This window comes from Pseudomonas sp. MWU347, from assembly GCF_017947305.1.
Lineage (GTDB): Bacteria > Pseudomonadota > Gammaproteobacteria > Pseudomonadales > Pseudomonadaceae > Aquipseudomonas > Aquipseudomonas putida_A.
Genome location: NZ_JAFGZB010000005.1, coordinates 56,446 through 111,351 on the forward strand (window position 1 = coordinate 56,446; position 54,906 = coordinate 111,351).

Genomic DNA, 54,906 nt, shown 5'->3' on the forward strand with positions numbered 1-54,906 from the left:
GCAGCGCCGCCTGATCGAGCCAGCGTACCTGATCGGCCAGATGCGGAATGCAACTGACGATGTGCTCGGCGTAGAGGCGGTCTTCGTCGTCATAGATGACGAACTTCAGCCCGGTCTTTTCAAACTTGAAATCCATCCCGTGCCTGTCCTTCAGCTCGCGGTGCAACGCCGGGTACAGCGCGTTGGACTGCAAGGCGAAATCGAAGAACGACTCCGGCAGGATGTGCGGCGTGCTGGCGTCCACCGCGACTGCCGCGCCCTGGGTTTCGCGCTTGCGGTTGGCCGACATCATGCGGAAGAAAATCACCCCGCAGCCCAGCCCCACCGACTCGCCGATGGCCCACAAGCCTCCGGCCGAAGCGCGGGTCGCGTTGCCCGGGCGCTTGGCGTCGATCACCGCCACCTTGAGGCCCTGTCGCTTGGACAATTGATAGGCGCAGGACGCCCCGATCACGCCGCCGCCGGCAATGATCACGTCATAGAACTTACTCATGGGATGAGGCCTCCGTGCCGACGGACTGGAACGCGGAAAAAGGAATCGGATCGATCGGGAAACGCGGGCGCAGCCAGCCGACGTCCTTGCGCCCGGTGGCCTGACGCAAGCGGTCGCTGCAATAGCCGACGCACATCCGTCCCTGACAATCGCCCATGCTGACGCGGGTGCGCATTTTCAGGCTGGCGATGTCTTGCACGCCCTGCTCCAGCGCCAGATCGATGTCCGCGCGGGTGGCGTGTTCGCAGCGGCAGATCACGGTGTCGGCGGCCGGCAAAGCGGTCTGGCCGACACCGCGTTCGGTGTAGCGATCAACAGCCGCGCGGAAGCGCACGATGGATTTGAGTTTGCCCAGATAACGATCGCGGCGAACCCGCGCCAGCTCTTCTTCGATCACCCCGCGTTGCAGGAGGATCGAGGTGGCGGCGATCTTGCCGGCGAGCATCGCCGCTTCACCACCGCGAATCCCGCCCATGTCACCGGCCAGATGCACGTGCGGCTCGTTGCTTTGCTGCCAGTTGTTCGAATTGGCGCGCAGGTAACCGTCGTCGCTGAAACCGTGATCGAGGCCCATCTGCTGACTGAGCTGGGTGCGCGGAATGAAGCCGTAACCGACCGCCAGGGTCTGCGCTTCGAAGCGCTCGATGCGCGTCAGGTCCGGCTCCCAGGTGGCCGAGTAAGGTGCCACGGTGACACTTTTCAGCTCGCCGTCGCCGTGGGCTTCGACCACGCCCCAGCCGTAGTTCATCGGGATGCCGTGCAGTTTAAGGTAAGCAAGCATGCTCAAACCGTCGAGGAACAGCTGCGGCTTGTTCAGCAACGCCAGGCTTTCGCGGGCGATCTTGCCGAAGGCGCAGGCTTCGTACACGCCCGCGACCTTGACGCCGGACGCGTGCAGCTGCGTTGCCACCAATGGCAGCAACGGCCCGGTACCGGCGATGACCACCGGCCCCTGCGGCTTGACCACGCCACTTTTGATTTGCAGTTGCAGGCCGCCGAGCATGATCACCCCCGGCAGGGTCCAGCCGGGAAACGGCACGCTGCGTTCGTGGCAGCCGGCGGCCAGCAGCAATTGCGGATATTCGATCTCGTGCAGCTGCTCGTCGCCATCGAGCACCACCAGCGCGCGGGTGCCTTCGGCGCCGACCACGCGATGATTGAGGCGCACGTCGATCAACCCGGACTGTTCCTGGAAATCACCGTGCAGTTTGCTCAGGGCTTCGGAATAGCGCGGCCCCAGATAATCCAGTTGCACGCCGTCGCGCAGCGGCCCGCGATAGACCACGCCACCAAGACGCGAGGCCTCTTCGAGCAAGGTGCAGCGCACCCCATGACGCGCCAGCTCGATGGCCGCCGCCATCCCCGCCGGACCACCGCCTACGATCACCGGTTGCAGGCTCATACGACCTCCTGCTCGTTGATGCGGTTGACCTGGGTTTCGATCTGCATGCCGTCGCGCACCACGGTCTGGCAGGCACGGCGCTTGTGGCGGCCGTTGATCTTCACCAGGCAGCACTGGCACACGCCCATGCCGCAGTAGGCGCCGCTGATCTGGTTGTGATCGTTGCGTGCGACCTGGCGCACGCCAAGGGACTGGATAACGCTCAGGACGGTTTCGCCAATGGCCGCCGTCACCGGTTGACCATTGATGTGGACGGTCATATCCGCCTGGGTCAGGGGCTGGATATCGAAAGTGCGTTCTAGGCAGTGCATTACGAAGTTCATCCGTGAAAAGGTTCAGGGGGAAGGTATTGCGTCAGCTCCTTGCTGCTCTACACCGTGCGGCCCGTTTAATTGTTCGATTACAGGCGGGCTCGCGGGTACTTCGTCAGCGCAGCAAAGTGCGCGTGAAGCACTGTAGTTCAAACCTCAGCGAAGGCCTGGAACATTTACGTTAGGGGAAGTTACAAACGCGAATATTGATCCAGGCCAGTGAAAGCGGTCGGATTGTTCAACGATTCGGTTGAAGAAGACGAATGGTGCACGCCAGAAAGCAAAAAGCCGCTTTCACCGTGAAGTGAAAGCGGCCGAGGCATGGGCCTCAATGGAGCATTGGAATCAGTGTACGAACAGGGCGATCAGGATGATGATCGGGATTGGCACACCGAGGAAAAACAATAATAGAGAGCGCATGGTGATTCTCCTTGTTAACGGACTGGAGGCAGAGTGGTCGTGGTGGCGTAGGTCTCGACTTCAACGTACTCGACCGCATCCCGGCGACGACCGCCGAAGGTGGCTGCGAGACTGGCGAAGAACGCACCGGCCAGCAACGCGATGAACATCCACAGCGAGGTCCAGGCAGCGACTTTCGCGGCGGTGTCGGCAGCCTGTTGGGCTTTGACTTTGGCGTCGGCGATGGCTTTCTGAGTGCGGGCATACACTTCATCGACACGCTTCTCGGCGTCGGCCTGGCTCAGATTGGTTCGTTGTGCGACCAGTTGCGCGAGGTAGGTACGGTCTTCCGGACTGAGTTGGCCGTTGGCCAGGCTCTGGGCGAAGATCCGCGCTACGGCGCCATGGGCGGCATCATCACTGACCGACGCTGGACGGTCATCGCGGAACAGATTGTCGATGTAGTAACCGTACTGATTGCTGTCGGTGTTGGCCGCTGCGCTACCGGCAGCCTGAGTCGCGGCAGCCGCTGCGCCACCGGCGACACTGGCACCGGCCTGCACACCGCCACTGATCACACTGCTGACCGAGCCGACTACCAATACTGCGGTGACCAGCGTGGCCACACACCAGGCAAGGAAGCCATGGGCAGTATCACGAAAATACACTTCATCCCCGTGCATGTTGGCCCACTTCACCCGCAGCCGACCGGCGATGTAGCCACCCAGACCGGAGGCGATGATTTGCGTCGCCGCCAGCCAGACAATCGTCGAAATCCCCAGACCCTTGGCGCTGATGCCCTCCCCGGCCCAAGGTGAAACGGCAGAGAATCCCAAACCGAAGCCAAGCAGCACTAAAATCATCGACAGTGCTGCGGCCGCCGCTGCGCCCGCGAAAATCGCGCCCCAGGACACGCCTGACACGTTGCTCGACTCTCCTTCGAAGGCAGGATAAAACCCATCAGAGGATCTATTCATTGTTGTAGTGCTCCAGGCATGAAAAATGGTGTTACAACTCGTCACGAGATGAATTGCAGCGACCGTGCCAGTCGAGAGCCCGAAATAAATCCTTTAATTTCAATGATTTAAAAAGACTGAACTTCTACATTCATTGCAATTTGCAACAATGGACGGAAAGCAGCGGGTTTTATGCATTGACGCCAACGCCGCAAAGCGCCCCGGATTGACGTTTGTGACAGGCTATACATGAAAGTTAATTTAAAGCGCGACGCAAAATACTTGGCAAAATGCTGCCATTCCGTTTGAACCGATCAAGGCCTGCTCTATGACTCGTATTTTGACCATCGAAGACGACGCCGTGACTGCCCGTGAAATCGTTGCCGAACTCAGCAGCCACGGCCTGCAAGTGGATTGGGTCGACAATGGCCGCGAGGGCCTGGACCGCGCCGTCAGCGGCAACTACGACCTGATCACCCTCGACCGCATGCTGCCGGAACTCGATGGCCTGGCGATCGTCACCACGCTGCGCACCATGGGCGTGGCCACGCCGATTCTGATGATCAGCGCCCTCTCCGATGTCGATGAGCGCGTGCGCGGCTTGCGCGCCGGCGGCGATGATTACCTGACCAAACCGTTCGCCACCGACGAGATGGCCGCACGCGTGGAAGTGCTGCTGCGCCGGCAGAACAGCGTTGCCACCCAGGCCACCACGTTGCAGGTTGCCGACCTCGAACTGGACTTGATCAGCCACGAAGCACGCCGCGCCGGGCAGGTGCTGACGCTGCTCCCCACCGAATACAAGCTGCTGGAATTTCTCATGCGCAACAGCGGGCAGATCCTGTCGCGGATGATGATTTTCGAAGAGGTCTGGGGCTATCACTTCGACCCGGGCACCAACCTGATCGACGTACACATCGGTCGTCTGCGCAAGAAGATCGACGCGGCGGGCAATGTTCCGCTGATTCGCACGGTACGGGGCTCGGGTTATGTCATTGCCGAACCCGTCTGACGGCTGGCGCTCCTCCAGCAGTCGACTGCTGGCGCTGTACAGTTCGCTGTTCGTGGCCTGGAGCGCGATCCTCATGGGGGTCATGTATTTCGAGGTCTCCAGCTATCTCGATAACCTCGCCAAGCATTCGCTGATGCAACGTCAGCATCTGTTTTCGCACTTTCGCGGTGAACAACTGGAAGAAGCGCTCGCCGCCAGCATGACCTTTGACATCCGCGGCATCGACGCCTATGGCCTGTTCGACGCCCAGGGCGTTTACCTCGGCGGTGCCTTGCAGCAACTGCCCGAAGGCCTGCCGCTGGACGGCAAGATCCACACCCTGGATGACTGCGCCGATTCCGATGACCCGACCCTGCCCGCCGACAGCTGCGACGCGGTGGCGACTCAGACCCGCGACGGTCGCTGGCTGGTGTTGCTGCGCGACAACGGTTCGTTGTTCGCCGTGACGCGGATCATTCTGCATGCATTGTTCTGGGGGGTATCACTGACGATTCTGCCGGGGATTGCCGGTTGGCATTTGCTGCGCCGCCGACCAATGCGCCGCATCCGCGCGATTCAGGACAGCGCCCAGGCGATTGTCGCTGGCGACCTGACCCACCGTTTGCCGCTGTCCAACCGCCGCGACGAACTGGACATGCTCGCCGCCATCGTCAACGCCATGCTCGATCGCATCGAACGGCTGATGCATGAAGTCAAAGGCGTGTGCGACAACATCGCCCACGATTTGCGCACGCCGCTGACGCGTTTGCGCGCGCAGTTGTATCGCATGCAACAGCAGGCGGGTGAAGGCTCACAGGAGGCGGCGCAACTGGACCTGGTGCTGGCCGAGGCGGACACGCTGATGGCGCGGTTTCGCGGGTTGCTGCGGATTTCCGAATTGGAAGATCGCCAGCGCCGCTCAGGTTTTGTCGAGCTCGATCCGGTGCGACTGCTGGAAGAACTGCATGAGTTTTATCTGCCACTGGCCGAGGAAGGCGAACTGCTGTTCGTACTGAACATGCCGGAAACCCTGCCACCGCTCAATGGCGACCGGGCGTTGTTGTTCGAGGCGCTGGCCAATCTGTTGAGCAACTCGATCAAGTTCACTCCGGCGGGCGGTACGGTGATTTTGCGTGGTGTGAATGACGGCGGGCACACGCGGATTGAAGTCCACGACTCCGGCCCGGGGATTCCCGAAGCCGAGCGTGAGGCGGTGTTCCAGCGTTTCTATCGTGCCGAGGGCGGGCAACCGCAGAGTGGTTTTGGCCTTGGTTTGTCGATTGTCGCGGCGATTGTCAGCCTGCATGGCTTCAATCTTGAGGTGGGCAGCAGTGAGCTGGGCGGTGCGCAGCTGGTGCTGGATTGTCGACAGAGTTTGATCTCGCAGTCCTGAGAATCACCGCGCTGCATTGTAGGAGTGAGCCTGCTCGCGATATCGGTGGGTCAGCCAACATAATTGTTGAATGATCGACCGCTATCGCGAGCAGGCTCACTCCTACAAGGGTTTTTGTGGCGTTCAATCAGGCTGGATAGTTGGCCCGCAGCGCCTCAAGGCCACCCTGATAGATGCCGGTGAACAGCGCCACCACTTCCTCATCGCTCACGCCCTTGGCGTTGAAGCGTCCCGACCACGTCACTCGAGCGCCCTGCCCCTGAGCTTCAACCTTGATCGTCGCCAGATAGTCAGTCGCCGGGAACGGTGCCTGTTCGATCGAGTAGCTGTAGGTCCTGGCAGCGTTGTCGAACGCTTGCAGACGCTCGATCACCACCGCGCCATCGGCGGTTTGCAGGGTGCGCACGCGTCCGCCTTCGCTCAGTTCACTCTTGGGAATCAACGGCAGCCAGTCCGGCAGCGTGTTGAAGCCGCCGATCAATTGCCAGACCTGATCGGCCGAAGCCGGGATGTCGATGGTTGCTGATGCAGTTGCCATAAATAAACGCTTCTCCAGAGTCTTCGCGGTTCAGATCGCCATACTGTCGACTACACCGCCATCCACGCGCAAGGCCGCGCCAGTGGTGGCGGAGGAAAACGGCGAAGCGATGTACGTGACCAGATGCGCCACCTCGGCAACATCGGCCACCCGCTGGATGATTGATGTCGGCCGCGCCCTGCGCACGAAGGCGTCGGCTTCCTCGCGCAGGTTGCGGCCGGACTCGGCGGCGGCGTCCTTGAGCATGTGTTCCACGCCACCGGTAAACGTCGGCCCCGGCAGGATCGCATTGACCGTCACACCGGTGCCCGCCAGACGCTTGGCCAAGCCATGGGACACCGCAAGGTTGGCGCTTTTGGTCACGCCGTAATTAAGCATGTCGGCCGGGGTCGCCACGCCGGATTCCGAGGACAGGAAAATCACCCGTCCCCAGCCCTGCTCGACCATCGCCGGCACGTAATGCCGCGACAGGCGCACGCCGGAAATCACGTTGACCTCGTAGAAACGCGTCCACTCACTGTCCGGGGTGTCGAAGAAATCCACGGCATCGAAAATGCCGAGGTTGTTCACCAGAATGTCGGCGCGTGGTTCGGCGGCGAACAGTTTTTCCGCACCTTCGGCAGTGCCCAGGTCGGCCGTCAGTCCGCGCAGTTGCGCACCCGGCACCTGCTGGCGAATGCTCGCCAGCGCTTGCTCGACCTTGGCCGTTTCACGCCCGATCACCACAACCGTGGCTCCGGCCTCGGCCAGTGACTGACTGATGCCCAGACCAATGCCACCCGTGCTGCCGCTGACGATGGCCAGTTTTCCACTCAAGTCGATTTTCATGGGTTCACCTCTTTGATGGGCAATACACGGACAAATAGAAGGAATGAATCAGCGTAGACGCGATGTTGGCCGGATGAAGGCGTTGCCGACCAAAGACTGGTCACGACCGATCCGACGCCTACGCGAGCAAGCCCGCTCCCACTGGGGATTGTCGGTCGATGGAGGCTCTCGGGCTGGCCATGATCAAGGATGGGAGTGGGCTTGCTCACGAAGGGGCCGGGACATCCGGCATCAATGGTCACTGACCCGACGCCTTCACGGGTTCAGCGGCGTCCTACACTGAAAGGATCAGCCGCTTTTCAAGAGATGACCATGAAAATGTCTGCGCAAATGACCGTGGTTGCGGTGCTCGCCACCCTCGCCTACCTGGGCCTTGCGGTGTGGGGCATTGGCGGGCCGGCGGTGTTCTTTTCGCATGGGGCGCTGGTGCTGGTGGCGCTGGCCACGGTGCTGATGGTGGTGGCGTCGCTGTTCACCGATGTAAACATGAGCTCGGGCGAGCGCGAGGACCGCGCCAATCGCTGGGTGATTCCGGCGTTCGGCGTGATCGGTCTGGTCAGCGGTTTTCTCCCGGCATACTGCGACCGCATCGACTTCTGGACCTTCGGCGCTGAAGGCGTGCGCTGGCTCGGCGCCTTGCTGTTTATCGTCGGTGGCACGCTGCGGCTGTGGCCGGTGTTTGTGCTGGGCCGTCGGTTCAGCGGCCTGGTGGCGATTCAGCCGGGGCATCGGCTGGTCACCGACGGCATTTACACACGCCTGCGCAATCCGAGCTATCTGGGGTTGGTGGTCAACGCCGTGGGCTGGGCGCTGGCGTTTCGTTCCAGTGTCGGGTTGATTCTGGCGGCGCTGACGCTGATTCCACTGATCGCACGTATTCACTCGGAAGAGGCGCTGCTGCGCGGGCAGTTTGGTGCAGAGTACGAGGCTTATTGCGCGCGCAGCTGGCGATTGTTGCCGGGGGTTTACTGACGCCATCACCAGCAGACTGAACCGGCTCCTGCAGTGTTGGATAGCGGGCAACATTTACGGCCCGACATTGATCGAATGTGGGAGCGGGCTTGCTCGCGAATGCGCTGAATCAGTCGACATCGCATGCAACTGAAAGACCGCATTCGCGAGCAAGCCCGCTCCCACAGGGGACTTTGTAGTGTCAGGCCTTCTGCAGGTGCAGTTGACCTTGGCTATCGACGACAACGCTCAGCGGCTCATAACTGTCGATAGTCGCGTGGCGGGTTTCGAGGGGATGCTGGTGCGTCGTGGTGATGATCATCAGCGCTGCACCTGCCGCTTCAGCGGCCTGAATACCGACAGTGGCATCTTCGAAAATCAGGCAGTCACCAACCTCAAGCCCCAGGCGCTTTGCCGCCAGACGATAACCCGCCGGATCAGGCTTGCCAGCCGCCACATCCTCCGCCGTAATCATCACCGCAGGCTCGGAAATCCCCGCCGCGGCCATCCGCCGCAACGCAAGATCCCGTGGCGCCGACGTCACCATCGCCCAGCGCTCACTTGGCAAGGCTTCGAGAAACGCCGCGGCCCCAGGTATCTGCACAATCCCTTCGACATCATCGATTTCCGCCTGCGCGATGAACGCCGCTTGCGCCTCGGCGTCCACTCCCGGCAGGTTCAGCCGGCGGATGGTGTCGATGGCGCGAGCACCGTGGATGGTCGGCAGGAAACGCTCGACATCAACCCCGTGACGCTCGGCCCACGCCGCCCAGACGCGCTCGGCAGCGGCGATGGAATTGAGGACGGTACCGTCCATGTCGAACAGGAACGCGCCGAACGCGCGGTCGAAGACGTTATCGTGAGCAGACAAAAGGTCGCATCCTTTGACAGAATTGGGCAGATTGGCCGGGCAATGTAGCATTTTTGCCCGGCCATTCGCCCCGAAGGGCTCAGTGCAGACGCGCGGCCTTGGACTTGAACGCGCTGTCGACACAGTCAAGCAACTGGCCGATGGCCCAAGGCTTTTTGATAAACGCGACCGGATGCTTGACCCCGGAAGTTTCCGGGGTTTCATAACCGGACATGACCATCACCGGTTTGTCCGGCCAGCGGTCGCCGACCAGATTGGCCAGCCCCGCTCCGTTGATTTCACCGGGCATGGTGATGTCGGTGAGCAGCAGCGCGACTTCCGGCGCGTGCTCTTCCAGATACAGCTTGGCGGCATCCGCGCTGGTTTGCGGCTCGACCTTGAAACCTTCCTCCTGAAGAATTTCGCAGAGAAACTCCAGAATCAACGGGTCGTCCTCAACCACCAGAATCAACCCGCCAGGAAGGAGCGCGCTCGGTGTCGGTGTTGGACTCATGAACTGGCACTCCCTGAATTGCATTAACGACTTAGCGGCTCAAATCCGCTGCTTATCTGGTATGAGCAGCGCGCCCTGCATAAATTCATTTTTGATACAGGTCTTTTCTTAACAGTGGTCAATCGCCTTGGCTGACCGGCGTTCGCCAAGCGGTTTTTGTGGTTAAAATGCCGGCCCTTTTGCTTGCCGACCGTGACTGATGAACCCTGAAGCCCTCGCCACCCTCCGCGCCCATCTGCTGCCTGCACTCGCCACGGCGCCGAGCGAAACCCGCCGCCTGTTCCATGGCCGTGGGCGTTGCTGGCCGGGGCTGGAACAGTTGACGGTGGACTGGCTGCAAGGCGTGGTGCTGGTGTCGCTGTTCAAGGAGCCGCAGCCCGAACAGCTCGAAGCGCTCAAGCAATCGCTGCTCGACCTCAGCACCTCGGCGGAATGGCAAGAGTCCGGTGCCCACACCTTGCTGGTGCAACATCGTTACCTGCCGCAGAGCACCGCCGAATGGCTGCTGGGCAATGAAATCGACGAGATGAGCATCGTCGAGGGCGGCTTGCAGTACCGCGTCGATCTCGGTCGCAAGCAGAACGCCGGGCTGTTTCTCGACATGCGCTATGGGCGCAACTGGGTGCGTGAGCAGGCAGCGGGCAAACGCGTACTGAACCTGTTCGCCTACACCTGTGGGTTTTCCGTGGCAGCGATCGAAGGCGGCGCCAGCCATGTCGTCAACCTCGACATGTCCCGCGCCGCACTGAGCCGCGGTCGTGACAATCACCGGCTGAACGGGCATGACCTGAGCAAGGTAAGTTTCCTTGGCCACGACCTGTTCAAGTCCTGGGGCAAGGTGATCAACAGCGGCCCGTACGACCTGGTGATCATCGACCCGCCATCGTTCCAGAAAGGCAGCTTTCTGCTGACCAAGGATTACCAGCGCGTATTGCGTCGTTTACCGGAATTGCTCACGGCTGACGGCACGGTGCTGGCGTGCATGAATGATCCGTCATTTGGTTCGGATTTTTTGATCGATGGCGTGACGCAAGAGGCGCCAAGCTTGCGCTTTGAGCAGCGGCTGGAGAATCCGCCTGAGTTTCCGGATATTGATCCTGAGAGCGGCCTGAAGGCGCTCGTCTTCAAACGCACAGATTGACCTGGCACCCCGATAACCAATGTGGGAGCGAGCCTGCTCGCGAATGCGGTGTGTCAGCCAGGATTTCATCAACTGACAGAATGCTTTCGCGAGCAGGCTCGCTCACACAGGGGGGGCTGGTGTGGCTCATGAAGTGGATGGGCGCAACACCAGCGCAAACAGTTCGCCATGCCCGTTCACATTGAGCTTGTGATAGAGATTGCGCCGATGCACTTTCACCGTCTCCGGCGAGATGCCCATCTGCTGGGCGATGGCCTTGCTGGAAAAGCCCTGCAGAATCAGCCGCGCGGTGTCGACTTCACGGGTGGTCAGGCGCGCATCGAAGCGATCGAGCAGCGTTGCCAGATCCCCCGCCACCGGCTCGGCGCCCGTCCCTTGCGGCGGCAACAGCTGCACGTGTCGGCGCATCGCCGCCAGCACCCAGTCGCGCACACACAGCAGACGGCCCTGCTCGGCCAGATCGAAAGCCGTCGAGCGTCCGAGTGACAGGCCAAGCACGCCGCCCTCGATGTTGATCATGAACTGCAACTCGTCCTCACCGACCACCGAGCGAAAGTAGCTCTGGTAATACTCGCTGTGCAGAAACTGGTCCGGCGCCACCGAGGCCAGGCTGTGCAGGCCGTCGGCGATGCCGGTCGAGGCGGTTTGGTAGAACGGATCGAGCAGGTACATGCCAGCGGTGTAGCTAGCCAGTTCTTCCTGCTCGTCGGCGCGGCCCTTGCTGTCGAAGTCGATCAGCAACTGCGGCGCCTGCCCCGCCTTCATCAGCGCCACCAGCGCGTTGTCCAGCGGCACCAGCAGGCGCAGCGTGTCGACCAGCGCGCGCCAGAAAGCGTCCTGGCCGACGGCGGCAAACACCCGCGCCAGACTTTGGTGCACCGGCAACTCCTGCAACAACGCGTCCACGCTCTACCCCTTTTGAGTAACCCATGATGGGAATGGGTCAGGCGTGCCCGCCCGGATAGGCTGAGCACTCCTGTCAATCACCGGCCTGCCGCAGGCCAGGAGTGCCGCATCATGCGTTGTCGTCGTGGCTATATCAACCGGGGCATCAACCTTGGCCTGCTCGCCTGTTTTGGCGTCGCATCCGTCGCCAGTGCCGCCGATGCGCCGAGCGTGCACGTCTACAACTGGTACGACTACATCGGCCCCACGACGTTGGCTGACTTCAAGCGCGACAGCGGCATTCAACCGGTTTACGACACCTTCGACAGCGCCGAAGTGCTCGAAGGCAAACTGCTGACCAGCCGCAGCGGTTACGACGTGGTGGTGGCGAGCAACTTCAGCCTGCCGACGCTGATCAAGGCCGGCGCCCTCGCCCCGCTGCCTCGCGATCAACTGCCGGGCTGGAACAATCTGGACAGCGATCTGCTGAGCAAACTGGCCAACAACGATCCCGGCAATCAATACGCCGTGCCTTATCTGTGGGGCACCAACGGCATCGGCTACAACGTCGACAAAGTGCGCGCCGCGCTCGGCGACAAGGCGCCGCTGGATTCGTGGGATCTGGTGTTCAAGGAAGAGAACCTCGCCAAGCTTGGCCAGTGCGGGGTGGCGATGCTTGATTCGCCGTCGGAAATGCTCCCGGTCGCCCTGCACTACCTGGGCTTGCCGCCCAACAGCACCAACCCCGAGGACTACCAGAAAGCCGAAGCGCTGCTGCTCAAATTGCGCCCGCACATCGCCTACTTCAACTCGTCGAAATTCATCAGCGACCTGTCCAACGGCAACATCTGCGTGGCAGTCGGCTGGTCCGGTGCAATGCTCGAAGCCAAGACCAACGCCGAGCAGGCCAACAACGGCGTGAAGATCGCCTACAGCCTGCCCAAGGAAGGCGCGCCAGTGTGGTTCGACACGCTGGTGCTGCTCAAGGATGCGCCGAACCGCGCTCAGGGTCTGGCGTTTATCGACTACCTGCTGCGCCCGGAAGTGATCGCGCCGGTCAGTGATCACCTGTCGTACCCCAACGGCAACCGCGCCGCGACGCCACTGGTGGCTGCGGCCACCCGGGATAACCCGGCGGTGTATCCGTCGGCCGCGGCGATGGCCACGTTGTACACCCTGGAACCGCTGCCCAAAGCCACCGAACGCGTGCGTACGCGGGTGTGGAGCAAGGTCAAGAACGGCCAGTAACCCCAACACATTTCCCTGTGGGAGCGAGCTTGCTCGCGAATGCGTCGGGTCAGTCAACATCTCCTTTGAATGACACACCGCCTTCGCGGGCAAGCCACGCTCCCACAGGGTTTTGTGTTCAGTCCCGCTCATTCATTTCTGCCTTTTTATAGAGAGACATCCCATGAAACCTCGTGCCCGTGACCTCAACATCCGCATCGGCCAACTGCAACCCGGCCCGCTCAACGCCATCACCGACGTCCCCGGCGTGCGCGTCGGCCACAGTAACGTGCGTGGCCGCAGCGACAGCGGACGGGACATCTGCACCGGCGTCACAGTGATCGAACCGCGCCGCGGCTCGACCAACCAGCAACCGTGCTTCGCCGGGGTGCATGTGCTCAATGGCAATGGCGATGCCACCGGCCTTGAGTGGATTCGCGAGGCCGGGCTGCTGACCAGTCCCATCGCCTTCACCAACACCCACAGTCTTGGCGTGGTGCGCGATGCGTTGATTGCGCTGGATCGTCAGCAGCAACCGGACGACGGGCGCCTCTACTGGAACATGCCGGTGGTGCTGGAAACTTTCGATGGCTTGCTCAACGACATTAATGGTTTTCACGTAAAGCCCGAGCATGTCGCCGAGGCGCTGAGCTCAGCGCATGACGGCGCAGTAGAAGAAGGCGCCGTTGGTGGCGGCAGCGGCATGATCTGCCATGAATTCAAGGGCGGCATCGGCAGCGCGTCACGCCGTTTGAGCAGCGCTCAGGGCGGTTGGACGGTGGGCGCGATCGTCCAGGCCAACCACGGCATTCGCAGCGAGTTGCGGGTCGACGGTTATCCGGTGGGCCGTTACATGGAACAGGTGGATTCGCCGTTCCTGCGGGCTTCGCTGCCGCATCCGGGCATGGGTTCGATCGTGGTCTGCCTGGCCACCGACGCACCGCTGCTGCCGCATCAATGCACGCGCCTGGCACAGCGCGCCAGCCTCGGTCTGGCGCGCAGCGGCGGCGGTAACGAAGACCACAGCGGCGACATTTTCATTGCCTTTGCCACCGGCAACGAGCAGGTGCCATCCGCCGCTTACGAGGGTAAAGGCGCGCCAACCTGCGACGGCTTGCGCATGGTCAACAACGACCACATCAGCGAGCTGTTCCTCGCGGCTACCGAGGCGGTCGAAGAAGCGATCATCAATGCTCTGCTCGCCAGCGAGAGCACTGAGGGCAACGGACATGCGGTGCCTGGGCTGGATAAGGAAACGCTGCTCGCCGCCCTCGCCAGAGCCGGCTGGCCCGGATCACGCTGACAACACCTGTAGGAGCTGCGGCACGCTGCGATCTTTTGATTTTCTAAAAACAAGATCAAAAGATCGCAGCCTTCGGCAGCTCCTACAGGAGGTGCGGCTCAGGTGAACATCTGGGCGCCGATATGTCGCGCCGTTTGCAGATGCTCCTGCGGATCACGCACCTCCGACTCCACCATCAGCGTCGAACTCACTACCGTCGCCCCGCTGTAATCGAAAATCCCGTGTTCGATCTGCGCCTTCATCGCCGGGCCATAACCGTGACGTTCGTAGGCGCGTTCATCGGCCCCCGCAAGCCCGACCAGATGCACGCGCAGGCGCTGCAGCTTCTTCACATGCTTGAGGTCGCCAGCGAAATCAAACGCCCAGCCATTGCTGAACACCCGATCAATCCAACCCTTGAGCAACGCCGGCATCGACCACCAGTACACCGGGAATACCAGCACCAGAGCGTCGGCCCGATCAATCCGTGCCTGTTCCGCCAATACGTCGGCTGGCGGCCGCGCCTCACGGTGATGCACGGCGAAATCCGCTGCGCCGAACACCGGCTGAAATCCCTCGGCGTAAAGATCGGCGATTTCCCGGGTATTGGCAGGGTTGGCGCTTGTCAGGCCCTCGGCAATCTGCGTTGCCACGCTGTGGGTCAGCGAACGCGGTTCGTGATGCGCCACAACAATCAATGCGTGCATGGTCATTCTCCTGTAAGTTTGCGCTGACCAAGGGCTATATACTCTTGGTAAGTTACGAACAGTAAGTTACGTTTGGTATATAAGCGATGTCAACCATAGAAATGACCGAAGCCGATTCCCCTGCCCAGCCGCGACGTCGCCTGTCGCGCGAAGATCGCAACCGCCAGTTGCTCGACGTCGCCTGGCAGATCATTCGGGCCGAGGGCACCGATGCCCTGACCCTGGGTTACCTGGCGGACAAGGCCGGAGTGACCAAACCGGTGGTCTACGACCACTTCACCACTCGCTCGGGCTTGCTCGCGGCGCTGTATCGCGACTTCGATACTCGCCAGACTGCGGTGATGAATGCAGCGATCGACCAGTGCCCGCCAACGCTGATCGACACCGCGACGGTGATCGCCACGGCGTACGTCGATTGCGTGTTATTGCAGGGCAATGAGAGTCCTGGAGTGATTGCCGCGCTGGGCAGCACGCCGGAGCTGGAAAAGATCAAGCGCGACTACGAGGCAATCTTCCTCGAAAAGTGCCGCAGTGTGCTGCAACCGCTGGCTGCTGGCGGGGAAATCACCCAAGCCGGTTTGCGCGCGATGCTCGGTGCCGCCGAGGCGTTGTCGAATGCTGCCGCCAGTGCTGAAATCAGTGCCGGGCAAGCGAAGGACGAATTGTTCGCGACCATCATCGCGATGGTGGAACGGGCCGCCGCCCGTGCGACTAGCGGTACTTGAGTCGGCCCCCGCGCGTTCCCATGATGAAGGTACGCAGGCGCTTCACTCCTGAGCGACTGCATAGGGAACGGGTGTTCTGAACCCCAAATCAAGCCTGTTCCCTGTTTCATGCGCAGCTTGAGCCTCATGGGCTCTACTTCTCCCCATCAAAGAGCCTTGAGGCTCTTTTTTTGTCCGTTTTTTGCGCCGGACTCAGGACTCAGTGCAGCGTCAGGCGCTGACGGACAAATTCTTCGACGTGACGGGTAGTTTGATCCAGATGCCGGTCGCGCTGTTTTTCGGCATCGAGCATCGCGCGCTTGCCGTTTTTCTGCAGCAGGTAGGTGTGGATCTGCTGCACTTCCAGCGAGCGATAGATCGGTGTGGTGTCGATGAAACCGCGCAGGCCGTTGCTGCGGTAATGCCGGGTGCTCATCAGCACCTGGGTTTCGCGCGCGCCGATCACCTCGAAACCCAGCACCTCGAAGTACGGCACTTTGCCGACACTGCAGGTCAGCTCGGCGTGCGGATAACGGCTGACCATCTCGCCGATCATTGCCCGCGCCACGCCCTGGCGACGATAGCCTTCGCGCACGGCCATGTAGGCGACGCTGCACGCTTCCCAATCGCCTTGCACCGGCAGGTACAAGAGGAAACCTATGACCCGCTCCGGGTCGTCCTCGGCCGTCGCCACCAGCAATTCCACCTCAGTGCCCTTCTCGCCATTCAGTGCCTCCAGATACAGATGCACCTCATAGCCGACCGCGTACTGATAGACGTTGTACAGCAGATTGCTCGGGCCAAGACCGACCGCGCTGATGTCGGTCAGGTAATCGACCACCAGTTGCAGAATCTGGCTGTTAACGCTTTCGGGGCATGGGGATTGGTAGTGGGTGATGCATGGCATGACAACTGAACTCCGGCGGAAAACCGCGACATCATACCGTGTCCCGACGCCTGCCACCGTCGCAGGAAATACCGAAGCAAGCTGACGGTTGACCTGAAGAAAATTTCATCTGCCAAGGCTCGGATCTTTCGCCGATTTAGCGTCCAATTCTTCAGCTGCGTTCACTTTTTTAACGCAGGCCTTGAGGAGTTCACATGAACGTTTTGCGTTCTCTGTTCAAATGGCGGCAAGCCTTGTTGCTGGTGCCGCTGACCCTGGCAGCGCTGGCCAGCACCCCGGTGTTTGCACAACCCCCGGTTTACATTCAGCAGGCACCGCCGCCGATGCGCATGGAAGTGATGCCCGGCCCGCGCCCCGGTTATGTCTGGGATCAGGGCCATTGGCGCTGGGAAGGACGCGGCTACGTGTGGATGCCCGGTCATTGGCAACCGGTGAGGTACAACGCGCACTGGCGACCAGGCCACTGGCAGGCGCGCGGTCCTAACTGGTACTGGGTCGAAGGCCACTGGGCCCGTTGAACCCGCTCGGCAACAACAACTTATCTACCGGGAAGACCACCATGTCGCGAAACCTGAAAACCCTGCTCGCCGCCTCACTGGTCGCGATCACCCTGTCGGGCTGCATTGTCGAACCGGTACGGCCGCATCGGCCACCGCCGCCGGTGGAAGTCGTGCCGGTCATGCCAGCGCCCGGTTATCACTGGGTCGCCGGTCACTATCGTTGGGATGGACGTGAGTGGCGCTGGGCACCGGGACATTGGCGCGCCTACTGACCTGAGCGGCTGGCGTCACTGCTGTGGCGCCACTACCTTGAACTTGATCGCGATGTCGTTGGACACCACAGTGTCCGTCCACTCCCCCGCCCCGAGTCCGAACTGGTCACGCTTGAGCACCAGCTCACCGTCGAAAATGCCGATCGAACTGTCCGGTTTCAGCTCGACCGGCACCTGCACCTCGCGGGTGATGCCCTTGAGGGTGAGCTGGCCGGCGATCAGATAATGATTGCCCGTGACCCGGGTAAAACGGCTGGACTCGAACACCGCCACGGGAAAGCGCTGCGTATCGAACCACGCCGGTTTCACCAGTTCGGTGTTGGCGTCGGTGCTGCCGGCGTCGATGCTGTTGAGGTCGATGTGCAATGTGGTGTGGGCGCCGGCGAGGTTGTCGCTGTCGAACTGCAGTGTCGCGTCGAACTTGCCGAAGGTGCCGTACATCAGCGAGCCCATCTGGTTGTAGGTAAAGCTGATCTGGCTGGCGGTGGTGTTGACGCGGTTGTATTCAGCGGCCTGCGCCGCGCTCGTGACGCACAGGCAGGCAAACAGTGCCACAGCGGTGAATCGGGCACGCATGGGATTCTCCGGACGGGGCAAACCTTCGAGGCCTCGACTGACTTAAGCAAACAACCGGCGAATGCGCCATGTCATTTGTCTGCCGATGTGGCTCGGGCTCAGACCAGCCGCTCGATCTTCTGATGCTGCCAGACCAGTTTGTAATACAGCGTCTGCAACACCAGCATGCCCAGATACGCCACCGGGAACGCCATCCAAACGCCCTGCAAACCGTACTGACCGTCCAGCCAGTAAGCTGCCGGCAACTGCACGCCGACCACGCAGACAATCGCAATAATCACCGGCACCAGCACCGTTCCGCTGGCGCGCATGATGCCGCCGATGATCGCCTGGAAGCCGAACACCAACAGGCTCCACAACATGATGTGCAGCAAGTGCTCAGCCATCGCCCGGGTCGAATCTTCGGTCAGGAACAGTCCCAGCAACCAGTGCGACAACAGGTAACCGAGCACAATCAAACCGCCGGTCAGGCACACGTTGATCAACAGCCCGGTGCGCAGGATCGCTGCCAGGCGTTGCAGTTGCCCGGCACCAATGGCCTGGGCGCCAAGGATCGAGGCGGTGATGGCAATCGACAGCGCCGGAAACTGCACGTAGTTGACGATCTGCGTCACCGCGCCATAGGCCGCTGTCGCCTGCGAGCCGTGCTGGTTGACCAGCGCCAGAATCACCAGCTCCGACAGCGACAACACGATCATCTGCACCCCGGTCGGCAGGCCGATGCGCAGCACCTTGCCGAGAATCGCCGCGTCCAGCCGCAGTGCCGCGAAGAACTCGCGGTCCGGCGCCAGCGGATGGTCCTTGCGAATCAGCCGCCACGCCAGCCACGTCATGGCCGACAGGTTACCGGCCAGACCGGCGAAGGCGGCACTTTGAATGCCCAACTGCGGCAGACCGAACCAGCCACGAATCAACGCCGGGGTCAGCGCCAGCCCGACCGAGGTCGACACGATCAGCGCCAACAGTGGCGACACGGTGTCGCTGACTCCGCGCAGCAATTGCGTGAACAGCACAAACACCAGCATCGACGGCAGAATCCACATCATCACATGCGCATACGCCACTGCGTCGTCCAGTACATCCGCCGGCGTTCCTAACCCTTGCAATGCCTGACGCGCAAACACGCTGCCGAGTACCGCCGCCAGCAAACCGATCAACACCCCCAGCAACAGCGTTGCCCCGGCGATCGCCTTGACCATGTGTGCCTCGCGCGCGCCCCACGCCTGGCCGATCAACACCCCGGCGCCCGCGCCCAGGCCGATCACCAGCGCGATAAAGAAAAAGATCACCGGAAACATCCCCGACACCGCCGCCAGCGCTTGCGTACCGAGCATCTGCCCAATGTAAATGCTGTTGACCGTGCCCGACATCGATTGCAGGAAGTTGGACAACACCATCGGCGCAAGGAACAGCAGGTAGGTTTGCCAGAGCGGTTTGATGGTGCTGGGGGTTTGCATTGAGGATCGTTCTCGGGGTGGGAGATGCGAGGGATATTACGCTAGATGGGCGGGATAAAGTCGGTCGACATCGCCTCTGCTCAAGGCTTAAATGTCGGCACTATTTTTTGTGGAACGCGCCTGCCCATGACTCCGTTGCGAAATGCTCTGACCTGTTCCCTGCTGGTTCTGTTCAGCCACGCTGCCGGCGCCGCCGAGCCCCCTGTTTCCTCCGAATCGTTGCGTCCGTTGCTGACAACCTTGAACGAACGCCTGAACATCGGCGACCTCGTCGCCCTGACCAAATGGGACAGTGGCAAGCCGATTCAGGACAGCCCGCGCGAAGCCCAGGTCATCGCCAATGCCCGCACCCTGGCGACCGAACACCAACTCGACCCCGAAGAAGTCGCCCAGTTGATCGCTGCACAAATGGAGGCAAACAAACTGGTGCAGTACGGATTGCTCGCGCAATGGCAGGCGGCTGGTGCGGCGCCGGACACCCCGCGACCGGATCTTGCCGGGCAGATTCGTCCGCGCCTGGACGAGCTGCAAACCCGCCTGCTGCGCCAGTACGCCGACTTCGCGCCGCATCGCCGCGACCCGAATTGCCCGGTCTGGCTGGCCAAGGCCCGGCAGGGCCTGACACACGACGCACTGCATGATCTGGCCCTGACCCGCGCCACCGGAGAACTATGCATTCGGGCGCAGAAGCTCTGAATCCGGACTTGCGGCATACATCGCTGGCGTCGATAGTCACCATCACGCCAATGAAGTTCTCATAAAAAATCCGCGGCGTAACATCAGCTCCATACCAACCCAATACACCCCGGAGCACACGATCATGAAACGCCAAACCATCCTCGGCATCGCTTTCTCGGTTCTTGCAGTTAACGCTTTTGCAGCAACACCCGTTCACACCTTGGTCGCTGAAGGCGGCTCGGACAAGTTGATTGAAAGCCGTCTGGCTGAAGGTGGTTCTGATCGTTTGCTGGAGAGCCGTGTTGCCGAAGGTGGCTCGGATCGTCTGCTGGAGCGCCGCGTCGCTGAAGGTGGTTCGGATCGTCTGCAAGAACGCCGTGTCGCTGAAGGTGGCTCGGATCGTCTGCTGGAGCGCCGCGTCGCTGAAGGTGGTTCGGATCGTCTGCAAGAACGCCGTGTCGCTGAAGGTGGTTCGGATCGTCTGCAGGAACGCCGCGTCGCTGAAGGTGGCTCGGATCGTCTGATCGAAAGCCGCAATGCATAAAACAACGGCTCTAAAGCAGTCAAAGAAGCCCGGCCTGATCAGCCGGGCTTTTGTATTTCGTCGTTTGCTGGCGTGGTTCTTTTCAACAACCCGCGTCAGAAAGGATCTTGCCTTGTAGGGCATTGGCGAAACTTCCGACGGTGCTTATCCGAAGCGACCGACTGGCAGCCCGACGCTTAATGCGCATACCATGCGGCCACAACGTCCAAACAGAATTTGCCTGCCCATGCTCAAAGCCAGTCTGCGAAGTCACCTGACCCTCTGGTTCGCCGGTTTGTCCCTGCTGACCCTGGCGATCGTCGGCTTCTATGTCGGGCATATCGCCACCGAACAGATGAAACAGGTCAGCGGCAATTCACTGCTCAATACCGCGCGTTCTGCGGCAACGTTGCTCGGTGACCAATTACGCGAGCGCCAGCTGGAGGTCTACCTGCTCAGCCGTGCGCCGCATCTGGAACGCGGCGACCTCGACAACCCGGCGATTCTCAAATCGATGCAACTGCGCACCCAGGCCCGGGCCGAGTATGCGTGGATGGGCGTGACCGATGCCGAGGGCCATGTGCATCAAGCGGTGAATAATTTGCTGGTCGGGCAATCGGTGCAGCAACGGCCATGGTTCCAGGCTGGCCTGCGGGGTGAGTACACCGGTGACCCGCACGAAGCGGTGTTGCTGGCCAAACTGCTGCCGGGAACGCCCAACGGCGAACCGCTGCGTTTCATCGACTTCGCCGCCCCGATCCGCAACGCCGACGGCCAGGTGATTGGCGTGCTGGGCGCGCACGCGCACTGGAGCTGGGTGACGCGTATCGTCGAATCGGCAGCGTTCTCGCATAAAAATGCGTCGCCGGATATCGAAGCGCTGATCATCGATCACGACGGCAAGGTGCTGTACCCGGAAGCCCTGATGGGCCAGCAACTGGCGGTGAATGATTCGAAGTCGCCGGGCTGGTCGGTCGGCAACGGTTACCTGACCAGCATGGTCACCGTACCGACGCCTTCGAGTACGGCGTTGTCCTGGTCGATTGCCGTGCGCCAGCCACTGGACACCGCTCTGGAGCCGGCGCGCCTGCTGCTCTATAAATTGTTGCTGCTGGGTGTGGCCGCCGCCGTGGCATTCGGGCTGGTGGCGTACTATCTGGCGCAGTATCTGAGCCGGCCGATCGAGCAACTCGCGCACTCGGCCAAACAGGTGCAGAACCAGCAGCCCGGCGCACACTTCCCGCTGCAGCACCCGGTGCGGGAAATCGCCCAGCTTGGGCAGTCGATCGACGCCATGACCCGGTCGCTGCTGGCCAAGGAGCGCGAACTGCAGGAAGCCAACGCCTCGCTGGAAGCCACCGTAGCCCAGCGCACCGCGGCACTGATGCAGGCCAATGCCGACCTGTTGAACCTGGCGACCCACGACGCCCTGACCGGCGTCTACAACCGTCGCCGCTTCGATGAAAAACTCAGCGAATACAGTCTGCTGTTCCGCCGCACCGGGCGACCGTTTGCCCTGCTGCTGATCGACGCCGATCACTTCAAGCGTATCAACGACACCTACGGCCACGCGATTGGCGACGACGTGTTGCAGCAATTGGCGCAACTCATTCAGGTCAGCGTGCGCGCCACAGACTTCGTCGCCCGTTATGGCGGCGAGGAATTCGCCGTACTGCTGCCGGAAGTCGCCCAGCCTGATACTCCAGAGGTGGTCGCCGAAAAGATCCGTGTCGCCGTGGCCCAGGCGCACTTTCCCGAGATCGGACAGGTCACGGTGAGCATTGGCGTCGCGCTGGCCGACCCGGCGGACAACAGCCACACGATGCTGATCAAACGTGCCGACCAGCAGCTGTATCAGGCGAAAGCGGCGGGCCGTAATCAGGTGGCTTGATCAGCCCTCTTTGACTTCGCAAATGCCGTTGGCCTGGTTTTCCGGGCCGGCCGAGCAAAATCTTTAATTGGAGAACTGCTGCAGATACGCCAGCAAATTATCGATCTTCTCCTCGTCACTCAGCCCCCAGAAAATCATTCGTGTGCCCGGCACCACGCCCTTTGGATCTTTCAGATACGCAGTCAGCGTTTCGCGGTCCCAGGTCTTGCCCGAGTTTTTCATCGCCTCGGAATACACGTAATTGGCCGAGGTGCCGGCCGCTCGACCGATGATGCCGTTGAGTTGCGGGCCGAACCCCGGGCGCGCATCCGGGCCAACCTGGTGGCAGCCGCCGCACAGGCGCGGGAAGATCTTTTCGCCGGCCTGCGGATCGCCTGCGGCGCGGGTAGTCGAGCTGAACAGTACGGCGGTGGCGGTCAAGGCAAGCAAGAGTGCAACGGTGTTTTTCATCTAGGGTTCCGGAACGGCTTGAATCTGGCTGCGCAAGGGTAACATCTGTCCCCCGGGCCTTGTTTTACAGGTAAGCGGCGATGACCTTCCTGACGGTGGTCAAGGCCTGCCGCAACACATCCATTTCCACTGAACCCAGGGCCAGTCGAATCGCATGCGGCACATGGGCCGATACGGCGAACGGCTCGGCCGTGGTGACCGAAATCTGCTTCTGCATCAGCTCCACCACAATCTGATCGGCACGCACGTCTTCCGGCAAGGGCAGCCACAGGAAATACGAGTTCGGATGGGCGACGCATGGCAACCCTTTGAGCAACTCGGCAGCCAGTGCCTGGCGCGCCTGGGCATCGTGGCGTTTTTGCGCTTCCAGTTCGATCACGGTGCCGTCGTCGAGCCAGCCGCAGACGATCGCGGTCATCAGTCCCGGGGTGTTCCAGGTGGTTGCGCGAATCACCCGCTCCAGTGCCGGAACGTGGGCCGCAGGCGCAGCAATGAAACCGACGCGCAGGCCGGTGGCGATGTTCTTCGAAAGGCCCGAAACGTAGACCGTGCGCTCAGGCGCCAGGTCGATCAGAGGACGCGGCGGGTCTTCCACCAGAAAAGCGTAGGCCGCATCTTCGATAAGGGTCAGATCATGCCGCCGCGCGATGGCAGCCAATTCTTCGCGCTGCTCGATAGGCATCACCCAACCAAGCGGGTTGTGCAGGGTCGGCATGCTGTACACCGCACGCACCGAGCGACTGCGGCAGAGTTTTTCCAGCGCGGCCAGATCCGGCCCCTGCTCGTTGACCGGGATCGCCACCACTTCCAGATGCAACGCCTCGGCCAGCACTTTGAACCCGGAATAGGTCAGCGCATCGGCGGCGATCACATCGCCGGGCTTGAGCAACGCCATCAGCGTCACCGCCAGCCCCTGCTGGGCGCCGTTCACCAGCAGCACTTGTTCGGCGTCGACGCTGACACCACGACTGAGCAAATGGCGCGCGACCGAAGCCCGTTCGTGGGCCCGGCCGGCATGGGGCTGATAGCGCAATAACGCTTCCAGATCTCCCGACAACGCCAACTGGCGCAGTGCGGTGCGCAACAATTGCGTCTGACCGGGCAAGGACGGGTAGTTGAAATTGAGGTCGATCATGCCGACGGCCACGTCTTTCTGGTCGATGCCCTGCCCCGGCGACAACGAGGTTTCGCGCACGAAGGTGCCGCGCCCGGTTTCGCCGCTGACCAGCCCCATGGCTTCAAGTTCGGCGTACACCCGCGAGGCCGTGACCAGCGCCAGGCCTTCCTGCGTGGCCAGTTGCCGGTGCGTCGGCAGACGGGTGCCGGGCGCCAGACGTCCGGTGCGAATGTCGGCGGCGTAAGTGTCGACGAGGGTCTTGTAGCGAGAGCGGGACATGTCGGGATGTATCCATGACAATTTTTTGATTGTCCTGATTCTCAATCATAGGATTCTCTCAAAGCAACCCACAATGAGTGTGAATCGTATGGAACGGACTTCAAACGTGAGCAACCCGGCACTGGAAAAAACCAGCGGCTGGATCAACGGCTTTATTGGCGTGGTGTGCTTCAGCGGCTCGCTGCCGGCGACGCGCCTGGCAGTGCTGGAGTTTGACCCGGTGTTTCTCACCGTCGCGCGCGCCGCCATTGCCGGCGTCCTGGCCGTTGCCCTGTTGTGGTTGTTCCGTGAGCGGCGACCGTCCAGGGATCAGTGGTTTTCGTTGTTGATCGTGGCATTGGGCGTCGTGCTCGGTTTCCCGCTGCTGACGGCGTTGGCATTGCAGCACGTGACATCGGCGCATTCGATCGTCTTTGTCGGCTTGCTGCCATTGGCCACTGCGCTGTTTGGCGTGTTGCGCGGTGGCGAGCGTCCGCGCCCGGTATTCTGGTTCTTCTCGATCCTCGGCAGTGCTCTGGTGGTGGGGTTCGCCTTGTCACAGGGATTGTCCGCCTCGCCCACCGGTGACCTGCTGATGCTCGCCTCGATTCTGGTCTGTGGTCTGGGTTATGCCGAAGGCGCAAAACTGTCGCGCACCCTGGGTGGCTGGCAGGTGATCTGTTGGGCGCTGGTCTTGTCGCTGCCCCCGATGGCAATTGCGAGCCTGTGGCTGGCCCCGCCGTCGTTCAGCGGCATCAGCGTGTCGGCATGGGTCTGTCTGGGCTACGTTTCGCTGTTCAGCATGCTGGTCGCGTTCGTGTTCTGGTATCGCGGCCTGGCCCAGGGCGGGATTGCCGCGGTTGGTCAACTGCAGTTGCTGCAACCGTTTTTCGGCCTGGCGCTGGCAGCGACGTTGCTGCATGAGCAGGTCAGCATCGGCATGCTGGTGGTGACGGTGGGCGTGATTCTTTGTGTGGCCGGGGCGAAGAAGTTCTCCCGATAGTGATCTTTGGCATCGCCTCTGTGGGAGCGGGCTTGCTCGAAGGCGTAGTGGCAGTCGATACCGTTTCACCGACATACCGCCTTCGCGAGCAAGCCGCGCCCACAACTGCACTCAGTGGTGTTCGACGCCGGCGCGTTTCAACAGCTTCTTGCAGCGCTCGGAGAGATGAAACACCTGCAGCTCCTTGCCCGCCTTTTCGTAACGCTCGCGCAGGGTCTTCAACGCGGCAATCGCCGAGTAATCGACGAAGCTCAAATGCCGGCAATCGAGGGTCACTCGTACTGGGTCATTGGCCGGGTCGAACTGGTTGAGGAACGGCGTGGTCGAGGCGAAAAACAGCGTGCCGTGCAGGCGGTAGAGTTTGCTGCCGTCGGCTTCCAGATGCTCATCGGCGTACAACTCGCGGGCCTGCTGCCAGGCGAAATTCAGCGCGGCGATGATGATCCCGCAGAGTACGGCAGTGGCCAGGTCGGTGAACACGGTGATAGTGGTCACGGCGATGATCACCAGTACATCGTTGAGCGGCACTTTGTTCAACACCCGCAACGACGCCCAGGCGAAGGTCTGCTGCGAGACCACGAACATCACTCCTACCAGTGCCGCCAGCGGAATACGCTCGATCAGCGGCGACAGAAACAGGATGAACAGCAGAATCAGCACCCCCGCCACCACCCCGGACAAACGCCCACGGCCGCCGGAGCTGAGGTTGATCACGGTCTGGCCGATCATCGCGCAACCGCCCATGCCACCGAATGCGCCGGAGACCATGTTCGCCGCGCCCAGCGCCACGCACTCGCGATCCGGGTAGCCGCGGGTTTCGGTGATTTCGTCGGTGAGGTTCAGGGTCAGCAGGGTTTCCAGCAGACCGACCAGCGCCATCAGAATCGCGTACGGGGCGATGATGCGCAGGGTTTCCAGCGTCCACGGGATGTCAGGCAGCGCGAAAGTCGGCAGACCGCCGGCGATGTGCGCCATGTCGCCAAGGGTGCGCGTCGGCAGACCGAACAGGTAGACCAGCAGGCCCACGCCGAGGATCGCCACCAATGCCGGCGGCACCGCGCGGGTCAGGCGCGGCAGGATGTAGACGATGGCCATGGTCAGCAGCACCAGCCCGGTCATCAGGTACAGCGGCGTGCCGCTGAGCCAATGTTCACCGCTCTTGAAATGCTCCAGTTGCGCCAGTGCAATGATGATTGCCAGGCCGTTGACGAAACCGAGCATCACCGGATGCGGCACCATGCGCACCAGTTTGCCCAGGCGCAACAAGCCGAACGCCATCATGATCAAACCGCCGAGCAACACCGTCGCCAGCAAGTACTGCACGCCGTGCTGCACCACCAGCGCCACGATCACCACCGCCATCGAACCCGCCGCCCCGGAGACCATTCCCGGCCGGCCGCCGCACAACGCCGTCAGCGTACAGATGATGAAGGCGCCGTACAGGCCCATCAGCGGGTTGAGGTGAGCCACCAGCGCGAACGCAATGCATTCGGGCAACAGGGCAAACGAGGTGGTGAGTCCGGCCAGGACATCGGCGCGCAGACGTTTCGGTTTCATGGCTTACCTGACTGAGCGGTCCACGAGGGTGACCGCGGATGTTCGCGAAAATGAGGGGTGCGGATGTTACGGAATAGTTCGGAATCGGGCCAGTGATCGCTGACACCCGTCGACGCGCGATTTATCCTGACGCGCTTCTGCCCCCATCGAGTACGACCATGACTGCATTGCTGACCGCCCGCGACGTTTGCCAGCGCTTGCGCGAGGCTGCGCTGGGCGTGCTGATGTTCAACAGATCCGAGACACCCGCTGATACCGGACTGGTTGCGGTCGATATCGAGGGCTGGCGCCTGTTGCTGGATTTTGAGGGTGGGCGCTTGCATCACTGTGAACAGTGCCGCTGCCCGGATGGCCGCGAATGGCAATTCAACAGCCGTTACGGCACCGACCCGGTGAATCTGCTCAGTACCTGGGAACTGGCGCAGATCGAGAATCTGTTGAAGCTCTGAGCGCTTCACGGTGAAGTCGGTTGCCCAATGATGGCACTCTGCCCATAATTCGCTCCCCTTATTCCTCACGCAAGGAAACGCCGTGAAAAAGTCTCTGTTGTTGATCCCGATGCTGGCAGTGCTGCTGCAAGGTTGTGGCATGACCATGACCCGCTATGAGCCGAGCTTCGAAAACGTTCAGAAGCTCAAGCAGACTCCGCCGCTGCAGGCGATCAGCAATCCTCAGGTAACTGCCGAATCCGGTGAAGGTTCGCTGACTGTGCGGGCCAACCCGGTGCGCTCGCCATCCGGCAGCATCCCGGCGCATATCCAGGACGCGATCACCGAAGAACTGCGCAAGGCCGGTCTGCTTGATCAGCAGGCTCAGCGTCAGTTGAAAGTGCTGGTGGTGAAGAACAACCTGTCGGCCGGCATGGGCACAGGCGAAGGCCAACTCGCGGCACGCTTCACCCTGCTCAATGGCCAGAATGTGGTTTACGACGCGACCAAGCATGTCAGCAGCCAGTGGAGCAGCAGCTTCTTCGGTTTCATTGCGATTCCAAATGCGGTCAACGCCTACAACCCGATGCTGCGTGACTTGCTGAAAGAACTGTACAGCGATCCTCAGTTCATCCAGGCCCTGAAGTAAGGGCGAAAAAAGAGCCGCGATTGCGGCTCTTTTTTTTGGCATCAGGCCCGTGGAGTACGGGGCTCGAGTGCCGAGTATTTCAGGTTGTTGTTGTCGATCATCTGCTTGAGCAGCGCATTGACCTGACGGGCGAAGGTGTCGTTGACCGCCGCCTTCGGAGTGTTGCCCATCAGCGGAATGAACCAGATGCCGATCCAGGTACCGACCGCATCATGGTTGCTCGCGGTGGTCAGGGCCTGACCCGTTCCGTCCACGGCTTCGAGGCTCATGGTGTACTGATCGGTGCCGTATGCCGGGATCACCCCCAGGCTGAAACCACTGATGAAGCCCAGCACCATCGAACCGGCATTCGGCGGATGGTTGTACATTTTCAGACGCAGGCTGTAGTCGCCCGGTTGCTTCTGGAACTCGTCCAGGGTGACACGGCCGAACAGGCCCGAATCGGTCAGAATCTTTTGCAGCTCAGGCTTGAGCTGATCACGCGCCTGCGGCACTTCTACGGCCGAAGCGCTTTTCGGCTCGCCCTGATAGAAGTCGAAGTCCACATAGACATTGGGTTTGTTGGCGTAGCTGGCCATCGATGGCAGTTTGACCGGCGCGACTTCGTCTTTGGTGAAACTGGCACAGCCACCGAGCGCAAGCACCAGGCCCAGCGCCAGGATTTTCCCGAATTGCATGTTGTCTTCCCTATGTGAACCGAGCCAAATGATAGCAATGAGCCTCCATTGCGGAGGCGTGGCGGATTCTAGAGAGAGCGCTCGCTTGAGGAAAGACTGAATCAGGAAATTTACACAAAAATATCCGCTCAGCCCTGTCGCAAGTGGAACAGTTAGCTGGCTTCGCCGCTATATAGTTTTGTATATTGCGAAACCGAAATTGCCCGTATCTGCCCATGCCTTCTATTCACACCGTGTTCCCATGAGCGCCATCCGCGTACGCAACGAGCAACTGATCCTCGCCGCCGCCAGCGAAGAGTTCGCCGCCAACGGCTTCGACGCCACCCAGACCCGCGACATCGCCGCCCGTGCCGGCGTGCCCAAGGCCAACCTGTATTACTACTTCCAGACCAAGGAAAACCTGTACTCGAAAGTCCTCCTGGGATTTGTCGAACCGCTGCTGGAAGCCTCGGCAGCGTTGCGCGAAAGCGATGACCCGCTGATCGGCCTGCACGCCTACATCGCCGCACGCATCCGCATCGCCCGCGAACACCCGGCGATTGCCAGGGTATTCAGCGGCGAGCTGCTGCTCGGCGGGCGCCAGTTGCCAGACGAATGCCGCGACCTGTTGCACGCCGAAGCCCGACGCAACGTCGAGTGCCTGCGCAGCTGGATCGAACGCGGCCTGCTGGCCCCGGTGGACCCGGAACACCTGATGCTGTTCATCTGGTCGGCGACCCGCACCTACACCAATATTGGCTGGCAGATGGGCTGCATCACCGGGCGCGCAGTGCCGCAGGATGAGGATTACGCGACGGCAGCCGAGACCATTACGCGGTTGGTGCTGGAGGGCGTCGTGGCACCGCGGGTTGGGGAGATTCGTGGGGTTTTGTTTGCGACTTGAAGTGTGAGGGCTGCTACGCAGCCGGCGCGAGCAAGCTCGCTCGCCACAGGGAACTCATGCTGGACATGGGAATTGGTGAACACCTTCAATCATTGTGGGAGTGGGCTTGCTCGCGAAGGCGTCGGGTCAGCCAACACATGCGTCACAGACCCACCGTTTTCGCGAGCAAGCCCGCTCCCACAGGGGATTTGTGCTGGGCAAGGAATCTGTGAACACCTTCAATCATTGTGGGAGTGGGCTTGCCCGCGAAGGCGTCGGGTCAGCCAACGCATGGTCAGAGACCCACCGCTTTCGCGAGCAAGCCCGCTCCCACAGGGGATTTGTGCTGGACATGGGAATTGGTGAACACCATCAATCATTGTGGGAGTGGGCTTGCTCGCGAAGGCGTCGGGTCAGCCAACACATGCGTCACAGGCCCACCGCTTTCGCGAGCAAGCCCCCTCCCACAGGGGATTTGTGCTGGACATGGGAATTGGTGAACACCATCAATCATTGTGGGAGTGGGCTTGCTCGCGAAGGCGTCGGGTCAGCCAACACATGCGTCACAGGCCCACCGCTTTCGCGAGCAAGCTCGCTCCCACAGGGGTATGCGCTGGTTTTAGAAAGTGATCTCGGCTGCGGGTTTGACGTCGACCCGGGCCGTGGCGCCCGTCAGGTGCGCCAGGTCCTTGTTGTGTTCGGCGATGATGTCTTCGGCGCTCATCGTGCTGTCGTTCACGGTGGAATGGGCGTCCGCCACGAGCACCACGTCGTAACCCCGTTGATGGGCCTGGCGCACGGTGGCGTTGACGCAGTAGTCGGTCTGCAGGCCGCAAATGATCAGGCGTTCGAAGTCTTCGCTGGGCAGCAGTTTGCCCAGCTCGGTCTGATAGAACGAATCCGGGGTGGTTTTGCGTACGCGCAGGTCTTGCTCCGTCGTCAGCAGGCCGTCGGCGAGTTGCCAGCCTTCGGCACTGTAGGCCAAAGGACTGTCCTTTTCTTCATGCTGTATCAGCACCACCGGCACGCCAGTCTTGCGCGCACGCGTGCTGAGCTGGTTAATGGTGTCGATCACACGGTGGATGTCGAAGCACTGATACTCGCCTGAGCAGAGAGCCTGTTGGACGTCGATGATCAGCAATGCGCTAGACATGATGGGCCTTCCTTGATCGATCCTTGAGACAGGGGGCGGAGCTGAGCCCCGCCGCCTGTTTTACGCCTCTCAGTAACCCAATGACAACCCGGTATTGCGCCGTGGATCGTTGGCCCCGTAGAAACGGTTTTTGCCCACCGGTTTACCGCCCAGCGACGGCGCGCCGACCAGGATCGCGGCGATGTGGTTGGCATCCTGCGGCCCGGCGAACTTGTGGCCCCAGCTCTCGAGGATCTTCTTCGTATCCGGGCTGGCGGCGAAGTCTTCGAGGTTGGTTTCTTCAGGCATCCATTGCTGGTGGAAACGCGGCGCGTCGACGGCTTCCTGCAGGCCCATGCCGTAATCGATGACGTTGAGCATGGTCAGCAAGGTCGCGGTGATGATCCGACTGCCACCCGGCGTACCAACCACCATCACCACTTTGCCGTCCTTGGTGACGATGGTCGGGCTCATTGACGACAGCGGGGTTTTGCCCGGAGCGATGGCATTGGCCTCGCCCTGCACCAGACCGTACATGTTCGGCACGCCGACCTTGGAGGTGAAGTCGTCCATCTCGTCATTGAGGATCACCCCGGTCTTGCTCGCCATCACCCCGGCGCCGAACCAGTCGTTGAGGGTGTAAGTCACCGACACCGCGTTGCCCCACTTGTCGACGATCGAATAGTGCGTGGTGTTGTTGCCTTCATGCGGCGCGACGCCGGGTTTCAGTTCGGCGGAGATCCCGGCCTTCTGCGGCTGGATCGCGTTGCGCAGCTTGGTCGCGTAGTTCTTGTCCAGCAGATGCTCGATCGGGTTCTTCACAAAATCCGGGTCACCCAGATAGCTGTTGCGGTCCACGTAAGCGTGACGCATCGCTTCGATCTGGTAGTGCATGCCTTGGGCCGAATGGAAGCCCAGATCCTTCATCGGATAGCCTTCAAGAATGTTCATGATCTCGCAGATCACCACCCCGCCGGAGCTTGGCGGTGGCGCCGAAACCACATGGTAGCCACGGTAATCGCACTCCACCGGGGCCAGTTCGCGGGTCTTGTATTTGTCGAGGTCGGCCTGGGTGATGATGCCCTTGTTGGCCTGACTGGACGTGACGATGGCGTCGGCCACCCAGCCTTTATAGAAACCGTCAGCGCCTTTTTCGGAAATGGTGCGCAGGGTCTTCGCCAGATCCTTCTGCACCAGCTTCTGCCCGACCTGCATCGGCTCGCCGTTGTGCAGGAAGATCGAGCCGGAATCACGCATGTCCTTTTTGAACACATCGGTGGCGTAGTCCAACAGATCGACGTCGCCCTGCTCCAGCTCGAAGCCGTCTTCCGCCAGTTTGATCGCCGGGGCGATCATGTCCTTGCGCGGTTTGGTGCCGTACTTGCTCAGCGCCAGCTCCATGCCCGACACGGTGCCCGGCACCGCCACGGCGAGGTGACCACGAGTGCTCAGATCCGGGACGACGTTGCCGTCCTTGTCCAGGTACATGTTGGCCGTCGCCGCCAGCGGGGCTTTTTCGCGGAAGTCGAGGAACGTCTTGCGCCCGTCCGCCAGTTGAATGGTCATGAAACCGCCACCGCCGAGGTTGCCTGCGGCGGGATACACCACCGCCAGCGCATAGCCCACAGCGACCGCCGCATCCACCGCATTACCGCCGTTTTTCAACACATCGACACCGACATGCGAGGCCAGGTGTTGAGCGGTGACCACCATGCCGTTTTCGGCGGCAACCGGTGCTACGGAAGCGGCGTGGGCCATGAGGCAGCTCAGTGCCAGTGACGTCGCAATCAGCGTTTTGGCCAAAGGTTCGTACTTCATGAGTCGATCTCTTTTTTGTTTTCGGGTTCTGTGCAGAACAGAGGGGAACGCTGCAAAAGCACCAAGCAGTATGGTCGCTATTACGATTTGCGCCTCCCCGCTCAGGCAGTATGCTGGGCGCTCTCGCCGTACCGATCCGGAGTTCTGCCCATGTCGTACACGTTCATCACCCTGCCCTCACCGGTCGGCGAATTGAAGCTGGTTGCGAACGGCTCACGACTGGCGGCCATCCTCTGGGAAAACGACAAACCGGGCCGGGTGCGCCTCGGTCCGATGAGCGAAGCGCCGGACAATCCGCTGCTGCAGCGAACCGCGCAGCAGCTTGAGGAATATTTTGCCGGCAAGCGTGATCGCTTCGACCTGGAACTGGATTTTGTCGGCACCGATTTTCAGAAGAAGGTCTGGGCGGCGCTGTTGACCATTCCGTTTGGCCAAACCCGCACCTACAGCCAGATCGCCGAGCAGATCGGCAACCCGACGGCGGTGCGTGCGGTGGGCGCGGCGAACGGGCGTAACCCGATCTCGATTGTGGCGCCGTGTCATCGGGTGATCGGCGCGTCGGGGAAGTTGACCGGGTTTGCGGGTGGGCTTGAGGCCAAGGAGCGGTTGCTGACGCTGGAGGGCGGGGACTGGTCTGATGTCGGTAGAACAGGGGACCTGTTTTAACCCCGTAAATGCCATTGTGTAGCGAGGGCGCTTGCTCCCGCTCCAGTGCGCAGCACGGGCAAAAACCTGGGGCCGCTGCGCAGCCCAGCGGGAGCAAGCTCCCTCGCCACAATGGATTGGCGTTGAATCATCTGTCGAAAAGATTATTCATCGCCGCGTATTGCAGCAGCATGATGGTCTTGGCGTCGCAGATCTCGCCGCGCTGAAACGCCGCCAGTGCCTCATCGAAGCGCCACTCCAGCACTTCCAGTTCTTCGGTTTCCTCTTCCAGGCCGCCGCCCTCGCTGACCTTCGACTTCGCGTCGTATTCGGCGATAAAAAAGTGCAGCTTCTCTGTCACCGAGCCGGGGCTCATGTAGGCCTCGAAGACCTTCTTCACCTCATGCACGCGGTAACCGGTTTCCTCTTCGGCCTCGTCGCGGATCCGCTGTTCCGGCGCCGCACCTTCCAGCAGCCCCGCCGCCACTTCGATCAACAAGCCGTCGTGGCCGTTGACGAACACCGGCAAGCGAAATTGGCGGGTCAGCACCACCGTGCGCTTTTCGCGGTTGAACAACAGAATCGCCGCGCCATTGCCACGGTCGTAGACTTCGCGAGTCTGCCGCTGCCAGTCACCGTTGTTGCGCAGATAGTCGAAGGTGATTTTCTGCAACAGATACCAGTCGTGGGACAACACATGAGTATCGACAATGTTGACCCGCTCGGCTGTCTTGGTCATGACGCCTGTTCCTTGTGCCATCGGAACGCCCATAGTCGAATAATCGCGCGCACAAAAAAAGCCCGGCAATGCTGTCGGGCTTGTTTACTGGTGTTCGCGGAGGGTGTCAGAGATCGACCAGGTGCCGGTCGATGCGCTTGAGCACGCCTTTGATCAGGTTCATCGCACTGTCGGCGCGAAACGGCAGGTTGAGCGAAGGCTCGCAGATCTCCATTTCCATGATCATCGGCCGACCGTCATAGTCGCGGATCACGTCGACCCGGCCGTAGAGCAACGGCAGCTCAAGGCCGAGCACCTCGGCAGAAGCCACCAGCGCCGATAGCGCCACCGCCTGCTCCTCGGCATCCGCCTCGCGCGGCTGCCGAAATTCGGGGGTCGGCACATTCACCGTACCGTCCGCCATGAGCATGGCGCCCTTGCGGATGGAATGGCTGAAGGTGTTATCGAAGAAGGTCAGGTCCGTCTCGCCGTAAGTGTCGATGGTGGTGATGTACGGCTGAATGATCACATGCGAACCGCGCTTTTGCAGCGCGCGAATGTGTGCCAGCGCGGCCTGGGAACCGCCGCGGACAAATCTTTTCACCCCGCGCGAATACGAGCCGATCGTCGGTTTGACGACAAATTCGTGGCTGTCGGTGTTCGCGTCGAGGAAGTCAGCCAGATAACCCTCGGGAGCGTCGTCGGGCGCCAGGAACACACTCGGAATAATCGGCACGCCGCGCGCAGCAATGTCCTTCAGGTACAACTTGTTCAAGCCCCACCGGGCCACGGACGGCACGTTCAACAGGCAGGTCAGTGCATGCACCTTGTCGCACCAGGCAAAGAATTCGTCGAGGCTTTCAATGCAGTCCCACGGTGAACGGATCAATACGGCGGTATACGCCGCCCAATCGATTGACGGATCGTCCCAGAAGCACACATCGGCGTTGATCGACAGTTGCTTGCAGGCTTCCAGCAATGGCGGCATGTCGTAGTCAATGTGCAGGTTCGGCTTATCGGTGACGAGTGCAAGCTTAATCATGAAGAATCCTTTCTACTGGACAGTTGGAAGCAGAAAAACAGCGACGACTCACCAGGGAATCACGTGGTCCTGATGGCGGTAAGTGCCCGTGGGGCCATCGGCACCAATCAATGCCAGCGCGACACTGGTCCGCGCGCCTTCCTGCACATCGAGATCACCGGCGCCATCATTCATGCCGGTTTTGGTGTAACCGGGGTGCACGGCATTGACCTTGACGGGCGTGTCGCGAAGCTCGTAAGCCAGATGAACCGTCCACGAATTCACCCCGCTTTTACTGGCGCTGTAGCCCGGCAAGGATTTGAACATCGGTGAATAGGCGTAAGAATCGACGTCCGTATGGGTGGTGAGCGATGCCAGCAGACTGGATACGTTGACGATGCGCCCGGCCGCAGATTGACGAATCAGCGGCAGACAATGCTGGGTCACCGCGACCATGCCGAACAGGTTGGTTTCAAACGTCTGGCGCCACTGTTGAAGTGGTTGTTGCGAAGGGTTCAACCCGTAGGATTCGATACGGATCGCGGCGTTATTGATCAGAATATCCAGTCGACCAAACTTCGCCTCCAGCAATTTGACCGCCGAGGCGATGCTGTCTTCATCCGTGACATCCAGCAGGCACGGGAACGCCTTCAGGCCCATGCCGACCAATTCGTCGGCCGCCTGAGCGACAGCCTGATAATTCCTGCCACTGAGTACCACTGTCACGCCCTCGGCGGCCAGTTGTCGCGCCACCTCAAAACCGATGCCACGGTTGGCACCGGTCACCAATGCAACCTTGTCAAAATCGTTCATCGTGCAACTCCAGACAACGCTCCGCCCTGCCCGCAGGAAGGACGGAACCAATACGATTCATGAAATGTTCCAGCAGCGGCTTGAACGCCCGCAGATCGGTCAGAAAGGCGTCGTGGCCGTCCGGGCAATCTAGCCGGACAAAGGTCACCTCGGCACCATCCTGCTCGAGCCCTTGAGCGATGTGCTGCTGTTGCGCAACAGGAAACAGCGTGTCGCTCTCGACGCCGACCACCAGAACCTGCTCCAGCCCGGCAGTCTGAAAACCGCCCTGCGGCGGCGTCAGACAGGCATAAAGATCAATCGCGCGGCTTAGCTGCAGATAACTGTTAGGGTCGAAATCCCGTGCGAATCGCCAGGCGTTGGCCTGCAGATAATCCTCGACTTCAAAGTCGTGGGTCATGCCGGCGGATTTACCGGCCGCCTGATCGCTGCGGCTGAAACGGCGATTCAATTGCGCGCCGGAGCGATAACTCAACAGGCCGATCTTGCGAGCCAGCGTCATGCCATGGATCGGGCGCGCATCCGGCGAATACTCGCCACCGGCCCACAGCGGATCACTGCGGATGGCTTCCCGCTGCAATGAACGCAAGGCCGTGGACACGGGAAGCGAACTGGCCGCGCCGCACAGGTTGATGTGATGCCGGACAAACCCCGGATGCCGGGTCAACAGGGCCAGCGCACACATGCCCCCCATCGAAGCGCCGATCAGGCAGGTCACTTGCGCCATGCCCAGCGCTTTCACGGCCATGACGATCGTGTCGACGATGTCTTCGATGCTCAGCTCGGGAAAGCGCGACTGGTAAGGCCTGCCACTCGCCCGCTCGGTGGACAGCGGCCCCGTCGAGCCCTTGCAACCCCCCAGATAGTTGAAACAGATCACATACCAGCGGTCTGTATCGATCGGCTTGCCTGAACCGGCAAAGTCCTCCCACCAACCCGCCTCAGGATCGCGGGCGACACTGCAGACGTGGCTGTTGGCGGACATGCCGGGCAGCACCAGGACGATGTTGTCGCGACGATCATTCAGTTGCCCGAACGTCTCATACGTCAGCCTGAAATCTTCCAGTACACCTCCACGATGCATTGGAAACGGGCGCGCGAACTCGATGTAATCTGCTGCCGGAAGAGTTTCCACCATGATGCTAATCCCTTAGAGCGCCTGCTTCGCCAAGTAACCGGTTGCCTGTTACGGCTCGAGCGACTGCAACCAGTCATCGTCGGAACCTTCGGCGATGCCATCCATCAGGAACGTCGAGAGATAACGTTCACCGGTATCCGGCAACATGGCCAGCAGCACCGAACCGGCCGCTGCGGTCTCGGCAACCTTCAACGCTGCGGCGACCGAGGCGCCCGAAGAAATGCCGACGAAGATCCCCTCTTCCCTGGCCAAGCGCTGCGAAGTGTCGCGCGCCTCGTACTCGTTCACGGTCAGGACTTTGTCGATGACGCTCTTGTCCATGATGGTCGGCGTGAAGTTGGGCGCGAGTCCCTGAATCTGGTGCACGCCCCAGGTGCCGCCCGACAGCAACGCAGCATTTTCCGGTTCTGCGGCAACGATCTGCACCGCAGGTCGCGCGACTCGCAGCATCTGGCCAACGCCGGTCAGTGTGCCGCTGGTGCCGAAACCGGTGACAAAGTAGTCCAGGCGTTTACCGGCAAAATCACCGAGGATTTCGGTGGCGGTGGTTTCGCGGTGATAGGAAGGGTTGGCCGGGTTATCGAATTGTCGCGATCTGAACCAGCCAAACTTCTGCGCCAGTTCATCGGCAATCTGGTTGCCGCCGCTGCTGCCCAGGTGAGCAGGAAACAGCAGAACCTTGCCGCCATAGGCACGAATCAGCTTGCGCCGTTCGATCGAGTAACTGTCGGACATGATCGCCACAAAGTTATAGCCGCGCGCCGCGGCAACCATCGCCAACGCAATGCCGACGTTGCCGGAGGTGCATTCGGCGATCGTATCGCCAGGCTTCAACAGGCCTCTGGCTTCGGCGTCGAGTACCACCGCCAGCGCCAGCCGGTCCTTGACCGAACCACCTGGGTTGAACGACTCGACCTTCACATAAATGCTGACGTGTTCCGGGGCGAGCCTTTGCAGCTTGACGATTGGCGTACGGCCGATCGTGTCCAGAATGCTTTCATACAACGGCATGAGCGAGTTCTCCATCAAATACGAATTCAGCAGGGCCGGAGAGGTACATCGCGGACAAGTCACTCTCCCATGTCACTTCAAGGGTTCCGCCGGGCAGTTCGACATCGACCGAGCGGTCGACCCGCCCGGCCCGCGCCAGCACCGCGACCGCCGCGCAGGCACCGCTGCCGCAGGCCAGCGTCTCGCCTGCGCCGAATTCGTAGACCTTGAGTTTTATCCTGTTGCGCGATTGCAGCTGTACAAACCCGACGTTGACGTCAGGAGAGAAATACCCGGAGTTTTGCAGGGCACTGCCGACAGCTGGAATCTCATACTGATCACGCTCGGCTTCGATCACTGCATGCGGGTTGCCCATCGATACCGCCGCACACGCCAGGTGTTGCCCGGCGAGTTCGAGTTGATAAGCCGACTGCGCCTGGTCGAAGCCGAACACCGGGATGGCGGCGGGCGAGAAATTCGGTGCGCCCATGCTGATCTGATAGTTGCCGTCCTCCATGACCCGGACCCGGTGGGTACCGGAGGGACTGTCGAGGGTGAACTCGGACGCCTCCGTCAGGCCTGCCCGAACCAGCCATGCGGCGACACACCGCGCGCCGTTGCCGCATTGCCGGGAGGACTCGCCCTGCGCCGTCCAGATATCGAACGAGGCCACGGACGATGGATTGCGCGCAGCCTTGACGCCCAGAACCATATCGGCGCCGATACCTTTATGGCGGTTAGCCAGGTACTTGCACAATTCGCGCGACGGATCCTGCGCATCACGCAGATCGAGAATAATCATGTCATTGCCCGCACCGTGCATCTTGCTGAAACGCAGCCGGGCAGCAGCAGGCGGCTTATGCATGGCACACACTCGCCTCAAGACACGCTTTGGACAGGAGCGGGTCAACGATATCGATGATGCACTGGGTCGCACGCTGTGCCGTCGCCGCATCGCAGGAGGCGTTGAACTCGGCGATTTCCAGGCCGACGATCTGCTCCAGCGGAATCGCTCCCAGGATCGCCGCGAGCTGTTGCGGCAGCAGACCGTCAGGCACTGCGTAGTCGGCGGGCACGTAGCCAGGCTCAAGAGAGTCCCAATCGATGTGCACCCAGACCTTCGATTGGCCGATCGCGCTACGCACCGCTTCGGCGGTTGCCTGCTGCGGAGAAAGCGTGCGCACATTATTGGCGCTCAGCAGACGCTGCTCTTGCCCGTCGATGTCACGCGCGCCGACCAGAATAACGTTCTCCGCACGCACACCGGCGCCACAGCCGCTGTCCCAGAGGCCACATAAGGCAGACACCACCATCCCGCCCAGGTAGCCCGTGTCAGTGGTCGTCGGAATATTGAAGTCACCATGGGCATCGACCCACACCAGACAAAGGTCCGGGTAATGCCTGGCAACCGCAGGTACGCTGCCCAGGCTGGCCGGGCAGGTGCCGTTGATGACCACTGTGAGTTGCTGCTCCTCTACCGCACAGGCCACGGCGCGATGCAGCGAATCGATCTGCTCACGTCCTGCCGGCAGACTGACTGTCCAGTCATCGGCCGCCGGCTCGCATCTGCCGTCACCGATATACAGCGGCGCTACACCGTACTTTGCTTCAAGTGCCGACGCGGCCTTCAACGCGCCGATACGGGTAAATGCCGTGCGGTCTGCCACTCTGCCGTTGGATACAATCAACTTGAACATCAGGCTTCCTCTTTATTTTCATGGCTGGAATGTTTGAACGGGCAAACATCGGTGCGCTCTGCATTTTCTTCAATCAAACCGTATTGCCACCACTCTTTGGCGTCAGAGCCGAAGCCGCCCAATTGCAAGGCGTGGGGCACCGAATCATATTTAAGGATGCGTTTGCGAATATTGGCGCGAACATTACGTCCGCCCACGGTATCGCCGGCAAACACATCGAAGCGTTCACGCGGATTAATGACCAACGCAAATCTCGACCCGAGGTTTCTGCTCTTGCGAAGTTTGTGTGCGGGAGAACTCATATTCACAAACAGTTGCATTCCCGCGAAGCACATCGACCAGAACGGTGACTCCGGGTCGACATCGACGCTGTCCGGCCACGGGCTTTCATCCAGCCAGTGCAGGCTCTGCAGCACGCCCCACCCGGCGGCCTGATACTCCTGCGCGGTACTCGCCGATATCGCATCGGTTGAAAAGAACACGATGAGCGGATAAGCGTCTTCGATTGAACCACTCCATGTTCTGGAAAGCGTTACATACTCTTTTAACCCTTCAGCCAGTTTCGCCAGCCCTTGAGCATCCAAAGTGTCGACAAATACAAACTTGATCGAAGACTTCTTGAATGCATTCTTGGAAAAGATGCAGGGAAAGTCGGACCCTGTTCCAAGTCGCTCTTCCAGTTCATTCAAGGCCTCTTTCTCCCAATCGGCCCCATGATGATTAACCTCATCCTGAGAAAGCATGACCCGATATGAAACCTGCGCATCAAAGTTCCGCATACTCATTCCTTTATGCTGCACAACTTAGAGAGATGGCCGAGTGTGGCATCCAGCCGTCTGGCACTTTGCGCTGTCACACCTGCCACGAACTTACGTCCGGCATGACAACTTGCTTACTTGATCTGCGTCTGGAATCAGAAGACCGGCCACAGGTCCCGGGCGTTATTCGCCACTCGACGAACGCTCAGGTTGTTGACTGACCTGCTGCTGATGAATCGATGAATCCGCGCCATGGCGTCTTCGATGTCCGGCAGTGCCGGCAACGTGACCACGCGGAAATGGTCGGGCGCGGGCCAGTTGAACGCGGTTCCCTGGACCACCAGCAGCTTTTCCGACATCAACAGCTCAAGGACAAACTTCTCGTCATCCTTGATCGGGCAAATTTTCGGATCGATCCTTGGAAATGCGTACAGCGCGCCCATCGGCTTGACGCAACTGACGCCGGGAATAGCGTTGAGCAGTTCATGCACCCGGTTGCGCTGTTCGAGCAGGCGCCCCTGAGGCAAGACCAGGTCATTGATACTCTGGTAACCCCCCAGCGCGGTCTGGATCGCATGCTGGGCCGGAACGTTGGCGCACAGGCGCATGTTCGCCAGCATGTCGATGCCTTCGACGTAGCCGGCGGCATGCTGCTTCGGCCCGGAAATCACCAGCCAGCCGGAACGAAACCCGGCCACCCGGTACGACTTGGACAACCCGTTGAAGGTCAGGCACAGCAGGTCCGGCGCCAGCGAGGCGGTGCTGATGTGCACAGCTTCGTCGTAGAGAATCTTGTCGTAGATCTCGTCGGAGAACACCACCAGATTGTGCTGGCGCGCGATCTCCAGCATTCCCAGCAGCACGTCTCGCGGATACACCGCACCGGTGGGATTGTTGGGGTTGATGATCACGAGCGCTCGGGTGTTGAGGGTGATTTTGGCCCGTATGTCATCGAGGTCCGGCCACCAGTCCTGCTGCTCGTCGCACCTGTAGTGCACCGCATTGCCCCCGGCAAGACTCACCGCGGCGGTCCACAACGGATAATCCGGAGCAGGCACCAGCACTTCATCGCGGTTGTTCAGCAGCGCCTGCAGTGACATCACAATGAGCTCGGAGACACCATTGCCCAGGTAGATATCGTCGACGCCGACGCCCTCGATATGCTTCTGCTGACAGTACTGCATGACAGCTTTGCGGGCGCTGAACAAGCCTTTGGAGTCACTGTAACCTTGCGCCGTCGGCAAATTACGGATCACATCCTGGAGTATCTCGTCGGGCGCCTCGAAACCGAAGGGCGCGGGATTGCCGATATTCAACTTGAGAATGCGCTGGCCGTCCTCCTCCATCTTTCTGGCCTGCTCCAGTGCCGGGCCACGAATGTCATAACACACACTGTTCAACTTCAGCGATTTCAGATACTGCACGACTACACATCCTTGTTTTTTTATCAGGGCCGCAGCAACAGCAAACTCAGGTCCGAGAGACTGCCTTCAACTGCTCATCCGGGGACTTCGACAGTGCCCGCGACATATTCAGGAAAACGAACAACACGACCATCGGAATGGCGATAAACAGTGCCAGGCCACGAACGCCCAGTTCGGAAAAGGAACTGACCAGCAAACCGTAACCGGCCCCCGCCGCCATCTGGAAAAAGAAAAACTGCCCGGAGGAAATACCGATATCGCGACTGACACTCTTCAATAGCCCGGCCTGAGTCGCGGGAATCACCATCCCGACCGACAACAGAATGAACACCATCGGAATCAGCAGCGCCGGCAGCACACTGCCAAACACCGACAGCAGAATGCCCAGCAACATGCACCCGGCCATGCCTACCCTGCTTCCAAGCAGCAGGATCTCGTTCAACGCCCACCTGGCGCTCAATGCTCGCGCCAACGTACTGCCAATCACATAACCGACGGCGCACAGGGAGATCACCGCACCGTAACCCAGGCTGGACATGCCCAGTTCCGTCTGCAACGCATAAGTCGAACAGGACAGGAACACGAAGTAACTCATCCACACCAGACTGATGCCGGCGGCATAAGCCAGATAATCCGCATTTCTGAAGTTGGCGGCATAAACGGCAATGATGCTGCGCCCCGTCGAATCCGATGCCCCCGGAGAGGTGTCGACCTGCCAGAAAAGCACCAATGCCGCGAGATTGAACATCCCCACGCCGCCCATCATCCAGCGCCATCCCAGCGAAGGTAACAGCATGCCGCCGAGCAACGGTGCGATACACGGCGTGAGCGCTATCGCCGAGGCAAGGGTGGTGAGAATTCGCAGGCGCTTGCTTTCCGGATAATCGGATTTCACGATCAGCCTGGTGGTTACGGTCCCTACACACCCTCCGAGGGCCTGCATGAAACGCGCAACCGCAAACAGGTAAAAGGAGTCCGAGAACGCTGCAAGCAGGCACCCGGCAGCACAAATCAGCAACCCCGAAATCTGTACGCGACGGGCTCCGATACGATCGGCAAGAATCCCCGCCAATACCACGGACAACGCATACCCGATCATGTAAACAACAAACGTTTCCTGAATCGCCTCATGGGGGACTCGAAACTCCTCCGCCAGTTTTGCAACGGTGGGCGTCATCAGGCCGAGTCCGAGCTGCGGCACGATTACAGCCGACAACAACGCTGCAGGTAACAGGATTCCGGGGCGGCTGGATTTCACGCAGAAAGCTCCTTGAGGTATTGATCAGTCGTCAGCAAATGCGGCAGAACCCGATCGATCTGACGTGTGATCATGGCCAGTGAACTGGTGTAGTAATGGTTACCGGCAGCCAGTTGGCCCAAGGCATAAATAGCGTCGCTGGCCTTGCCACTGCGGTCGATGACCTTGTGCGAGCCGAATGACACGTGCAGTCCACCAAACGGATGGTGCTGAGCGACGCCATTGTTGACCATCGAAGACACCAGCTCGGTACCGGTCTGCCCGACACCACCGGTTTCAGATCGCGTGGCGTTGATGACCCAGTCGGCATGACAGGCGCCTGCCTGGTAATTCAGGACGAAACCGCCTCCGGGACTCAGTTCCACGCCCTTCAGGCCAGGACGAATCACGAGGTGCCCGGATTCGAGCATGTTGCGCAACTTGTTGGCCGTTGCCGGAGGCATCGGGTTGCACAGGCTCATGAAAATCGAGTGATAGTTGGCCATGTAATAACTGCGATCGCCCGCACTCAGGCTGTCCCAGGCCAGCTCGACGTAGTCGTTGGCAATATCAATCAGGATGGACAGCCACTTTTCGCCGCGGGCCGACGCCTGAAGATGGCGCTCCAGCCGCTCGAACGGCAGTTGACCAGGCGCCAGTTCAGCCTTGAGCTTCTCCAGATCCACGCCTTGGGCTGTCAGTTCGAAGGTGATCAGGCCAAGCCATTTCGACCAGGAGATCATCCCCGCTTCATCGCGCAGCTCTTCGATGCGTTCGCGGGTGATGACCTTGTAAGTGAAGTCGTGATGCGGCATGCGCACCGCTGGCAGCAGTGCATTGCGCGACAGCATGACGATCTTGCCGCGGTGTCCCTGGGCATTCAGGGCCAGGACTGCATCGACAGCGGAGAGGCTGGAACCAATGATCGCCACCTGATCGTCGCCGCCAATCGCGGAAAACTTGGTCCACATCGGATACGGATTGCCGATGTAGTTTTGGGAGCAGGCCAACGAGAAGATATCCGCCGGTTCAGCGGTACCGATGCACAGAATCACCCGGTCGAACACTTGTTGCGGCCCGTTTTCGACACCGACGACCGCTTTGTCATCGTGCATTGTCAGGCTGGTGACCTTTTGCCCGATCACCCGAATCGGCCGCTTGAGGTCGCGCGCCAGCGCCACTTGCTCGGCAAAACAATCGGACAGGTACTCACCAAAATAGTGACGGGGCAAGAAATCAAGTTGCGCCAGTGCACTTCCATATTTATGAGTGACCCATCCTACAAAGTGCCGGGGATCGTCACTTTTCACGGACATGAAGCGGGCTTGGCGATTAATCAATCCATAATCACCATCGTTTTGATAAGCGCGACCTGGACCGATTTTCTTGTCAGGCTCATAGAGGGTAATTGCAACATCCATATTTTTCAGCTTAACGTCGCGCTGCAACGCATCAATTACACTAATCGCTGTTGCACCCCCTCCGACTATCGCAATCTTTAGTTGCGGCTCGCGATGATTAGTCTTATTGAGTGTTGACAGTTTTTCAAAAGCAGTCATTGCCGACGATATCCCTATACCAATCCAGTTTCTCTTGACCCCAATGACTCGCGCGCCACCCCTCAACGCGTTAGCTTGAGCGGCGTTGAGCGTATTTGTATGCCGCGCTAAGATGAAGATCCATTAAATGGATTTTGGTGTGTACCACTATGACCAGAGGTAAGCGGCCAGTTGGCCTCGACCTAGTCTTGCCGTTCGAATTGACCGAACATTCGCTGTCCACCAAACATCAGCTTTTGTGCCGTTTCCTTGAACACCTGATCAGTTCCGGCCGGCTCCAATCCGGCGAAGCGCTGCCCTCCACGCGTACGCTTGCGCAAAGATGGGGAGTTTCCCGAGGGACCCTGGAAACTGTTTTCGATCAATTGCGCGAAGAAGGTTTCATCATTCGCAAGCGAGGTGCCGGCTCGGTAGTCTGCGCAACATTGCCGGATAATCTGATCGCCGCCGCCAGAACTAAGGAACTGCAAGTCGAACTTGATACTCACCGGTCATCCGATTCACCTGCTCCCATTACTTATTTACAGCCGTATGTACCGTTTATTGCCAGACTGGCCGATCCGGGATTGCTCGAAGAAAAAGATGTAAAGTCGTTATGCACACCTTCCGCCAAAGACCTCGCCACCGCAGTATCGGCCTCGTCACTCGGCGGTGACGAGAACTTGCGCAAGTCCATTTGCGACCATATCCAGATCTACCGGGGAATTGACTGCTCACCTCAGGACATCGTGATTACCCACGGCATCAGGCACTGTCTCGACCTCATCAGCCGGGTATTGGGAAAAGAGGCCGTCGTTGCCATGGAAGATCCCGGCTATTACTGGGCCCGGCGGATATTCAATTGTTCCGGCAACACAATCATCGATATTCCAGTGGACGATGCAGGTCTGATCGTTGAAGCGTTGTCACCCGCCAGTCCGGTTCAGGCCATTTATGTCACGCCCTCTCACCAGGCTCCTTTGGGTGTCTGCATGAGCATGGCACGCCGCAAGGCTCTGCTGGCCTCGGCGACCGCAGCCAATGCGATCATCATCGAGGACGACTACGACAGCGAATACAACTATGGCAGTGCTCCCCTGCCCGCCATCAAATCAATAGATACAAACGACCGGGTGATTTTCTGCGGCAGCTTCAATAAAACCCTGTTCAGCAACTTTCGTCTGGGCTTCATGGTCATTCCCAAACATTTACAGAAGAAAGTCATCAACCTCATCGAAGACACCGGCCAGACGCCAGGCATACTGGGTCAGCTCGCACTCAACCAGTTTCTCTGCACCGGAAAATATGTACGGCATTTGCGCATCTCGCGACAGACGTATCAACATCGACGCGATTTGCTGATCTCAAAGCTGCGAGAAAACCCTGATCTGCAGATTTCCGGCGAGCAATCCGGATTACATTTTGTGCTCTGGTTACCCACAGACATTGATGAAAGAGAATTCTGCGCACGGGCTGCCCTCTTCAATCTTTGCCTGCAACCGGTATCCGCATTCACCAGCAGTCACGCGGTCAAACCCGGTGTGCTGATTGGCTACGCGGCGCTTACCGATACGCAGATCAATCAGGCGGCTGCCTGCTTGCTGGATCTCGTCCAGTCATTCACTCAATGTATCGAGCGCGTCCCAATCGGATAAGCAACCCGCTCCGCTATGACTCACACCCGAGCATTGTTTGCCTGGCCCACGCAAAAAAGCCCGGCAGCGCTACCGGGCTCTTTAATTGCTGCTAACGGGCGACGCGCGACAACGTGTCATCCGTTTCCTGTGCCGCTGTTTTCGCTCCGTGAATCAGCGGTCCATAACGCCGACTGAATTCCCAGCCATACGGCACGCGATCCTTGCTGACGCCGTTGTCCCAGTTTACCGACCAGGTCATCAGGCCCTTGATCGGCAGCCCTTTGATCGCCAGACGTTTGAGCGCATTGCCGACGGCGGTGCTGTCGATCACGTAACCGGTGGCAGCCGCATCGACGTTGGCCGGCAGGCCGATGACGAATTTGTCCGCCGGGATTTTGGTGAAGCCCCGGGTGCCGGTCACCAGACTTTCGGTCAGGTAATAGAGGAAGTCCTCTTTCAGCGCATCGTTGTTCTGCGCGATCCATGCACCATTGCCATTATTGGCTTCCGGCACCCAGACCCCGTCGCCGCCCTGGTTGTAGAACTGCGGCGCGATGAAGTCGTAATAGCCTTCAAGTGCCTGCAGGTAACCGACGTATTTGCCATTGGTGGTCAGGTACGGAAACTCCGGGGCCATGCTGATGATGAAGTGCTTGCCCTGGCCTGCGTAGTGATCCTTGACCAGTTTCAGCGCGGCCGGCAGCACGGTCTTGTTGGCGGCGAAATCAATCGCGCTCTGTTCAAGATCGATGTCCAGCCCATCGAAGCCGTAGGTTTCCACCAGACGGATAATCTCATTGGCCAGTGGTTGTTCCTGTCCGGCCCGCAACTCGATGTGCGCATCGGCGCCACCCAGGGACAAGAGCACCGCCCGCCCCTGGCTGTTGAGCACGCCGACCTGACGCCGGAACTCGGCATCGGAGACGTTGTACGGCTTGAAGGTTGGAATCCCGCTGCCCTTCATGAACGCCACCGCGACCACGTTGTACTCCTTGGGCACCGCTTCCAGAGCTATTTCGGCGAAGCGGCCCTGACGATAGCCGTCACTTGGACCCGCCGGCCAGTTGTGCCAGAAGCCCATGAGTATTTTTTTGCCGGCGATGCTCGGCATCAGCGAGGCCGCGTCGGCCGCCTGGTTTTGCACTAGCGTGAAGTCGATATTTGACATGTTCTAATCCTTCAGAACCTGTGAGTTGAGCGTAACGCCGTTATTTGAAGTCGACGTCGAACGCCTGATAGAACGCGTTGCCGGTGTTGGCGACGATCCACATCAGCACGATGACGTGACGGCCCTTTTTGGTGGCCGGCAATTTCACCGAATGATTGACCTTGGCCTTCAATTCCCCCGGATAGCTGTAATACGGCACTTGAGTGTAGAAGTCTTCGGCGAAAGGCTGCGCTTCGAGTTGTGCACGGGAAATACGCTGTTTCGGATCCCAGCCATCCTTGGTGATCAGCCAGCGATAACCACGGGTGGTGTGTGGCGCGGTGTATTCCCACTTCACTTCCAGTGTCTGGCCCGGGGTGACACTGAGCAGTGGCCAGCTGAACGGACGATTGAGCTTTTTGCTCATTTCCTCGTCGGTGAAGTTCACGCAGTCACGGGCATCGGTCTTGCCACCGCTGAGGATGTAACCGTCGGCGGGCGGCGTGACACTGTCACTGTCGCTGCCATAGGGAGCAGGAAAAGGTCCTGCCGTCAGCGCCGGGAAGTTCTTGCCGCCTTCCATTTCGTTGACCTGCCAGGCACCGAGCAATCCTTGCTCGATGGCTACCGCACCGCGGCTGGCTGGGGAGGTGACGCGACCGTGTCGCAGTTGGGTTTGAGCTTGTGGTTGATTCATGTTTTTCACTCCGTTGATTTAAGAACTCTCCTGTCCGAGGAGAGGCCTTCAAGCTAACGGAGGTGGTTTTTTTGTCCATCGGCGGTTTTGTCGCAGTCAATCGGCGTCTCAAGTCAAAAACGCCGAAAACACTGGATGAATATACAGTCAATTACGACAAGACCCACCCAACGCATGGCCAAAGGCCTACACGCCGACACTGCAAAAACTGGCATTCAGTACTCATGGCAGTTGCGCCTGGTACTCCTTTTCGTACTGGCCAGCGAGCTGTTCCTTTTGCTTGTCATCGAGCAATTTGCCGGCCATCTGGAAGAACTTCTGCTCTTCTTCCTTGAGATGATGATGGACTTTGTCGGAGAGCTTCTTCGCCGTTGCCAGCCACGCCGGGCTGGACATCTCGGTCTCGTCCAGCTCTTCCATCATCTCGTCCATTTCATGGTGCTCGGAGATGGCATGGCGACTGAGGTCGACACCGTTGTCGAACTCCATCAGCGGGATGTAGAAGTGCCGCTCTTCGGCGGTTTCATGGGCCTGAAGTTCAGCCTTGAGCTGTTTGTAGGCCTCAACCCGCTCCGGAGTATCACCGCTGGTTTCGACCAGGGCTTTGGCGTAACTGCGCTGGCGGTCGTGGCTTTCGCGAAGGGCTTCGAAAATATTCATGGGGGATCCTCATCAACCGCGTTCGGAATGACGCTGTAAAAGCTAGACCCCGGCGCGACAGCGGCGGTTCCAAAGGGATGAGGAAGGACTTGGAAGACGCTCCCCGGGCAGGATAGGCTGCCGGTTCATCTCACAAGGAAGTTGCACATGACGTTGCGAATCGAGCTGTCGCAGAACCCTACGGAAGAACAGCGCAAAGCCATTCTCGAGCCTTTGATTGCGTATAACGACGCCCGGACCGGTGGTTCCACATCTGAACCTTTCGCCCTGCTGGTGCGCGATGAACACGACGCGATTCTCGGCGGTTTGTACGGCCGGGTGATCTTCCAGTGGATGTACATCGAGTTGCTGTGCGTCCCGGAACAGGGTCGCGGGCAACGCATCGGCTCGGAACTGATGGCCATGGCGGAAAATCTGGCCAAGGAGAAGAACTGCCTGGGCATCTGGCTGGACACCTTCGATTTTCAGGCGCCGGCGTTCTACCAGAAGCTGGGATTCAGCCAGTTTGGCGAGATCGTTGATTACCCGCCGGGGCATAGCCGGCATTATTTCCAGAAGCGCTTGATCGGTTGAATTCATTGGCCTCATCGCGAGCAGGCTCACTCCTACAGGAGCGGTGGCAAACACAAATCCAGTGTGGGAGCCAGCCTGCTGGCGATAACGGCAGCCGCTTCAGCGCAATATCAAAGACAGGTCGCCAACGCCGCCAACCGGCGTTTGGCAACAAAATCGTCCTTCTGCGCGTAGTAGTTGAGCACGGTTCCCGACGCATCGCTGGTCACGTCGACAAATGACTCTGCGGAACGGGTGTACACCGTCGAGCCACCCTTCTTGCCCGGTTGCAGATACGCTCCGGCGTCCACGCCAAACACTGCTTCGTCCTGCCAGCCGAACTGTACGCACTGAGCGACAACTTTCTCCGGCTTGTCCGAAGTCAGAACCTTGTACGGGGCTTTGGTGCGAGAATCGTCCATCACCGAACCCGCGCAGCCAGCCAACACCGTCGCGGCCAGCGCTACCATCAGAATTCGCATTGCATTCGCTCATTCAGAAAAAAGCGGACTGTATCACCGCAACAGGCAAAATCGTTCTGCTTTACTGCATTTATAGCGCGACATGCGACGGCCGCTCCGGCACCCTAGGGTCATCAGCCTCACAAGGAACACACATGGCGCCCACCGACCAGCGACATGAACAAGCCCTGAAACTGTTTCTCGACGCGCGCCCCGAACTGCGCGAATCCCTCGATCATCTCAATCCGCTGCTGGCCCAGGCCAAGGGTGAAACCGCTGCGCAATATCGTGAAGAACGTCTGCACGAAGCCTTCGAGGCCGAAGCTGAAGAACAGGGGCTGTTTGCCTGGGAATTGACTTTGCTGCTCACAGCGGCAACGCCCGAGGAGTATCAGGCCCAGCGCATGGAGGTGCATCGCGAGGTAGCGGAAATGGCCCACATGAGCTGGAAGGATTACTGCGATCTGTATGGGCTGGAACCGTAAACGCCGCTGAAGGATATCGTCGCCGATGCTGCCCTCCACTTCGACTCACCGCGCCACTTCCGGGCATCTGCACCGGCAGAAATGGCGTGGCCGCATCGGTCTGGCACTGGTGGCCAGCCTGTCGGTACTCGCCGGCATGACCGATGCAATCGGCTTCATGGCCAGCGGCGATTTCGTTTCGTTCATGAGCGGCAACACCACGCGGCTGGCGGTGGCGATCAGTGACGGCGACCTCGGACTGACCTTGCGCCTGATCATCCTCGTCGTCACCTTCGTGATCGGTAATGCCTTGGGGATCGTGATCGGGCGCCTCGGTGGCCGGCGCACGCTGCCCTTGTTGCTATGCATCGCCACCCTGCTTTGCCTGGCGGCGGCATGGCCGTACGACACGCAACTGCCGGCGCTGCTGGCGGCGATCATCGCGATGGGCATGCTCAACGCGGCGGTCGAGGAAGTGAACGGCCTGCCAGTGGGCCTGACGTACGTGACCGGAGCGCTGTCGCGGTTCGGCCGTGGACTGGGGCGCTGGATGCTCGGCGAACGCCGTAACGGCTGGCGGGTGCAACTGGTGCCGTGGAGCGGGATGTTCATCGGCGCGATACTCGGCGCAGTGCTGGAACATCATTTCGGACTTCGGGCATTGTTCGCCAGCGGCTTGCTGGCGGCGGTGCTGGGCGTGCTGTCCCTGAGCATTCCGCGGCGTTGGCAACTGGGCTATATGCCGCGCTGAAATACGATCCTGTGGGAGCGGGCTTGCTCGCGAAAGCGGTGCATCAGTCAAAGATGTGTCGAATGACCCAACGCCTTCGCGAGCAAGCCCGCTCCCACAGAGGGCATGTGCTTCACTTGGTTTCGCGGCTGCCTTCATAAAGCTTTATCATGGCCGCAGTTTTGCTGATCGAGTCCGTCATGAAGTTCGCCATTGCGCTGTTTTCCGCCGCCCATGCGCCCTCCTCGCGCCGTGCCCTGCTGTTTGCGCAGGCTGCGCTGGCCGGCGGGCATGAGATTGTCCGGCTGTTTTTTTATCAGGACGGCGTGTACAACGCCTCCGACGCGGTGGTCACCCCGCAGGACGAACTGGACCTGCCCAAACAGTGGCGCGCGTTCATCAGCGAGCAGCAACTGGACGGCGTGGTGTGCATCGCCGCCGCCCTGCGCCGTGGCGTGCTGAATGACGAAGAAGCCAAACGCTACCAGCGTGATGCAGTCGCGGTCAGCGCGCCGTGGGAGTTGTCCGGCCTCGGCCAGTTGCACGACGCGGTGCAGGACGCCGATCGACTGATCTGTTTCGGAGGCGCGTGAAATGGCCAAATCCCTGTTGATCATCAGCCGCCAGTCGCCATGGTCCGGCCCCGGCGCCCGCGAAGCGCTGGACATCGTTCTGGCCGGCGGCGCGTTCGATCTGCCGATCGGCCTGCTGTTTCTCGACGATGGCGTGTTGCAACTGGCCGCCGGGCAGAACGCCAAGGCCCTGCAACAGAAAGACCTCAGCGCCAATCTGCAGGCGCTGCCGATGTTCGGCGTTGAAGAACTGTTCTACTGCACCGACAGCGCCAGCGCCCGTGGCCTGAGCACGCTGTCGCTGGACGAAGCGCAGCCGCTCGGCGCCAGCGAAATCACCGCCCTTATTGACCGTTACGACCAGGTGATCACCCTCTGATGTCGACTTTGCATGTGTTGTCTCATTCCCCGTTCGGCGATGATCGCCTGAGCAGTTGCCTGCGCGTGATCGGCGCTGCCGACGCCTTAGTGTTATCCGGCGACGCGGTCTACGCCCTGCAACCGGGCACTGCGCCATTCGCCACGCTGAACGAGCGCCGGGTCAAGCTATTCGCCCTCGCCGAAGACCTGCAGGCCCGCGCCATCGTTGCTCCCGACTGGGCCGAAGCCATCGATTACCCGGCCTTCGTCGAACTGTCGATCCACCACGACAAGGTCAACAGCTGGCTATGAACTCGATGACTGTCGGCGCCCGCGCCATCGAACTGGACAAGGACGGCTTTCTGGTCGACCTCGACGACTGGTCTCATGACGTTGCCAGCGCCCTCGCCGCTACTGAAGACATCGACCTGACCCCCGAACACTGGGAAGTCCTCGAACTGCTACGCAGTTTCTACGCGGAATTCCAGTTGTCGCCAGCCACCCGCCCGCTGATCAAGTACACCGCACTCAAACTCGGCCCGGACAAAGGCAACAGCCTGCACCTGAACCGACTGTTCAAAGGCACCCCTGCCAAACTCGCCGCGAAACTGGCGGGCCTGCCCAAACCGACGAATTGCTTATGACCGACTTTCCAGCGCTGACCCTCGAAACGCCCGCCGAACACCCGTTCGCACCATTCGTACGGATCCTCGGCAAGGGCAAACGTGGCGCCCGCGACCTGACCCGTGAAGAAGCCCGGGAAGCCATGGGCATGGTGCTCGACGACAAAGTCGAAGACACCCAGCTCGGCGCCTTTCTGATGCTGCTTCGGCACAAGGAAGAAAGCGCGGAGGAAATGGCCGGTTTCACCGAAGCCTTGCGCGAGCGCCTGTCAGCGCCAACGCTGAATGTCGATCTGGACTGGCCGACCTATGCCGGCAAGAAACGCCATCTGCCGTGGTACCTGCTGTCGGCCAAGTGCCTGGCGCAAAACGGCGTGCGGATTTTCATGCACGGCGGCGGCGCGCACACCGCCGGACGTCTGTACACCGAACAACTGCTTGGCGAGCTGAACATCCCGCTGTGCCGCACCTGGCAGCAAGTCGGCAGCGCGCTGGACCACGGCGGTCTGGCGTTCATGCCGCTGATCGACTGGGCGCCACAGATGCAGAAGATGATCGACCTGCGCAACACCATGGGCCTGCGCTCGCCGATTCACTCGCTGGCACGCATCCTCAATCCACTGCGCGCCCGTTGTGGCCTGCAAAGTATTTTCCACCCGGGCTATCAAGCGGTGCATCGCGAGGCCAGCGGTCTGCTCGGCGACACGGCGATCGTGGTCAAGGGCGATGGCGGCGAAATCGAGATCAACCCGGATGCCGACAGCCATCTTTACGGCACCAGGGGCGGCGAGAGCTGGGACGAGGAATGGCCGCAGCTGTCGAGCCAGCGCCACGTCAAACCGGCCTCGCTGGACGTCGAACATCTCAAGGCTGTGTGGCGCGGCGAGGTGGTCGACAGCTATCCGCAAATGGCCCTGATTTCGACCATGGCCTTGGCCCTGCGCGGTCTCGGTCAAAGTCGCGAGCAGGCGTTCGAAACCGCCGAGCAATACTGGGCGGCGCGTAACAAATCGATTTAACCGATCATCGACGCCCGATCTTTGCGCTTTTTGTTCGAACTCATCGGAATAGACTCGGCTCCAACGCTTATTGGATTCAGGAGTCTTGATCATGGGTTTACTCGTCGACGGCCACTGGCAGGACAAGTGGTACGAAAGCAGCAAGGACGGCGCGTTCCAGCGCGAACAGGCGCAGCGCCGTCACTGGGTCACCACTGACGGCCAGGCAGGGTCGAGCGGTGAAGGCGGTTTCGCCGCCGAAGCCGGGCGCTATCACCTTTACGTTTCCCTCGCCTGCCCGTGGGCACACCGCACGCTGATCCTGCGCAAGCTCAAAGGTCTGGAAAGCCTGATCGACGTGTCCGTGGTCAGCTGGCTGATGCTGGAAAACGGCTGGACCTTCGACCAGACCCTTGGCTCGACCGGCGACAAGCTCGACCACTTCGACTTCATGCATCAGCGCTACACCGCCGACACCCCGGACTACACCGGCCGTGTCACTGTGCCGGTGCTGTGGGACAAAAAGCTCAAGCGCATTGTCAGCAATGAGTCGGCGGAAATCATCCGCATGTTCAACAGCGCGTTCGATGGCCTGACCGGTAACGAACTGGACTTCTACCCGGCACCGTTACGCGGCGAGATTGATGCACTGAACGAACGGATTTATCCGGGGGTGAACAACGGTGTGTATCGCGCCGGCTTTGCCACCTCGCAACAGGCTTATGAAGAGGCGTTCGATGAGGTGTTTGCCGAGCTGGATCACTTGGAACGGGTGCTGGGCGCCAATCGCTATCTGACGGGGGAATACCTGACCGAGGCCGATGTGCGACTGTTCACCACGCTGATTCGCTTCGATGCGGTGTACCACGGGCACTTCAAGTGCAATCTGCGGCGGATTGCCGATTACCCGAACCTGTCGAACTGGCTGCGAGAGCTGTATCAGTGGCCGGGGATTGGCGAGACGGTGGATTTTCAGCACATCAAAAACCACTACTACGGTAGCCACAAGACCATCAATCCGACGGGGATTGTGCCGAAGGGGCCGAAGCAGGATTTCACCATCGCTCATGATCGGGAGCGGCTGAGCGGGAAAGGAGTTTGGCGGCGGGGTTAATTGATTCGGTGTTTTTGAGGGCCTCTTCGCGAGCAAGCCCGCTCCCACATTGGATTTGTGCATGACACAGATCCAATGTGGGAGCGGGCTTGCTCGCGAATGAGGGCAACTCGGTTTTCAGACCTGCGCCTGAGCCCCTTCGAACCACGCCAGCTTCTCGCGCAGCTGCACCACTTCCCCCACGATCACCAGCGTCGGCGCATGCACTTCATGCTCCGCCACCAGACGCGGCAGGTCGGCCAGCGTGCCGGTGAAGACTCGCTGATTGACTGTGGTGCCCTGCTGGATCAACGCCGCCGGGGTATCCGCGCTGCGGCCGTGCTTGATCAACTGCTCGCAGATCACCGGCAAGCCCACCAGGCCCATGTAGAACACCAGCGTCTGCGCCGGGGCGACGAGGTCGGCCCACGGCAGATCGGTGGAGCCGTCCTTCAGGTGGCCGGTGACGAAGCGCACCGACTGCGCGTAATCGCGATGGGTCAGCGGAATCCCGGCATACGCCGCGCAACCGCTGGCCGCCGTGATCCCCGGCACCACCTGGAACGGAATCCCGTGGGCTGCCAGCTCTTCGATCTCTTCACCGCC

The 54,906-nt window shown here is 60.4% G+C and carries 60 protein-coding genes and 2 pseudogenes (2 of these 62 cut by a window edge); 27 read left to right on the forward strand and 35 right to left on the reverse strand.

The features are described from left to right. The 4 genes from hcnC to KCG87_RS12165 all read right to left on the reverse strand — a co-directional run. Positions 1-493, reverse strand: partial view of an FAD-dependent oxidoreductase gene (hcnC, locus tag KCG87_RS12150; RefSeq protein WP_210557734.1) — the start only. 767 nt of this gene lie to the left of the window's left edge; only the first 493 of its 1,260 coding nucleotides appear in the window; it begins with the start codon at positions 491-493; the stop codon falls past the left edge of the window. After that, on the reverse strand, positions 486-1,895 hold the full coding sequence (gene hcnB, locus KCG87_RS12155) for an FAD/NAD(P)-binding oxidoreductase (RefSeq protein ID WP_210557732.1): 1,410 nt from the start codon (positions 1,893-1,895) through the stop codon (positions 486-488). Before hcnB ends, hcnC begins: the two co-directional genes overlap by 8 nt. Further along, entirely contained in the window at positions 1,892-2,206 is a 315-nt protein-coding gene (hcnA, locus tag KCG87_RS12160) for a cyanide-forming glycine dehydrogenase subunit HcnA (RefSeq protein ID WP_047602019.1), read from the reverse strand. The genes hcnB and hcnA overlap by 4 nt, the downstream gene beginning before the upstream one ends. Positions 2,207-2,640: 434 nt before the next feature. After that, positions 2,641-3,582: a hypothetical protein gene (locus tag KCG87_RS12165; RefSeq protein WP_027613238.1), complete on the reverse strand. Its 942-nt coding sequence runs from the start codon at positions 3,580-3,582 to the stop codon at positions 2,641-2,643. A 307-nt stretch (positions 3,583-3,889) separates the two neighbouring features. Here KCG87_RS12165 and KCG87_RS12170 point away from each other — a divergent pair, with 307 nt between their 5' ends. Together KCG87_RS12170 and KCG87_RS12175 are read left to right on the forward strand one after the other, a co-directional pair. Then, positions 3,890-4,573: a response regulator transcription factor gene (locus tag KCG87_RS12170; RefSeq protein ID WP_027613239.1), complete on the forward strand. Its 684-nt coding sequence runs from the start codon at positions 3,890-3,892 to the stop codon at positions 4,571-4,573. Beyond that, positions 4,551-5,945: a HAMP domain-containing sensor histidine kinase gene (locus KCG87_RS12175; protein ID WP_210557730.1), complete on the forward strand. Its 1,395-nt coding sequence runs from the start codon at positions 4,551-4,553 to the stop codon at positions 5,943-5,945. The genes KCG87_RS12170 and KCG87_RS12175 overlap by 23 nt, the downstream gene beginning before the upstream one ends. A gap of 127 nt (positions 5,946-6,072) precedes the next feature. On the opposite strand, the gene KCG87_RS12180 is transcribed toward KCG87_RS12175, so the two are convergent. Continuing rightward, on the reverse strand, positions 6,073-6,483 hold the full coding sequence (locus tag KCG87_RS12180) for an SRPBCC family protein (protein WP_098968198.1): 411 nt from the start codon (positions 6,481-6,483) through the stop codon (positions 6,073-6,075). A gap of 30 nt (positions 6,484-6,513) precedes the next feature. Further along, the gene (locus KCG87_RS12185; RefSeq protein ID WP_027613242.1) at positions 6,514-7,311 is read right to left on the reverse strand and encodes an SDR family oxidoreductase; all 798 of its coding nucleotides are present in this window, start codon (positions 7,309-7,311) and stop codon (positions 6,514-6,516) included. A 312-nt stretch (positions 7,312-7,623) separates the two neighbouring features. Between KCG87_RS12185 and KCG87_RS12190 the strand changes: the two genes are divergently transcribed. After that, positions 7,624-8,283 carry an isoprenylcysteine carboxylmethyltransferase family protein gene (locus KCG87_RS12190; RefSeq protein ID WP_096795888.1) on the forward strand — a complete coding sequence of 220 codons (660 nt, stop codon included), beginning with the start codon at positions 7,624-7,626 and terminating at the stop codon, positions 8,281-8,283. 181 nt (positions 8,284-8,464) lie between these two features. On the opposite strand, the gene KCG87_RS12195 is transcribed toward KCG87_RS12190, so the two are convergent. Both KCG87_RS12195 and KCG87_RS12200 read right to left on the reverse strand, forming a co-directional pair. After that, on the reverse strand, positions 8,465-9,133 hold the full coding sequence (locus tag KCG87_RS12195) for an HAD-IA family hydrolase (RefSeq protein WP_210557728.1): 669 nt from the start codon (positions 9,131-9,133) through the stop codon (positions 8,465-8,467). Positions 9,134-9,212: 79 nt separating this feature from the next. After that, positions 9,213-9,626 (reverse strand): response regulator, encoded by a 414-nt coding sequence (locus tag KCG87_RS12200; protein ID WP_210557726.1) that lies wholly within the window; start codon positions 9,624-9,626, stop codon positions 9,213-9,215. Between the two features lie 199 nt (positions 9,627-9,825). Here KCG87_RS12200 and KCG87_RS12205 point away from each other — a divergent pair, with 199 nt between their 5' ends. Then, on the forward strand, positions 9,826-10,767 hold the full coding sequence (locus KCG87_RS12205) for a class I SAM-dependent methyltransferase (RefSeq protein WP_210557724.1): 942 nt from the start codon (positions 9,826-9,828) through the stop codon (positions 10,765-10,767). Positions 10,768-10,893: 126 nt separating this feature from the next. Here KCG87_RS12205 and KCG87_RS12210 read toward each other — a convergent pair whose 3' ends face one another. Next, positions 10,894-11,673, reverse strand: coding sequence for a LuxR C-terminal-related transcriptional regulator (locus tag KCG87_RS12210; RefSeq protein WP_210557722.1), 780 nt, complete (start codon positions 11,671-11,673; stop codon positions 10,894-10,896). A 111-nt stretch (positions 11,674-11,784) separates the two neighbouring features. On the opposite strand from KCG87_RS12210, the gene KCG87_RS12215 reads away from it, so the two are divergent. Together KCG87_RS12215 and KCG87_RS12220 are read left to right on the forward strand one after the other, a co-directional pair. Then, positions 11,785-12,900 (forward strand): polyamine ABC transporter substrate-binding protein, encoded by a 1,116-nt coding sequence (locus KCG87_RS12215; RefSeq protein ID WP_098968189.1) that lies wholly within the window; start codon positions 11,785-11,787, stop codon positions 12,898-12,900. Between the two features lie 163 nt (positions 12,901-13,063). Beyond that, positions 13,064-14,182: a P1 family peptidase gene (locus KCG87_RS12220; RefSeq protein WP_210557721.1), complete on the forward strand. Its 1,119-nt coding sequence runs from the start codon at positions 13,064-13,066 to the stop codon at positions 14,180-14,182. 98 nt (positions 14,183-14,280) lie between these two features. On the opposite strand, the gene KCG87_RS12225 is transcribed toward KCG87_RS12220, so the two are convergent. Continuing rightward, positions 14,281-14,868 (reverse strand): NAD(P)H-dependent oxidoreductase, encoded by a 588-nt coding sequence (locus KCG87_RS12225; protein WP_098968187.1) that lies wholly within the window; start codon positions 14,866-14,868, stop codon positions 14,281-14,283. Positions 14,869-14,954: 86 nt separating this feature from the next. Between KCG87_RS12225 and KCG87_RS12230 the strand changes: the two genes are divergently transcribed. After that, entirely contained in the window at positions 14,955-15,593 is a 639-nt protein-coding gene (locus KCG87_RS12230; RefSeq protein WP_210557719.1) for a TetR/AcrR family transcriptional regulator, read from the forward strand. Between the two features lie 199 nt (positions 15,594-15,792). Here KCG87_RS12230 and KCG87_RS12235 read toward each other — a convergent pair whose 3' ends face one another. Further along, complete coding sequence (locus tag KCG87_RS12235; RefSeq protein ID WP_210557717.1) at positions 15,793-16,479, reverse strand: GNAT family N-acetyltransferase; 687 nt, start codon at positions 16,477-16,479, stop codon at positions 15,793-15,795. 194 nt (positions 16,480-16,673) lie between these two features. Here KCG87_RS12235 and KCG87_RS12240 point away from each other — a divergent pair, with 194 nt between their 5' ends. Further along, positions 16,674-16,997, forward strand: coding sequence for a YXWGXW repeat-containing protein (locus KCG87_RS12240; RefSeq protein ID WP_098968184.1), 324 nt, complete (start codon positions 16,674-16,676; stop codon positions 16,995-16,997). 41 nt (positions 16,998-17,038) lie between these two features. Next, positions 17,039-17,251 carry a YXWGXW repeat-containing protein gene (locus KCG87_RS12245; protein WP_027614713.1) on the forward strand — a complete coding sequence of 71 codons (213 nt, stop codon included), beginning with the start codon at positions 17,039-17,041 and terminating at the stop codon, positions 17,249-17,251. Between the two features lie 15 nt (positions 17,252-17,266). Here the strand turns inward: KCG87_RS12245 and KCG87_RS12250 are convergent, their stop codons facing one another. Continuing rightward, positions 17,267-17,827 carry a YceI family protein gene (locus KCG87_RS12250; protein WP_135295461.1) on the reverse strand — a complete coding sequence of 187 codons (561 nt, stop codon included), beginning with the start codon at positions 17,825-17,827 and terminating at the stop codon, positions 17,267-17,269. 98 nt (positions 17,828-17,925) lie between these two features. Beyond that, positions 17,926-19,284 carry an MATE family efflux transporter gene (locus tag KCG87_RS12255; protein WP_027614711.1) on the reverse strand — a complete coding sequence of 453 codons (1,359 nt, stop codon included), beginning with the start codon at positions 19,282-19,284 and terminating at the stop codon, positions 17,926-17,928. 126 nt (positions 19,285-19,410) lie between these two features. On the opposite strand from KCG87_RS12255, the gene KCG87_RS12260 reads away from it, so the two are divergent. From KCG87_RS12260 to KCG87_RS12270, 3 genes are all read left to right on the forward strand, one after another. Continuing rightward, positions 19,411-19,980: a chorismate mutase gene (locus KCG87_RS12260; RefSeq protein ID WP_210557714.1), complete on the forward strand. Its 570-nt coding sequence runs from the start codon at positions 19,411-19,413 to the stop codon at positions 19,978-19,980. Positions 19,981-20,104: 124 nt separating this feature from the next. Then, positions 20,105-20,506, forward strand: a complete 402-nt coding sequence (locus KCG87_RS12265) for a hypothetical protein (protein ID WP_210557712.1) — start codon at positions 20,105-20,107, stop codon at positions 20,504-20,506. 226 nt (positions 20,507-20,732) lie between these two features. After that, a complete protein-coding gene (locus tag KCG87_RS12270) occupies positions 20,733-22,376 on the forward strand; it encodes a sensor domain-containing diguanylate cyclase (RefSeq protein WP_210557711.1) in 1,644 nt (547 codons plus the stop codon). A gap of 63 nt (positions 22,377-22,439) precedes the next feature. Here KCG87_RS12270 and KCG87_RS12275 read toward each other — a convergent pair whose 3' ends face one another. Together KCG87_RS12275 and KCG87_RS12280 are read right to left on the reverse strand one after the other, a co-directional pair. Next, positions 22,440-22,826 (reverse strand): cytochrome c family protein, encoded by a 387-nt coding sequence (locus tag KCG87_RS12275; RefSeq protein ID WP_027614707.1) that lies wholly within the window; start codon positions 22,824-22,826, stop codon positions 22,440-22,442. 64 nt (positions 22,827-22,890) lie between these two features. Then, a complete protein-coding gene (locus tag KCG87_RS12280) occupies positions 22,891-24,222 on the reverse strand; it encodes a PLP-dependent aminotransferase family protein (protein ID WP_098968180.1) in 1,332 nt (443 codons plus the stop codon). Positions 24,223-24,310: 88 nt separating this feature from the next. Here KCG87_RS12280 and KCG87_RS12285 point away from each other — a divergent pair, with 88 nt between their 5' ends. Next, on the forward strand, positions 24,311-25,204 hold the full coding sequence (locus tag KCG87_RS12285; RefSeq protein WP_210557710.1) for a DMT family transporter: 894 nt from the start codon (positions 24,311-24,313) through the stop codon (positions 25,202-25,204). A 111-nt stretch (positions 25,205-25,315) separates the two neighbouring features. Here KCG87_RS12285 and KCG87_RS12290 read toward each other — a convergent pair whose 3' ends face one another. Then, entirely contained in the window at positions 25,316-26,761 is a 1,446-nt protein-coding gene (locus KCG87_RS12290) for a SulP family inorganic anion transporter (RefSeq protein WP_210557709.1), read from the reverse strand. Positions 26,762-26,919: 158 nt separating this feature from the next. Between KCG87_RS12290 and KCG87_RS12295 the strand changes: the two genes are divergently transcribed. Then, positions 26,920-27,210: a hypothetical protein gene (locus tag KCG87_RS12295; RefSeq protein WP_139054592.1), complete on the forward strand. Its 291-nt coding sequence runs from the start codon at positions 26,920-26,922 to the stop codon at positions 27,208-27,210. Between the two features lie 82 nt (positions 27,211-27,292). Continuing rightward, complete coding sequence (locus KCG87_RS12300) at positions 27,293-27,838, forward strand: hypothetical protein (protein WP_210557707.1); 546 nt, start codon at positions 27,293-27,295, stop codon at positions 27,836-27,838. A 41-nt stretch (positions 27,839-27,879) separates the two neighbouring features. On the opposite strand, the gene KCG87_RS12305 is transcribed toward KCG87_RS12300, so the two are convergent. Further along, positions 27,880-28,515 carry a hypothetical protein gene (locus tag KCG87_RS12305; RefSeq protein WP_098968177.1) on the reverse strand — a complete coding sequence of 212 codons (636 nt, stop codon included), beginning with the start codon at positions 28,513-28,515 and terminating at the stop codon, positions 27,880-27,882. A gap of 241 nt (positions 28,516-28,756) precedes the next feature. Here KCG87_RS12305 and KCG87_RS12310 point away from each other — a divergent pair, with 241 nt between their 5' ends. Beyond that, positions 28,757-29,398 carry a TetR/AcrR family transcriptional regulator gene (locus KCG87_RS12310; RefSeq protein WP_210557705.1) on the forward strand — a complete coding sequence of 214 codons (642 nt, stop codon included), beginning with the start codon at positions 28,757-28,759 and terminating at the stop codon, positions 29,396-29,398. 598 nt (positions 29,399-29,996) lie between these two features. On the opposite strand, the gene KCG87_RS12315 is transcribed toward KCG87_RS12310, so the two are convergent. Then, entirely contained in the window at positions 29,997-30,530 is a 534-nt protein-coding gene (locus KCG87_RS12315; protein WP_210557703.1) for a cysteine hydrolase family protein, read from the reverse strand. 69 nt (positions 30,531-30,599) lie between these two features. Continuing rightward, positions 30,600-32,327, reverse strand: a complete 1,728-nt coding sequence (gene ggt / locus KCG87_RS12320; RefSeq protein WP_027614698.1) for a gamma-glutamyltransferase — start codon at positions 32,325-32,327, stop codon at positions 30,600-30,602. Positions 32,328-32,477: 150 nt separating this feature from the next. Between ggt and KCG87_RS12325 the strand changes: the two genes are divergently transcribed. After that, positions 32,478-32,993 carry a methylated-DNA--[protein]-cysteine S-methyltransferase gene (locus KCG87_RS12325; protein ID WP_210557701.1) on the forward strand — a complete coding sequence of 172 codons (516 nt, stop codon included), beginning with the start codon at positions 32,478-32,480 and terminating at the stop codon, positions 32,991-32,993. 127 nt (positions 32,994-33,120) lie between these two features. Here the strand turns inward: KCG87_RS12325 and KCG87_RS12330 are convergent, their stop codons facing one another. From KCG87_RS12330 to KCG87_RS12380, 11 genes and pseudogenes are all read right to left on the reverse strand, one after another. Continuing rightward, a complete protein-coding gene (locus tag KCG87_RS12330) occupies positions 33,121-33,711 on the reverse strand; it encodes an NUDIX domain-containing protein (RefSeq protein WP_210557699.1) in 591 nt (196 codons plus the stop codon). A gap of 106 nt (positions 33,712-33,817) precedes the next feature. Beyond that, positions 33,818-34,732 carry a hypothetical protein gene (locus KCG87_RS12335; RefSeq protein ID WP_134786018.1) on the reverse strand — a complete coding sequence of 305 codons (915 nt, stop codon included), beginning with the start codon at positions 34,730-34,732 and terminating at the stop codon, positions 33,818-33,820. A 48-nt stretch (positions 34,733-34,780) separates the two neighbouring features. Then, positions 34,781-35,524, reverse strand: coding sequence for an SDR family oxidoreductase (locus KCG87_RS12340; protein ID WP_210557696.1), 744 nt, complete (start codon positions 35,522-35,524; stop codon positions 34,781-34,783). Continuing rightward, positions 35,511-36,662 carry a homoserine O-acetyltransferase gene (locus tag KCG87_RS12345; RefSeq protein ID WP_210557695.1) on the reverse strand — a complete coding sequence of 384 codons (1,152 nt, stop codon included), beginning with the start codon at positions 36,660-36,662 and terminating at the stop codon, positions 35,511-35,513. The genes KCG87_RS12340 and KCG87_RS12345 overlap by 14 nt, the downstream gene beginning before the upstream one ends. A gap of 48 nt (positions 36,663-36,710) precedes the next feature. Further along, a complete protein-coding gene (gene cysK / locus KCG87_RS12350; protein ID WP_210557693.1) occupies positions 36,711-37,673 on the reverse strand; it encodes a cysteine synthase A in 963 nt (320 codons plus the stop codon). Then, a complete protein-coding gene (gene dapF / locus KCG87_RS12355; RefSeq protein ID WP_225138532.1) occupies positions 37,660-38,517 on the reverse strand; it encodes a diaminopimelate epimerase in 858 nt (285 codons plus the stop codon). The genes cysK and dapF overlap by 14 nt, the downstream gene beginning before the upstream one ends. Further along, on the reverse strand, positions 38,510-39,349 hold the full coding sequence (locus tag KCG87_RS12360; protein ID WP_210557691.1) for an arginase family protein: 840 nt from the start codon (positions 39,347-39,349) through the stop codon (positions 38,510-38,512). Before KCG87_RS12360 ends, dapF begins: the two co-directional genes overlap by 8 nt. Then, complete coding sequence (locus KCG87_RS12365; protein ID WP_210557689.1) at positions 39,349-40,128, reverse strand: YqcI/YcgG family protein; 780 nt, start codon at positions 40,126-40,128, stop codon at positions 39,349-39,351. The genes KCG87_RS12360 and KCG87_RS12365 overlap by 1 nt, the downstream gene beginning before the upstream one ends. A 209-nt stretch (positions 40,129-40,337) precedes the next feature. After that, positions 40,338-41,531: pseudogene (locus tag KCG87_RS12370) on the reverse strand (pyridoxal phosphate-dependent aminotransferase); the annotation flags it as partial. 46 nt (positions 41,532-41,577) lie between these two features. Continuing rightward, entirely contained in the window at positions 41,578-42,789 is a 1,212-nt protein-coding gene (locus KCG87_RS12375; RefSeq protein WP_027614691.1) for an MFS transporter, read from the reverse strand. Further along, positions 42,786-44,327 (reverse strand): FAD/NAD(P)-binding protein, encoded by a 1,542-nt coding sequence (locus KCG87_RS12380; protein ID WP_081730309.1) that lies wholly within the window; start codon positions 44,325-44,327, stop codon positions 42,786-42,788. Before KCG87_RS12380 ends, KCG87_RS12375 begins: the two co-directional genes overlap by 4 nt. 188 nt (positions 44,328-44,515) lie before the next feature. Between KCG87_RS12380 and KCG87_RS12385 the strand changes: the two genes are divergently transcribed. After that, the gene (locus tag KCG87_RS12385) at positions 44,516-45,961 is read left to right on the forward strand and encodes a PLP-dependent aminotransferase family protein (protein WP_167734116.1); all 1,446 of its coding nucleotides are present in this window, start codon (positions 44,516-44,518) and stop codon (positions 45,959-45,961) included. A gap of 148 nt (positions 45,962-46,109) precedes the next feature. Here the strand turns inward: KCG87_RS12385 and KCG87_RS12390 are convergent. From KCG87_RS12390 to KCG87_RS12400, 3 genes and pseudogenes are all read right to left on the reverse strand, one after another. Further along, positions 46,110-47,111: pseudogene (locus tag KCG87_RS12390) on the reverse strand (chitinase); the annotation flags it as partial. 40 nt (positions 47,112-47,151) lie between these two features. After that, complete coding sequence (locus KCG87_RS12395) at positions 47,152-47,787, reverse strand: lytic polysaccharide monooxygenase auxiliary activity family 9 protein (protein WP_027614688.1); 636 nt, start codon at positions 47,785-47,787, stop codon at positions 47,152-47,154. Between the two features lie 222 nt (positions 47,788-48,009). After that, positions 48,010-48,447, reverse strand: coding sequence for a hemerythrin domain-containing protein (locus KCG87_RS12400; protein ID WP_027614687.1), 438 nt, complete (start codon positions 48,445-48,447; stop codon positions 48,010-48,012). 147 nt (positions 48,448-48,594) lie between these two features. On the opposite strand from KCG87_RS12400, the gene KCG87_RS12405 reads away from it, so the two are divergent. Then, entirely contained in the window at positions 48,595-49,020 is a 426-nt protein-coding gene (locus KCG87_RS12405; RefSeq protein ID WP_135295449.1) for a GNAT family N-acetyltransferase, read from the forward strand. A gap of 110 nt (positions 49,021-49,130) precedes the next feature. Here the strand turns inward: KCG87_RS12405 and KCG87_RS12410 are convergent, their stop codons facing one another. Further along, the gene (locus KCG87_RS12410) at positions 49,131-49,481 is read right to left on the reverse strand and encodes a hypothetical protein (protein ID WP_047601654.1); all 351 of its coding nucleotides are present in this window, start codon (positions 49,479-49,481) and stop codon (positions 49,131-49,133) included. 134 nt (positions 49,482-49,615) lie between these two features. Between KCG87_RS12410 and KCG87_RS12415 the strand changes: the two genes are divergently transcribed. From KCG87_RS12415 to KCG87_RS12450, 8 genes are all read left to right on the forward strand, one after another. Then, positions 49,616-49,945, forward strand: coding sequence for a DUF6388 family protein (locus tag KCG87_RS12415; protein ID WP_210557685.1), 330 nt, complete (start codon positions 49,616-49,618; stop codon positions 49,943-49,945). 25 nt (positions 49,946-49,970) lie between these two features. Further along, positions 49,971-50,675, forward strand: coding sequence for a YoaK family protein (locus KCG87_RS12420; RefSeq protein ID WP_027614683.1), 705 nt, complete (start codon positions 49,971-49,973; stop codon positions 50,673-50,675). Between the two features lie 179 nt (positions 50,676-50,854). Next, positions 50,855-51,247 carry a sulfurtransferase complex subunit TusD gene (tusD, locus tag KCG87_RS12425; protein WP_027614682.1) on the forward strand — a complete coding sequence of 131 codons (393 nt, stop codon included), beginning with the start codon at positions 50,855-50,857 and terminating at the stop codon, positions 51,245-51,247. 1 nt (position 51,248) lies between these two features. Further along, positions 51,249-51,605 carry a sulfurtransferase complex subunit TusC gene (gene tusC, locus KCG87_RS12430; RefSeq protein WP_047295096.1) on the forward strand — a complete coding sequence of 119 codons (357 nt, stop codon included), beginning with the start codon at positions 51,249-51,251 and terminating at the stop codon, positions 51,603-51,605. Further along, positions 51,605-51,898 (forward strand): sulfurtransferase complex subunit TusB, encoded by a 294-nt coding sequence (gene tusB / locus KCG87_RS12435; RefSeq protein ID WP_134786013.1) that lies wholly within the window; start codon positions 51,605-51,607, stop codon positions 51,896-51,898. The genes tusC and tusB overlap by 1 nt, the downstream gene beginning before the upstream one ends. Beyond that, entirely contained in the window at positions 51,895-52,230 is a 336-nt protein-coding gene (locus KCG87_RS12440) for a TusE/DsrC/DsvC family sulfur relay protein (RefSeq protein ID WP_210557683.1), read from the forward strand. The genes tusB and KCG87_RS12440 overlap by 4 nt, the downstream gene beginning before the upstream one ends. Further along, complete coding sequence (locus KCG87_RS12445) at positions 52,227-53,228, forward strand: glycosyl transferase family protein (protein ID WP_210557681.1); 1,002 nt, start codon at positions 52,227-52,229, stop codon at positions 53,226-53,228. Before KCG87_RS12440 ends, KCG87_RS12445 begins: the two co-directional genes overlap by 4 nt. 91 nt (positions 53,229-53,319) lie before the next feature. Continuing rightward, positions 53,320-54,321 carry a glutathione S-transferase family protein gene (locus KCG87_RS12450; protein ID WP_210557680.1) on the forward strand — a complete coding sequence of 334 codons (1,002 nt, stop codon included), beginning with the start codon at positions 53,320-53,322 and terminating at the stop codon, positions 54,319-54,321. A 117-nt stretch (positions 54,322-54,438) separates the two neighbouring features. Here KCG87_RS12450 and cysG read toward each other — a convergent pair whose 3' ends face one another. After that, on the reverse strand, positions 54,439-54,906 hold the end of the coding sequence (gene cysG, locus KCG87_RS12455; RefSeq protein ID WP_210557678.1) for a siroheme synthase CysG. It continues 927 nt past the right edge of the window; 468 of the gene's 1,395 nt are visible here — the last part of the coding sequence; its start codon lies off the right edge, out of view; it ends in the stop codon at positions 54,439-54,441.

Coding starts and splice junctions, on each gene's coding strand:
- KCG87_RS12380 (WP_081730309.1), bottom strand. CDS start 44,327: ATGACTGCTTTTGAAAAACTGTCAACACTCAATAAGACTAATCATCGC.
- KCG87_RS12260 (WP_210557714.1), top strand. CDS start 19,411: ATGACTCCGTTGCGAAATGCTCTGACCTGTTCCCTGCTGGTTCTGTTC.
- cysK (WP_210557693.1), bottom strand. CDS start 37,673: ATGCCGTTGTATGAAAGCATTCTGGACACGATCGGCCGTACGCCAATC.
- KCG87_RS12290 (WP_210557709.1), bottom strand. CDS start 26,761: ATGAAACCGAAACGTCTGCGCGCCGATGTCCTGGCCGGACTCACCACC.
- KCG87_RS12175 (WP_210557730.1), top strand. CDS start 4,551: ATGTCATTGCCGAACCCGTCTGACGGCTGGCGCTCCTCCAGCAGTCGA.
- KCG87_RS12180 (WP_098968198.1), bottom strand. CDS start 6,483: ATGGCAACTGCATCAGCAACCATCGACATCCCGGCTTCGGCCGATCAG.
- tusB (WP_134786013.1), top strand. CDS start 51,605: ATGTCGACTTTGCATGTGTTGTCTCATTCCCCGTTCGGCGATGATCGC.
- KCG87_RS12305 (WP_098968177.1), bottom strand. CDS start 28,515: ATGCAATTCGGGAAAATCCTGGCGCTGGGCCTGGTGCTTGCGCTCGGT.
- hcnA (WP_047602019.1), bottom strand. CDS start 2,206: ATGCACTGCCTAGAACGCACTTTCGATATCCAGCCCCTGACCCAGGCG.
- KCG87_RS12235 (WP_210557717.1), bottom strand. CDS start 16,479: ATGCCATGCATCACCCACTACCAATCCCCATGCCCCGAAAGCGTTAAC.
- KCG87_RS12205 (WP_210557724.1), top strand. CDS start 9,826: ATGAACCCTGAAGCCCTCGCCACCCTCCGCGCCCATCTGCTGCCTGCA.
- KCG87_RS12330 (WP_210557699.1), bottom strand. CDS start 33,711: ATGACCAAGACAGCCGAGCGGGTCAACATTGTCGATACTCATGTGTTG.
- KCG87_RS12335 (WP_134786018.1), bottom strand. CDS start 34,732: ATGATTAAGCTTGCACTCGTCACCGATAAGCCGAACCTGCACATTGAC.
- KCG87_RS12275 (WP_027614707.1), bottom strand. CDS start 22,826: ATGAAAAACACCGTTGCACTCTTGCTTGCCTTGACCGCCACCGCCGTA.
- KCG87_RS12190 (WP_096795888.1), top strand. CDS start 7,624: ATGAAAATGTCTGCGCAAATGACCGTGGTTGCGGTGCTCGCCACCCTC.
- KCG87_RS12220 (WP_210557721.1), top strand. CDS start 13,064: ATGAAACCTCGTGCCCGTGACCTCAACATCCGCATCGGCCAACTGCAA.
- KCG87_RS12245 (WP_027614713.1), top strand. CDS start 17,039: ATGTCGCGAAACCTGAAAACCCTGCTCGCCGCCTCACTGGTCGCGATC.
- KCG87_RS12280 (WP_098968180.1), bottom strand. CDS start 24,222: ATGTCCCGCTCTCGCTACAAGACCCTCGTCGACACTTACGCCGCCGAC.
- KCG87_RS12295 (WP_139054592.1), top strand. CDS start 26,920: ATGACTGCATTGCTGACCGCCCGCGACGTTTGCCAGCGCTTGCGCGAG.
- KCG87_RS12230 (WP_210557719.1), top strand. CDS start 14,955: ATGTCAACCATAGAAATGACCGAAGCCGATTCCCCTGCCCAGCCGCGA.
- KCG87_RS12225 (WP_098968187.1), bottom strand. CDS start 14,868: ATGCACGCATTGATTGTTGTGGCGCATCACGAACCGCGTTCGCTGACC.
- KCG87_RS12265 (WP_210557712.1), top strand. CDS start 20,105: ATGAAACGCCAAACCATCCTCGGCATCGCTTTCTCGGTTCTTGCAGTT.
- KCG87_RS12450 (WP_210557680.1), top strand. CDS start 53,320: ATGGGTTTACTCGTCGACGGCCACTGGCAGGACAAGTGGTACGAAAGC.
- KCG87_RS12395 (WP_027614688.1), bottom strand. CDS start 47,787: ATGAATCAACCACAAGCTCAAACCCAACTGCGACACGGTCGCGTCACC.
- KCG87_RS12165 (WP_027613238.1), bottom strand. CDS start 3,582: ATGAATAGATCCTCTGATGGGTTTTATCCTGCCTTCGAAGGAGAGTCG.
- KCG87_RS12285 (WP_210557710.1), top strand. CDS start 24,311: ATGGAACGGACTTCAAACGTGAGCAACCCGGCACTGGAAAAAACCAGC.
- KCG87_RS12170 (WP_027613239.1), top strand. CDS start 3,890: ATGACTCGTATTTTGACCATCGAAGACGACGCCGTGACTGCCCGTGAA.
- KCG87_RS12405 (WP_135295449.1), top strand. CDS start 48,595: ATGACGTTGCGAATCGAGCTGTCGCAGAACCCTACGGAAGAACAGCGC.
- KCG87_RS12410 (WP_047601654.1), bottom strand. CDS start 49,481: ATGCGAATTCTGATGGTAGCGCTGGCCGCGACGGTGTTGGCTGGCTGC.
- KCG87_RS12365 (WP_210557689.1), bottom strand. CDS start 40,128: ATGCGGAACTTTGATGCGCAGGTTTCATATCGGGTCATGCTTTCTCAG.
- tusD (WP_027614682.1), top strand. CDS start 50,855: ATGAAGTTCGCCATTGCGCTGTTTTCCGCCGCCCATGCGCCCTCCTCG.
- KCG87_RS12200 (WP_210557726.1), bottom strand. CDS start 9,626: ATGAGTCCAACACCGACACCGAGCGCGCTCCTTCCTGGCGGGTTGATT.
- KCG87_RS12345 (WP_210557695.1), bottom strand. CDS start 36,662: ATGGTGGAAACTCTTCCGGCAGCAGATTACATCGAGTTCGCGCGCCCG.
- KCG87_RS12185 (WP_027613242.1), bottom strand. CDS start 7,311: ATGAAAATCGACTTGAGTGGAAAACTGGCCATCGTCAGCGGCAGCACG.
- hcnB (WP_210557732.1), bottom strand. CDS start 1,895: ATGAGCCTGCAACCGGTGATCGTAGGCGGTGGTCCGGCGGGGATGGCG.
- KCG87_RS12255 (WP_027614711.1), bottom strand. CDS start 19,284: ATGCAAACCCCCAGCACCATCAAACCGCTCTGGCAAACCTACCTGCTG.
- KCG87_RS12420 (WP_027614683.1), top strand. CDS start 49,971: ATGCTGCCCTCCACTTCGACTCACCGCGCCACTTCCGGGCATCTGCAC.
- KCG87_RS12270 (WP_210557711.1), top strand. CDS start 20,733: ATGCTCAAAGCCAGTCTGCGAAGTCACCTGACCCTCTGGTTCGCCGGT.
- dapF (WP_225138532.1), bottom strand. CDS start 38,517: ATGCATAAGCCGCCTGCTGCTGCCCGGCTGCGTTTCAGCAAGATGCAC.
- KCG87_RS12325 (WP_210557701.1), top strand. CDS start 32,478: ATGTCGTACACGTTCATCACCCTGCCCTCACCGGTCGGCGAATTGAAG.
- KCG87_RS12240 (WP_098968184.1), top strand. CDS start 16,674: ATGAACGTTTTGCGTTCTCTGTTCAAATGGCGGCAAGCCTTGTTGCTG.
- ggt (WP_027614698.1), bottom strand. CDS start 32,327: ATGAAGTACGAACCTTTGGCCAAAACGCTGATTGCGACGTCACTGGCA.
- KCG87_RS12360 (WP_210557691.1), bottom strand. CDS start 39,349: ATGTTCAAGTTGATTGTATCCAACGGCAGAGTGGCAGACCGCACGGCA.
- KCG87_RS12340 (WP_210557696.1), bottom strand. CDS start 35,524: ATGAACGATTTTGACAAGGTTGCATTGGTGACCGGTGCCAACCGTGGC.
- KCG87_RS12215 (WP_098968189.1), top strand. CDS start 11,785: ATGCGTTGTCGTCGTGGCTATATCAACCGGGGCATCAACCTTGGCCTG.
- KCG87_RS12310 (WP_210557705.1), top strand. CDS start 28,757: ATGAGCGCCATCCGCGTACGCAACGAGCAACTGATCCTCGCCGCCGCC.
- KCG87_RS12445 (WP_210557681.1), top strand. CDS start 52,227: ATGACCGACTTTCCAGCGCTGACCCTCGAAACGCCCGCCGAACACCCG.
- KCG87_RS12315 (WP_210557703.1), bottom strand. CDS start 30,530: ATGTCTAGCGCATTGCTGATCATCGACGTCCAACAGGCTCTCTGCTCA.
- tusC (WP_047295096.1), top strand. CDS start 51,249: ATGGCCAAATCCCTGTTGATCATCAGCCGCCAGTCGCCATGGTCCGGC.
- KCG87_RS12250 (WP_135295461.1), bottom strand. CDS start 17,827: ATGCGTGCCCGATTCACCGCTGTGGCACTGTTTGCCTGCCTGTGCGTC.
- KCG87_RS12415 (WP_210557685.1), top strand. CDS start 49,616: ATGGCGCCCACCGACCAGCGACATGAACAAGCCCTGAAACTGTTTCTC.
- KCG87_RS12440 (WP_210557683.1), top strand. CDS start 51,895: ATGAACTCGATGACTGTCGGCGCCCGCGCCATCGAACTGGACAAGGAC.
- KCG87_RS12400 (WP_027614687.1), bottom strand. CDS start 48,447: ATGAATATTTTCGAAGCCCTTCGCGAAAGCCACGACCGCCAGCGCAGT.